The sequence below is a fragment of the Haemophilus sp. C1 genome (assembly GCF_001276515.1).
Classification (GTDB): domain Bacteria; phylum Pseudomonadota; class Gammaproteobacteria; order Enterobacterales; family Pasteurellaceae; genus Haemophilus.
In genome coordinates, this window is sequence record NZ_LDVZ01000007.1 from 1 (window position 1) to 54354 (window position 54354).

70 protein-coding genes, 3 tRNA genes and 4 pseudogenes (1 of these 77 only partly in view) are annotated in these 54354 nt (G+C 39.5%); 23 read left to right on the forward strand and 54 right to left on the reverse strand.

What is annotated here, in order from left to right; all coding sequences use genetic code 11:
* Positions 1–70: 70 nt before the first annotated feature.
* Positions 71–146: transfer RNA gene (locus ABW51_RS03955), tRNA-Trp, on the forward strand.
* An 18-nt stretch (positions 147–164) separates the two neighbouring features.
* Here ABW51_RS03955 and ABW51_RS03960 read toward each other — a convergent pair.
* From ABW51_RS03960 to ABW51_RS04010, 11 genes are all read right to left on the reverse strand, one after another.
* On the reverse strand, positions 165–1220 hold the full coding sequence (locus ABW51_RS03960) for a tyrosine-type recombinase/integrase (RefSeq protein WP_053465665.1): 1056 nt from the start codon (positions 1218–1220) through the stop codon (positions 165–167).
* On the reverse strand, positions 1130–1462 hold the full coding sequence (locus ABW51_RS10145; RefSeq protein WP_053465666.1) for a helix-turn-helix domain-containing protein: 333 nt from the start codon (positions 1460–1462) through the stop codon (positions 1130–1132). Before ABW51_RS10145 ends, ABW51_RS03960 begins: the two co-directional genes overlap by 91 nt.
* The gene (locus ABW51_RS03970; protein ID WP_053465667.1) at positions 1459–1980 is read right to left on the reverse strand and encodes a MazG-like family protein; all 522 of its coding nucleotides are present in this window, start codon (positions 1978–1980) and stop codon (positions 1459–1461) included. Before ABW51_RS03970 ends, ABW51_RS10145 begins: the two co-directional genes overlap by 4 nt.
* An 11-nt stretch (positions 1981–1991) precedes the next feature.
* A complete protein-coding gene (locus tag ABW51_RS03975) occupies positions 1992–2369 on the reverse strand; it encodes a hypothetical protein (protein WP_053465668.1) in 378 nt (125 codons plus the stop codon).
* A 17-nt stretch (positions 2370–2386) separates the two neighbouring features.
* Positions 2387–4573, reverse strand: a complete 2187-nt coding sequence (locus ABW51_RS03980; protein ID WP_053465669.1) for a replication endonuclease — start codon at positions 4571–4573, stop codon at positions 2387–2389.
* A gap of 9 nt (positions 4574–4582) precedes the next feature.
* Positions 4583–4891, reverse strand: coding sequence for a hypothetical protein (locus ABW51_RS03985; RefSeq protein WP_053465670.1), 309 nt, complete (start codon positions 4889–4891; stop codon positions 4583–4585).
* A 125-nt stretch (positions 4892–5016) separates the two neighbouring features.
* Positions 5017–5259, reverse strand: coding sequence for a hypothetical protein (locus ABW51_RS03990; RefSeq protein WP_005668404.1), 243 nt, complete (start codon positions 5257–5259; stop codon positions 5017–5019).
* 3 nt (positions 5260–5262) lie between these two features.
* Positions 5263–5643, reverse strand: coding sequence for a hypothetical protein (locus ABW51_RS03995; protein ID WP_005689773.1), 381 nt, complete (start codon positions 5641–5643; stop codon positions 5263–5265).
* Between the two features lie 17 nt (positions 5644–5660).
* Positions 5661–5924 carry a hypothetical protein gene (locus ABW51_RS04000; protein WP_053465671.1) on the reverse strand — a complete coding sequence of 88 codons (264 nt, stop codon included), beginning with the start codon at positions 5922–5924 and terminating at the stop codon, positions 5661–5663.
* A 97-nt stretch (positions 5925–6021) separates the two neighbouring features.
* On the reverse strand, positions 6022–6306 hold the full coding sequence (locus ABW51_RS04005; protein WP_044233048.1) for a PaaD-like zinc ribbon domain-containing protein: 285 nt from the start codon (positions 6304–6306) through the stop codon (positions 6022–6024).
* 456 nt (positions 6307–6762) lie between these two features.
* Positions 6763–6951 (reverse strand): hypothetical protein, encoded by a 189-nt coding sequence (locus ABW51_RS04010; RefSeq protein ID WP_053465672.1) that lies wholly within the window; start codon positions 6949–6951, stop codon positions 6763–6765.
* A gap of 103 nt (positions 6952–7054) precedes the next feature.
* Here ABW51_RS04010 and ABW51_RS04015 point away from each other — a divergent pair, with 103 nt between their 5' ends.
* From ABW51_RS04015 to ABW51_RS04045, 7 genes are all read left to right on the forward strand, one after another.
* Positions 7055–7528 (forward strand): helix-turn-helix domain-containing protein, encoded by a 474-nt coding sequence (locus ABW51_RS04015; RefSeq protein ID WP_053465673.1) that lies wholly within the window; start codon positions 7055–7057, stop codon positions 7526–7528.
* Between the two features lie 4 nt (positions 7529–7532).
* Complete coding sequence (locus tag ABW51_RS04020) at positions 7533–7862, forward strand: hypothetical protein (RefSeq protein WP_156262547.1); 330 nt, start codon at positions 7533–7535, stop codon at positions 7860–7862.
* 74 nt (positions 7863–7936) lie between these two features.
* Positions 7937–8269, forward strand: coding sequence for a zinc ribbon domain-containing protein (locus ABW51_RS04025; protein ID WP_005642272.1), 333 nt, complete (start codon positions 7937–7939; stop codon positions 8267–8269).
* A gap of 49 nt (positions 8270–8318) precedes the next feature.
* Entirely contained in the window at positions 8319–8558 is a 240-nt protein-coding gene (locus tag ABW51_RS04030; protein ID WP_053465675.1) for an excalibur calcium-binding domain-containing protein, read from the forward strand.
* Between the two features lie 53 nt (positions 8559–8611).
* Complete coding sequence (locus tag ABW51_RS04035) at positions 8612–8851, forward strand: hypothetical protein (RefSeq protein WP_053465676.1); 240 nt, start codon at positions 8612–8614, stop codon at positions 8849–8851.
* A complete protein-coding gene (yidD, locus tag ABW51_RS04040; RefSeq protein WP_053465677.1) occupies positions 8851–9054 on the forward strand; it encodes a membrane protein insertion efficiency factor YidD in 204 nt (67 codons plus the stop codon). Before ABW51_RS04035 ends, yidD begins: the two co-directional genes overlap by 1 nt.
* A 188-nt stretch (positions 9055–9242) precedes the next feature.
* Positions 9243–9758, forward strand: a complete 516-nt coding sequence (locus ABW51_RS04045) for a hypothetical protein (RefSeq protein WP_053465678.1) — start codon at positions 9243–9245, stop codon at positions 9756–9758.
* A gap of 47 nt (positions 9759–9805) precedes the next feature.
* Here the strand turns inward: ABW51_RS04045 and ABW51_RS04050 are convergent.
* The 17 genes and pseudogenes from ABW51_RS04050 to ABW51_RS04125 all read right to left on the reverse strand — a co-directional run bounded on the left by ABW51_RS04050 (position 9806) and on the right by ABW51_RS04125 (position 23329).
* A pseudogene (locus ABW51_RS04050) lies at positions 9806–10999 on the reverse strand (phage late control D family protein).
* Complete coding sequence (locus tag ABW51_RS04055) at positions 10999–11436, reverse strand: phage tail protein (RefSeq protein WP_053465679.1); 438 nt, start codon at positions 11434–11436, stop codon at positions 10999–11001. The pseudogene ABW51_RS04050 and the gene ABW51_RS04055 overlap by 1 nt, the downstream one beginning before the upstream one ends.
* Positions 11437–11444: 8 nt before the next feature.
* Positions 11445–11573, reverse strand: a complete 129-nt coding sequence (locus tag ABW51_RS10470; protein ID WP_269432145.1) for a hypothetical protein — start codon at positions 11571–11573, stop codon at positions 11445–11447.
* A 30-nt stretch (positions 11574–11603) separates the two neighbouring features.
* A complete protein-coding gene (locus ABW51_RS04060) occupies positions 11604–11750 on the reverse strand; it encodes a GpE family phage tail protein (RefSeq protein WP_005633772.1) in 147 nt (48 codons plus the stop codon).
* Complete coding sequence (locus ABW51_RS04065) at positions 11750–12049, reverse strand: phage tail assembly protein (protein WP_053465680.1); 300 nt, start codon at positions 12047–12049, stop codon at positions 11750–11752. The genes ABW51_RS04060 and ABW51_RS04065 overlap by 1 nt, the downstream gene beginning before the upstream one ends.
* Positions 12050–12134: 85 nt before the next feature.
* Positions 12135–12641, reverse strand: a pseudogene (locus ABW51_RS04070) (phage major tail tube protein).
* A 3-nt stretch (positions 12642–12644) separates the two neighbouring features.
* Positions 12645–13829, reverse strand: coding sequence for a phage tail sheath subtilisin-like domain-containing protein (locus tag ABW51_RS04075; RefSeq protein ID WP_053465681.1), 1185 nt, complete (start codon positions 13827–13829; stop codon positions 12645–12647).
* 155 nt (positions 13830–13984) lie between these two features.
* Positions 13985–14266 carry a hypothetical protein gene (locus tag ABW51_RS04080; protein ID WP_053465682.1) on the reverse strand — a complete coding sequence of 94 codons (282 nt, stop codon included), beginning with the start codon at positions 14264–14266 and terminating at the stop codon, positions 13985–13987.
* The gene (locus ABW51_RS04085) at positions 14245–14859 is read right to left on the reverse strand and encodes a hypothetical protein (RefSeq protein ID WP_053465683.1); all 615 of its coding nucleotides are present in this window, start codon (positions 14857–14859) and stop codon (positions 14245–14247) included. The genes ABW51_RS04080 and ABW51_RS04085 overlap by 22 nt, the downstream gene beginning before the upstream one ends.
* Positions 14859–16874, reverse strand: a complete 2016-nt coding sequence (locus tag ABW51_RS09770) for a phage tail protein (protein WP_231625704.1) — start codon at positions 16872–16874, stop codon at positions 14859–14861. Before ABW51_RS09770 ends, ABW51_RS04085 begins: the two co-directional genes overlap by 1 nt.
* An 8-nt stretch (positions 16875–16882) precedes the next feature.
* Entirely contained in the window at positions 16883–17419 is a 537-nt protein-coding gene (locus tag ABW51_RS04095; protein ID WP_053465684.1) for a phage tail protein I, read from the reverse strand.
* The gene (locus ABW51_RS04100) at positions 17409–18323 is read right to left on the reverse strand and encodes a baseplate assembly protein (RefSeq protein ID WP_053465685.1); all 915 of its coding nucleotides are present in this window, start codon (positions 18321–18323) and stop codon (positions 17409–17411) included. The genes ABW51_RS04095 and ABW51_RS04100 overlap by 11 nt, the downstream gene beginning before the upstream one ends.
* Entirely contained in the window at positions 18320–18658 is a 339-nt protein-coding gene (locus tag ABW51_RS04105) for a GPW/gp25 family protein (RefSeq protein WP_048940880.1), read from the reverse strand. Before ABW51_RS04105 ends, ABW51_RS04100 begins: the two co-directional genes overlap by 4 nt.
* Position 18659: 1 nt before the next feature.
* Positions 18660–19259, reverse strand: a complete 600-nt coding sequence (locus ABW51_RS04110; protein WP_053465686.1) for a phage baseplate assembly protein V — start codon at positions 19257–19259, stop codon at positions 18660–18662.
* Positions 19260–19363: 104 nt separating this feature from the next.
* Positions 19364–19795 (reverse strand): hypothetical protein, encoded by a 432-nt coding sequence (locus ABW51_RS04115; RefSeq protein ID WP_053465687.1) that lies wholly within the window; start codon positions 19793–19795, stop codon positions 19364–19366.
* An 8-nt stretch (positions 19796–19803) separates the two neighbouring features.
* On the reverse strand, positions 19804–20361 hold the full coding sequence (locus ABW51_RS04120) for a hypothetical protein (protein ID WP_053465688.1): 558 nt from the start codon (positions 20359–20361) through the stop codon (positions 19804–19806).
* A 101-nt stretch (positions 20362–20462) separates the two neighbouring features.
* Positions 20463–23329, reverse strand: a pseudogene (locus ABW51_RS04125) (phage tail tape measure protein).
* 71 nt (positions 23330–23400) lie between these two features.
* Between ABW51_RS04125 and ABW51_RS04130 the strand changes: the two are divergent.
* Positions 23401–23712 (forward strand): hypothetical protein, encoded by a 312-nt coding sequence (locus tag ABW51_RS04130; RefSeq protein ID WP_053465689.1) that lies wholly within the window; start codon positions 23401–23403, stop codon positions 23710–23712.
* A 10-nt stretch (positions 23713–23722) separates the two neighbouring features.
* Here ABW51_RS04130 and ABW51_RS04135 read toward each other — a convergent pair whose 3' ends face one another.
* The 12 genes from ABW51_RS04135 to ABW51_RS04185 form a co-directional block, all read right to left on the reverse strand.
* The gene (locus ABW51_RS04135) at positions 23723–24193 is read right to left on the reverse strand and encodes a phage virion morphogenesis protein (protein WP_053465690.1); all 471 of its coding nucleotides are present in this window, start codon (positions 24191–24193) and stop codon (positions 23723–23725) included.
* On the reverse strand, positions 24190–24666 hold the full coding sequence (locus ABW51_RS04140) for a phage tail protein (RefSeq protein ID WP_053465691.1): 477 nt from the start codon (positions 24664–24666) through the stop codon (positions 24190–24192). Before ABW51_RS04140 ends, ABW51_RS04135 begins: the two co-directional genes overlap by 4 nt.
* A complete protein-coding gene (locus tag ABW51_RS04145; protein WP_053465692.1) occupies positions 24663–24878 on the reverse strand; it encodes a TraR/DksA family transcriptional regulator in 216 nt (71 codons plus the stop codon). The genes ABW51_RS04140 and ABW51_RS04145 overlap by 4 nt, the downstream gene beginning before the upstream one ends.
* Positions 24875–25138, reverse strand: a complete 264-nt coding sequence (gene lysC / locus ABW51_RS10325; protein WP_005672206.1) for an Rz1-like lysis system protein LysC — start codon at positions 25136–25138, stop codon at positions 24875–24877. The genes ABW51_RS04145 and lysC overlap by 4 nt, the downstream gene beginning before the upstream one ends.
* Positions 25053–25403, reverse strand: a complete 351-nt coding sequence (locus tag ABW51_RS04150; RefSeq protein ID WP_053465693.1) for a chemotaxis protein — start codon at positions 25401–25403, stop codon at positions 25053–25055. Before ABW51_RS04150 ends, lysC begins: the two co-directional genes overlap by 86 nt.
* A complete protein-coding gene (locus ABW51_RS04155; protein ID WP_053465694.1) occupies positions 25388–25906 on the reverse strand; it encodes a lysozyme in 519 nt (172 codons plus the stop codon). The genes ABW51_RS04150 and ABW51_RS04155 overlap by 16 nt, the downstream gene beginning before the upstream one ends.
* Entirely contained in the window at positions 25899–26120 is a 222-nt protein-coding gene (locus tag ABW51_RS04160) for a phage holin (RefSeq protein ID WP_005633803.1), read from the reverse strand. Before ABW51_RS04160 ends, ABW51_RS04155 begins: the two co-directional genes overlap by 8 nt.
* 1 nt (position 26121) lies before the next feature.
* Complete coding sequence (locus ABW51_RS04165) at positions 26122–26331, reverse strand: tail protein X (protein ID WP_005668467.1); 210 nt, start codon at positions 26329–26331, stop codon at positions 26122–26124.
* On the reverse strand, positions 26331–26837 hold the full coding sequence (locus ABW51_RS04170) for a head completion/stabilization protein (RefSeq protein WP_005692263.1): 507 nt from the start codon (positions 26835–26837) through the stop codon (positions 26331–26333). Before ABW51_RS04170 ends, ABW51_RS04165 begins: the two co-directional genes overlap by 1 nt.
* A gap of 124 nt (positions 26838–26961) precedes the next feature.
* Positions 26962–27612 (reverse strand): phage terminase small subunit, encoded by a 651-nt coding sequence (gene gpM / locus ABW51_RS04175; protein ID WP_053465695.1) that lies wholly within the window; start codon positions 27610–27612, stop codon positions 26962–26964.
* A gap of 11 nt (positions 27613–27623) precedes the next feature.
* The gene (locus ABW51_RS04180; protein WP_053465696.1) at positions 27624–28673 is read right to left on the reverse strand and encodes a phage major capsid protein, P2 family; all 1050 of its coding nucleotides are present in this window, start codon (positions 28671–28673) and stop codon (positions 27624–27626) included.
* A gap of 21 nt (positions 28674–28694) precedes the next feature.
* On the reverse strand, positions 28695–29510 hold the full coding sequence (locus ABW51_RS04185; RefSeq protein ID WP_053465697.1) for a GPO family capsid scaffolding protein: 816 nt from the start codon (positions 29508–29510) through the stop codon (positions 28695–28697).
* A gap of 164 nt (positions 29511–29674) precedes the next feature.
* Between ABW51_RS04185 and ABW51_RS04190 the strand changes: the two are divergent.
* From ABW51_RS04190 to murQ, 4 genes and pseudogenes are all read left to right on the forward strand, one after another.
* Positions 29675–31398, forward strand: a pseudogene (locus ABW51_RS04190) (terminase large subunit domain-containing protein).
* Positions 31399–31407: 9 nt separating this feature from the next.
* On the forward strand, positions 31408–32418 hold the full coding sequence (locus ABW51_RS04195) for a phage portal protein (protein WP_053465698.1): 1011 nt from the start codon (positions 31408–31410) through the stop codon (positions 32416–32418).
* 678 nt (positions 32419–33096) lie between these two features.
* Positions 33097–34242 (forward strand): anhydro-N-acetylmuramic acid kinase, encoded by a 1146-nt coding sequence (locus ABW51_RS04200; protein WP_053465699.1) that lies wholly within the window; start codon positions 33097–33099, stop codon positions 34240–34242.
* Positions 34243–34251: 9 nt separating this feature from the next.
* A complete protein-coding gene (gene murQ / locus ABW51_RS04205; protein ID WP_053465700.1) occupies positions 34252–35163 on the forward strand; it encodes an N-acetylmuramic acid 6-phosphate etherase in 912 nt (303 codons plus the stop codon).
* Between the two features lie 29 nt (positions 35164–35192).
* Here murQ and ABW51_RS04210 read toward each other — a convergent pair whose 3' ends face one another.
* Both ABW51_RS04210 and envC read right to left on the reverse strand, forming a co-directional pair.
* On the reverse strand, positions 35193–36035 hold the full coding sequence (locus ABW51_RS04210) for a divergent polysaccharide deacetylase family protein (protein ID WP_053465701.1): 843 nt from the start codon (positions 36033–36035) through the stop codon (positions 35193–35195).
* Positions 36035–37264: a murein hydrolase activator EnvC gene (gene envC / locus ABW51_RS04215; RefSeq protein ID WP_053465702.1), complete on the reverse strand. Its 1230-nt coding sequence runs from the start codon at positions 37262–37264 to the stop codon at positions 36035–36037. The genes ABW51_RS04210 and envC overlap by 1 nt, the downstream gene beginning before the upstream one ends.
* Positions 37265–37439: 175 nt before the next feature.
* Here envC and ABW51_RS04220 point away from each other — a divergent pair, with 175 nt between their 5' ends.
* Complete coding sequence (locus tag ABW51_RS04220) at positions 37440–38123, forward strand: 2,3-diphosphoglycerate-dependent phosphoglycerate mutase (protein ID WP_053465703.1); 684 nt, start codon at positions 37440–37442, stop codon at positions 38121–38123.
* 77 nt (positions 38124–38200) lie between these two features.
* On the opposite strand, the gene rpmE is transcribed toward ABW51_RS04220, so the two are convergent.
* On the reverse strand, positions 38201–38413 hold the full coding sequence (gene rpmE, locus ABW51_RS04225) for a 50S ribosomal protein L31 (RefSeq protein ID WP_005625828.1): 213 nt from the start codon (positions 38411–38413) through the stop codon (positions 38201–38203).
* Positions 38414–38589: 176 nt separating this feature from the next.
* On the opposite strand from rpmE, the gene mutY reads away from it, so the two are divergent.
* The 5 genes from mutY to ABW51_RS04250 all read left to right on the forward strand — a co-directional run bounded on the left by mutY (position 38590) and on the right by ABW51_RS04250 (position 41453).
* Positions 38590–39726 carry an A/G-specific adenine glycosylase gene (gene mutY / locus ABW51_RS04230; RefSeq protein ID WP_053465704.1) on the forward strand — a complete coding sequence of 379 codons (1137 nt, stop codon included), beginning with the start codon at positions 38590–38592 and terminating at the stop codon, positions 39724–39726.
* Positions 39704–39976 (forward strand): oxidative damage protection protein, encoded by a 273-nt coding sequence (locus tag ABW51_RS04235; RefSeq protein ID WP_005648477.1) that lies wholly within the window; start codon positions 39704–39706, stop codon positions 39974–39976. Before mutY ends, ABW51_RS04235 begins: the two co-directional genes overlap by 23 nt.
* A 14-nt stretch (positions 39977–39990) precedes the next feature.
* Complete coding sequence (mltC, locus tag ABW51_RS04240) at positions 39991–41064, forward strand: membrane-bound lytic murein transglycosylase MltC (protein WP_053465705.1); 1074 nt, start codon at positions 39991–39993, stop codon at positions 41062–41064.
* Between the two features lie 235 nt (positions 41065–41299).
* A tRNA-Phe gene (locus ABW51_RS04245) sits at positions 41300–41375 on the forward strand.
* Between the two features lie 2 nt (positions 41376–41377).
* Positions 41378–41453: transfer RNA gene (locus ABW51_RS04250), tRNA-Asn, on the forward strand.
* A 420-nt stretch (positions 41454–41873) separates the two neighbouring features.
* Here ABW51_RS04250 and ABW51_RS10035 read toward each other — a convergent pair.
* The 3 genes from ABW51_RS10035 to nhaB form a co-directional block, all read right to left on the reverse strand.
* A complete protein-coding gene (locus tag ABW51_RS10035) occupies positions 41874–42098 on the reverse strand; it encodes an integrase arm-type DNA-binding domain-containing protein (RefSeq protein WP_156262548.1) in 225 nt (74 codons plus the stop codon).
* Positions 42099–42542: 444 nt separating this feature from the next.
* A complete protein-coding gene (gene dsbB, locus ABW51_RS04260) occupies positions 42543–43076 on the reverse strand; it encodes a disulfide bond formation protein DsbB (RefSeq protein WP_053465706.1) in 534 nt (177 codons plus the stop codon).
* 14 nt (positions 43077–43090) lie between these two features.
* Positions 43091–44635 (reverse strand): Na(+)/H(+) antiporter NhaB, encoded by a 1545-nt coding sequence (gene nhaB, locus ABW51_RS04265; RefSeq protein ID WP_053465707.1) that lies wholly within the window; start codon positions 44633–44635, stop codon positions 43091–43093.
* Positions 44636–44759: 124 nt separating this feature from the next.
* Between nhaB and fadR the strand changes: the two genes are divergently transcribed.
* From fadR to ruvX, 4 genes are all read left to right on the forward strand, one after another.
* Positions 44760–45485 (forward strand): fatty acid metabolism transcriptional regulator FadR, encoded by a 726-nt coding sequence (fadR, locus tag ABW51_RS04270; RefSeq protein ID WP_053465708.1) that lies wholly within the window; start codon positions 44760–44762, stop codon positions 45483–45485.
* A 61-nt stretch (positions 45486–45546) separates the two neighbouring features.
* Entirely contained in the window at positions 45547–46284 is a 738-nt protein-coding gene (rsmE, locus tag ABW51_RS04275; protein WP_053465709.1) for a 16S rRNA (uracil(1498)-N(3))-methyltransferase, read from the forward strand.
* Positions 46281–46841 (forward strand): YqgE/AlgH family protein, encoded by a 561-nt coding sequence (locus ABW51_RS04280; RefSeq protein ID WP_005627726.1) that lies wholly within the window; start codon positions 46281–46283, stop codon positions 46839–46841. Before rsmE ends, ABW51_RS04280 begins: the two co-directional genes overlap by 4 nt.
* A complete protein-coding gene (gene ruvX / locus ABW51_RS04285) occupies positions 46841–47266 on the forward strand; it encodes a Holliday junction resolvase RuvX (RefSeq protein WP_053465710.1) in 426 nt (141 codons plus the stop codon). The genes ABW51_RS04280 and ruvX overlap by 1 nt, the downstream gene beginning before the upstream one ends.
* Positions 47267–47409: 143 nt before the next feature.
* Here the strand turns inward: ruvX and trhP are convergent, their stop codons facing one another.
* The 8 genes from trhP to ABW51_RS04325 form a co-directional block, all read right to left on the reverse strand.
* Positions 47410–48789 carry a prephenate-dependent tRNA uridine(34) hydroxylase TrhP gene (gene trhP / locus ABW51_RS04290; protein WP_053465711.1) on the reverse strand — a complete coding sequence of 460 codons (1380 nt, stop codon included), beginning with the start codon at positions 48787–48789 and terminating at the stop codon, positions 47410–47412.
* 232 nt (positions 48790–49021) lie between these two features.
* Positions 49022–49702: a thiamine phosphate synthase gene (gene thiE / locus ABW51_RS04295; RefSeq protein ID WP_053465712.1), complete on the reverse strand. Its 681-nt coding sequence runs from the start codon at positions 49700–49702 to the stop codon at positions 49022–49024.
* A 10-nt stretch (positions 49703–49712) separates the two neighbouring features.
* Positions 49713–50522: a bifunctional hydroxymethylpyrimidine kinase/phosphomethylpyrimidine kinase gene (gene thiD / locus ABW51_RS04300; RefSeq protein WP_053465713.1), complete on the reverse strand. Its 810-nt coding sequence runs from the start codon at positions 50520–50522 to the stop codon at positions 49713–49715.
* The gene (gene thiM, locus ABW51_RS04305; RefSeq protein ID WP_053465714.1) at positions 50515–51309 is read right to left on the reverse strand and encodes a hydroxyethylthiazole kinase; all 795 of its coding nucleotides are present in this window, start codon (positions 51307–51309) and stop codon (positions 50515–50517) included. Before thiM ends, thiD begins: the two co-directional genes overlap by 8 nt.
* 15 nt (positions 51310–51324) lie before the next feature.
* Positions 51325–51972: a thiaminase II gene (gene tenA / locus ABW51_RS04310; protein WP_053465715.1), complete on the reverse strand. Its 648-nt coding sequence runs from the start codon at positions 51970–51972 to the stop codon at positions 51325–51327.
* A 9-nt stretch (positions 51973–51981) separates the two neighbouring features.
* Entirely contained in the window at positions 51982–52926 is a 945-nt protein-coding gene (locus ABW51_RS04315) for an ABC transporter substrate-binding protein (RefSeq protein ID WP_053465716.1), read from the reverse strand.
* Positions 52927–52949: 23 nt separating this feature from the next.
* Positions 52950–53687, reverse strand: coding sequence for an ABC transporter permease (locus ABW51_RS04320; RefSeq protein WP_053465717.1), 738 nt, complete (start codon positions 53685–53687; stop codon positions 52950–52952).
* Positions 53684–54354: the 3' portion of an ABC transporter ATP-binding protein gene (locus ABW51_RS04325; protein ID WP_053465718.1), read on the reverse strand. Its footprint extends 55 nt past the window's final position; only the last 671 of its 726 coding nucleotides appear in the window; the start codon falls outside the window, past its right edge; the stop codon is at positions 53684–53686. Before ABW51_RS04325 ends, ABW51_RS04320 begins: the two co-directional genes overlap by 4 nt.

The following is a 54354-nucleotide window of genomic DNA, read 5'->3' on the forward strand; positions in this document are numbered from 1 at the left end:
AATACCTGCCTGTCACGCAGGGGGTCGCGGGTTCGAGTCCCGTCCATTCCGCCAATTTATTCATACCAATAGGGGCGTAGTTCAATTGGTAGAGCACCGGTCTCCAAAACCGGGTGTTGGGAGTTCGAGCCTCTCCGCCCCTGCCATTAAAAAGCATTTCATTTTCAATAATTTACTACATTGTAAAAATTTTCTTGTAAGAAATCATTGTCTTCATGTGGCGTAAATGTGACATTGTTCGCAAACTCTATCATGTGATCTGCATTTAAATGCGCATATTTCTTTACCATTTCTAATGTTTCCCAACCACCCATCTCTTTTAACGTATAAAGCGGCGTGCCTGCCTGAACGTGCCAACTTGCCCATGTATGGCGTAAATCGTGAAAGCGGAAATTATGAATATTGCTTTTTTCTAATGCTTGATGGAAATCATGCCAATCAATACGCCCAATTTGTTTATCAGTACCACGATGAAAAACAAATTCACTGCGGCGAGTTTGGTATAATTTTTGCAATAAATCCAAAGCAGTGTTATTCAACGGTAATGCTCTTGCTTTACCTGATTTTGCTACATCATTTGAAACAATTGCGATACTACGTTCAAAATCCACCTTATCCCATGTCATTGATAAAATCTCTGTCATACGCGCGCCAGTGAATAAAGCAAAAGAACAAACATTTTTCATCCACGCCAAATTTAAATTTGAAATCAGTGTTGTTGCTTGCTCTTTTGTAATCCAACGAACACGGACTTTTGGCTCAACGAATTTTTTCACATAAGGGATTCTATCAATCCAACCATTTTTATAAGCCAGTGAAAGCACTCGTAAAATGGACGTGCGATAGCGGTTTTTTGTCGATGGCGACAATGGTTTTTTATGAGTGGTTGAGTATGTCGGCAAATTAGTCATAATATCTTCGCCTGTAATATCACTCAATTTCCAACCGCCAAAAACAGAACGCCAATAAATGGCGTGTCTGCGGTTAGTATCAAAATCCTTTTTCAGCTTGGCGTCTTCCACAAATAATAACAATGCTTCTTCAAAGAGTTTAGGCGGTTTCTTGTTAAGGTGCGCCATATCCCATAATTCTGCCTTGATCTTATCGTGTAATTCTTGAGCCTTTTTCTTTACTTCAGTCCCAGCGCTTCGTCTAATTCGTTCGCCACTCGGTGTTGTAATATCGAGCCAATATGTACTTCCTCTCTTGTAGATTGACATTTATTCTTTCCTCCATTTTTTATATCAGTCAATCCAACCAATCGGATGACATTATTTTTTCTTTTTCTACAACGGTCAAGATCTTCCCTAAAAACTCGCCAAGCTTTCGAACCTTCCATCTGGAAAAAGCCCCATTTAAAACGATGTGCAAAAACGGTGCTGTAACTTAAATTAAGGAGGTTGGCAACCTCCTTGATTGTTAAAGTGCGCTCGGATTTTGTTGTGTTTTCTTCTGTAATCACAAATCCCCCTCTTTCACAAACACACCATCAATCATACGCCCTTTGCGGTCTTTGATTTCATCCCAAGCTGCTTGCACACAATCTGTTAGCATTAAATTATATTTTCTGCTAATTAATTTAAGTGATACGCAAGGACACCCGAATATAGCATCAACTTTTGTCGGCATTTCTAGGTTTTGACCCATTAATTCACTTGCGAGCATACCAAGGCTAACGACTGTTTCCGCGATAATTTCTTCAACGTCTAATTTAAAAACAGGTTGAAATGAATCTAGATTACTAATTGTTTCTAAAACGCTATCAATATGATTTTGCTTAGCCAAAATCACCATCACCACAAAACAATCCCCAATGCTATCCTTAATTACATCTGGTTTATTTTTTGCTACGCCACTGCATAGCTCACCAAATTCTTCCATTAATTTAATGAATTGTTTCTTCGGTGTAGAACCCTCAATCAAATTGCGATCTTCTGCCCATTGTTCGATGTTTTTTATAAGCTGTTGTAAGTCTGCCATTTTTATTTCCTCTAATTTTTCAACTGCGCCAAAATATCTTCAACCGTATTTGCAACCAAAACAAAGTTTGCGCCTTTACTTGTTGAATAATCACTTGTTATATTGCTTTCGTAAAAACGCTCACAAATTTCATCAACTGCTTTTATTCCATCCTCTAAAAGCCACAGGATTGTTCCTGTTTCCAGGATTTCTGAAAAATCATCATCAGAACGGCTAGAACCATCGCAAGGAATATCCTCGCATTCTATAAAATAGGAAATTAGATCAGCATTAAGATACATTTCTAAATGCTCATAACCATCGCTTACATGCTCAAGTTTTGATGTTTTGCTATTTTTTCCCATAATAAAATTTTCTTTCACGAAATTTAATTTTAAAAATTTACTCATAGTTCACCTACATTTAATTAATGATTCCTAAAATCCCCCAAGCTCTCGCCCCAACCAAAGGCTTGAGCCAACGGAATTTTTTCTTCTTTAATGAAAACTTCATCGTTTTCACAACAAATCCACCGATAGTCATTAAGCCGTAACCGTCCATGGCGCATTAAAAGGTCAATTTGTGACGGTTTTAATGGCGAACCAATAGGCAACATCAATATACTTGCTTGCTGTTCAATTTTTGAACGGTTACAGTTATTGACACAAGTCCAAGCGGCGCGATGCGCCTTGTTTGTTTCGGTGGACTCCGAATTAAGTGCGGTGGAACCCAACGCACTTTTCGCTGATTTAATCACCCAGTTTTTTAACTTGGTGATGATTTTCTTTTCTGTGAATCTGTTTTTTACCCCCACAATTTTCTTACGAATCTCCCCGTATTTATTCGGTTCGCATTCCTCATACTCAATACAAATTGGTTGGTCGCAACGTTTTGTCATTGCGCCACCTTGCACTTTTAAATAACTACCAAAGCAACTCACATCAGCCACGGTACGACCAATATCCAATACTTCATCGTCCGCAGTTGCTGCCATGGCATCATCAATTTTGCGAAGTTCACGCCACGTCGAAATTGACGGTGTACCGTAAAACTGGAATTGACGAATGCCCCAAAGATTTGCCCACGCACTGACACGTTGCACGTTTTCAAGTAATGTCAGATTTTCTACTTCATCGGACATTTCTTTGCCTTGCTTACCTGCATAGATATTCTTGGCGATGTATTTCGCTACATAGCCAATGGCAGAACCTTTGGTTGGGTCAATTTCTTCTACTTTGAAATGGTATTTTTTCGCCCCAAATTCATCGCCATCTAATTCCAACGCTTTCTTGCGGAATAAATGAATAACGTCATCTTTATGTTCAGGTTGTACATACATCAGCAAGTGCCAATGCGGTGTGCCATCGTGATGTGGTTCAACGCCACGAAAGCCGAAAAAACCGATTCCACGTTTGGCAAACTGTGCGCGCAACTGTGCCCACACTTTATTTAAGTAACGTTGCGTATCACGAGGGCTTGCACCTTGCCATTTTTTATTGTTTTTGCCTGTTTCATGCGTTGCGTGAAAAGAGGATGGGGCAGTCAGCGTAAGAAAGAGTGACACAAATGAATTTTCTATCGCCCATTCATCAATACCACGCAAGCGGTTCATGGTTTCCTGAAAACGGATAGCAGGATTTGCTACCGATTTTTTCCACATTTCAATCAACGGCATTTGTTCGGTGCTATCGTCTAGATTTTCCAACACCATTTGTTGCAGATATTCGAGGTTATCTGCACGTTGCGCACGGTAATCATTAAATGCGGTTTGAGAGACATAAGGACTCACTTTTGCCGATACTGCACCACAGCCAATCTCTACATGTTCTTTCAATCGTTTTTGTGCCGTAGTAAGTTGGCGTTTCCAATGTTTTGTGCAAACTGATTTATTCAGATCAACCTCAATGTCATTCACATCTAAGAAACGGTTATCTTGATAAGCGAACCAGTGTTTTAACGGAAAACCAATATCCGCACACACTTCGCCCACTAAGCGATAAAGGTCACGAGAAAGTGCGGTGAAATCATCAAGAGATATTTCCCCACGTTCTTTCCGCTTGGCTTGTTCGGTGACAAAATCGGACTGTAATTTCGTAAACAACATGGATAATTTGTCTGCCATTTCTTTTAGCTGATATTCACTTAACAAATAAAACGGAAAGTTAGCCGCCTTTTTGCCTTTGGAAAGTGCGACCACTTGTGAATGCGTATCACGGTCAATCAACCAATCAAGGCTAATGTGATAATGTTGAAAAACGGCTTTCAGGCGATTGGTGAGGATTTCACGCAAATAGGTATTCGCATACGCCGCCTGTTTATTGCCGAATTTAAACCCAATAGAGCCATCATCTTTCAAGCCGTTGAACGCACGCAACCACACATGGCGAAAATGCTCACGTTGGCGTTTGCGAGGGAGCGCAGAAAGCAGTTTTTCAACATAATCGAACTGGTGCGGCGCAACAGAAAATAATTCCATTTGCGCCGATGTTGCTTGAGCAGTATCGAAAGTGCGGTCAAAATTCACCGCACTTTGCATCATCACTGCACGTGCATCTGCCATCGCTTGCTCACGTTTGGCAAGATTGGCATTACACTCAAGTTCCCAGTTCATCATCAAGAATCCTTACATTGCCGTATTGGCTAAATATTCACTGTGATATTCAAAATATTCTTTGATTTTGTTGTTGGTCGAACTCACTGCACTGAGTAATTCTTCCAAGCTCAACATTTCATATTGAGCTAAGTCATAACGGCGTACTTCTTCGATTGCACCCCAAATTGTGTTGTGTAAATTGCCCACCGTTCTTGTTTTTTGTTTGCCATACCAACTATCTTGATCGCCAATCACTTCAACCACTTGAAAACGAGTGCCGATGGGTAAAATTTCTAGCGTTGCGCCACAATCTAGGGTGATATAAATATTGTTTTCCATTATTCTTCTTCTCCTTTACCAACGGCTATCTAGCACGTTCGTAATAAACTCAATTAATCCCATTACCGTCATAGCCACGCCAAGAGCAGCAAACACCACCACGAAAAACATCACTAAACAACTTGTCATTTTCTTTTTTCTCTCCAGTCCGCCCATTCGGCGTGTTTTTTCATTAATTCTCGTTTCGCTTGAATTGCAATATCGCCCAAACGGATATATTCACTAAATGCCGTATTCGCTGATTGTTCATCGCCCTTATCTAAGTGGTAGAAATAAGCAAACAATTGTTCTTGCGCATTATCTAGCTTGTGATAAACATCTTTTGCACAAAAAGACAAAGCACCACGGCTTAAAATTATTGCTGCCATTTGTTATTCCCCCATCGTCTTATCAATTTGAGTAAATTCCCGCTCTGTTACGCCTTGTGAAAACATTCCCGAAAGTAACCGCACTTTACGTAGTGCGCGGGCTATTTTGCGTTGTCCTTGTTCTGTGTAGTGATGGAGCTTAGTGCCTGTTAAATGCCCTGCACGTAAATCTGAAAAATCTAAATCGGCTAATTCCAACAGCATTTCTCGAAAGCCTTGTTGTAAACCGTCAAACTCTCGTTCTACACGGAATTGGCTTTTGCTTAACGAGTGCAGCACATCATCAAAACTTCGGATTTCAGGCACCTTTACTTGATTAACACGGCACCATTTTTCAGCGGCAGATTCCGTTTCATCGTCAAAGCAATAAGGCATTAAGGCCATCACTCACCCCCATTCATTTATTTACGGAACCACCGTGCAAAGCGTTGGAAAATGCTTTGTTCACGAGCCCACTGTTCTTCTTCAAGTAACGCAATGCGATCACTCAGTGATTCATTCAGCAATACTTGTTGTACATTCACGTTTGCTTGGTGCGAAATAGCCCGTTGTAACAGTTGAATGTTGTGAGCCTGTGCTTGTACGGTTTTGTTTAACTGCCACACATTCACACGGCTACGCGGCGTGTTTTTTTCTTTGCTGTACACATATTTTTTGCTTGTCATTTGCTCAAACTCCTAAATTTTGGTTGCAAAAATCCTGTCGAATGAATTTCTTCAAACGACGGTGGTTAAAAATTGTTTGGATTAAAAATAGATAGGGTTATTTGTTCCCAGGCCAGTCATTCCAATCTGCAAAAATATCAATTTGCCTTTCGTCAGCATTTTTCTTTTTGCTTTCATTAGGAAAATCCGACCAAGTGAGCGATTCCAAATTGAGAGATTTATGTAAATCATAAACTTCATCAAAATTAATGGTTATCTTGCCAAGCATATTCAAACAGTTTGGGCAATACACAATCGCTTTCTTTAATGTCGGCGTAATTTGAGTTGATGTTCTCGTACTGGTACTTTTTTTACACTTTGGACATAACACTTCAACAGCCATATCACACACCTTCTTCTGTCCTATACTCTCCACATTCCCCAATATGGATTGCACGGTTATTAAAATTAAAAGATAATCAACACTATAAAGAACGACACCATTGAAAATAACGCCACGAGGTATGCCATGCTGACTCGATTTTTACGATTTCTCATATTTATCCTTAACTGGTCTATTGTTGCTGGAATTGTTTGGCTTAATTTCATCTTATTAAGTAACAATCCCACTCTTACCCTGCTTGATTACACCTTTAACCCACGCCAACTGTGTTTTTTAAATGCGTTGTTAATGGGTTTATTCACTTACAAAGAACGCCACTGCATAAAACAAGAAATCATTCGTTTCGTTCGTTGGTTTAAAAGTCTTTAATTCCCTTCAAACACCTGTTTCAGACTTTCGTAAATTGTTTCCCAATCCACATCCGGGAGCAGGTCTTCGGCTTTCACTGCGCCGTGATTAACTAATCGCGCCCATTTCGCGTAGTCCTTTCATCACCAACATCCGCACTAATGCGGCTTCGGTTTGTCCCAATTCGGCACATTTTTCCTGCAAGACGGTGCGAATATCGTCGGAAAGCCCTACTTGCACCTGTACTAATTTTTTTCTCATCCGCTTCTCAGTGGCATTTTCTTTAATTTCACTCATATACAACGCTCCTTAAATTGGTTATCATCAGTAACAATCATTGATCTTTATATTTTAGAAATAATAATACCCACATTTGTAGGTATTGTAAAGGAAATTATTTATGTTTGGAGATATTTGGAGTATTTCTTACGGCGAACGTTTAAAAGAGGAACGTTCCAGATTAGGATTTAGTCAAAAAGTATTGGCTGAAAAAGCTGAAATTGCATATAACACTTATTCTAATTATGAATTAGGTAAACGTTCTCCTGATGCAGATACTTTAATAAAACTATGGTATTTGGGGGTTGATATTTTTTATTTGTTAACTAACCAAAAGTCCGTTGTTGCAGAAAATTATGAGGAAAGGGCATTATTAAAAAAGTTCAGAAATCTGAATGGGGATGAGAAAAGATCTGTCTTAATGAAGTTAGAACAGATGGGAATTGATACATTTTTTTTTAGCGGTAAAAGTGCAATGGAGCAACCACGTGTTCAGGTATTTGATTTAAATGAAGGCAATGACAGCATTCATACTAAAGATAATACCATCATAGGACACAATAATATTGTCGCAGGGCGAGATGTTAAAAGATAAAGCCATGTCAAACCATATTGTCGGCGATAACAATACGGTTGCTGGGCGAGATGTGAACATCACGAATATCTATCATAAAGAAGGTGCCCCTTTTCCGCGCACCAGATTAGTAGCTGAAATTCTTGCTGTGCGTAATTGTTCTGCGCACCTTGAATTTGTGATCAATACACATGCCGATAAATGTTATGGGTCACACTATTTTAAAGAAATGAAAGAAACCGAGTTGCAAGCAATGCACGAATTTGCCTGCCACTTGCGTGATTTACTGGCTGAACAACAACGGCTAAGCTGGGTAAAACGGCTGCTATCGTGGATTAGGTCACGTGGTGTTTAGTTTGACGATGAAGCGGTGGTGAACCTCCTCCATAAAATAAAAGAGCTTTATTAACAACAACATAAGGAAATATTATGGCATTAATTAACTGTCCTGAATGCAACAATCAAGTAAGTGATCAAGCTTTCAAATGTCCGTCTTGTGGTAAACAACTAAGAAAACCTAAACGCACCTTTATGGGCAAGGTTTTTAAATGGTTGTTTATTCTGTTCAACTTGTTCATGGTGTATAGCCTTTTCACTGGTTTGGGCGGGGGCGCAGAAGTGATAAATAGCGCAGCGACCGATGCAGAAAAAGCGGGTGCGGCAATCGGCACTGGCTTGGGGTTAAGCATGATTCTTGGCTTGTGGGTCATCGGTGATATTATTCTCGGCTTATTTGTTTTATTCACTCGTCCAAAATCTTAATTCTATTGTATGCCTGTTTTATAACGGGCTTTTTTATAGGAAATATTCTATGAAAAAACTTTTCTTAATTTTAACCGCACTTTCCCTTGCCGTATCACCTGCAGTGTTTGCTAAGGCGCACAAAAAATCAAATTCTGAATCAGAACAGCAATTTAGTTGTAATGATGGAAAGCGAGTATGTGGAGATATGGAAAGTTGCGATGATGCAATGTTTCATCTTAAGCAATGTGGTATGAAAAAGCTTGATCGTGACCACGATGGCGTGCCTTGTGAGAGTATTTGTCAATGAAGATGAAGAAGTGGTGATTTATTTTAATAAAACAAACCTAAGGAAAATTTATTATGTTATACGAATATAAAATGATTCAAGCTGCGCCACATATTATTGCGCAAAGAAAGAACATTCAAACTGCCGCAGCAGACTATTTACAAGAACTGGTGAATGAACAGGCTAGATTAGGCTGGGAGTTTTTCAGAATAGATGATTTTTCTACTGAAGAAGCAGCAGGGTGCTTTTCAGGTGGGAAAACAACATCTAAAGTTCATAAAGTTATCACTTTTAGACGTGAAAAAAATGATTGATGGCTTGGCTTAGCATTCAACTTATCTTGCTTTATCAATATCTTGCACCGCAAAAAATTCGTGATGCCTGTCGGTTTGAACTGAGCTGTTCAAACTATGCGATTTTAGCCTTGCGGAAATATGGTTTTCTTCGTGGCTGGCAGATGGCAATCAATCGACTAAAGCGGTGCAAATATCCGAATGGTGGTGAGGATTACCCTTAACGTGTATCCACTGTTCGTTTTTCAGTATCACTATAAAATTTGGATAACCTAAGAAAATGAAAAAACTTCTCTTAATTCTAACCGCACTTTCCCTTGTTTTCTCACATAGAAATTTTTATCATTAAGAATGGGGTTATATGATGCAATTACGTCATATAACATTTTTTAATTAAAAAGTGGAGCGTTAAATGCAGAAATTTTTAGAATTTATATCAGTATATAAAAGAATTTTATTTTTTATTGTTGGTATCATAGCTATTGAAAGTATTCTTTTCTGTGCAGAATATTTTTATTCTTGGTTTTCCCTTTACATTTGTTTTATGTTATTTGTTGTAGACATAAATAAAACATTGTCCAAGAAGATTATAACATCACTTTTTTGTTTTGCTTTTCTGGTGTCTTTTTCTTGGTTGATTTATTATATTTATGGTGAAAATCATAAAGATATACATCAATTATTCTATTTAGATAAAGATACAGTATTGTCGTTTTTGGATAAAGATATAGTATTGTCGTTTTTGGATAAAGATATAGTATTGTCGCTTTTAGATAAATATAAAGTATTACCACTTTTGGATAAAGATACAGCATTGTCGCTTTTGCTCCCTTTTGTTTTTTATTTTATTGATTATTATTGTATGAAATCTAAGATAAAAGAAATTCAAGAATATGAAGATAAAAGAAATAAAGAAAAGAAACAATAAAAAATAGAAACTTTAAAATCAGATATGAAAGCGGTCAATAGACCGCTTTATTTTTTCACTTTCTTCACGTCCACCTCATCATCTTCCACTTTCAATTCGCATTCAATTTGGCTCGTGAGTCCGCTGTCTGAAAGATTGTGTGTCACTTTGGTGATTAGCCAGTTGGTTGCGTCAATTTCTGCTTTAAAGCCTGAAAGCTCAATGGGTGTTTCGGGGATTAAATCAGGTTCGCCAAAGGCAAGATTTAGGCTAAATGTTGCCACGCCTCGTTTGAGTTTGTCAAAGGCAGATTTGGCGGCGTTGATGGCGGTTCTTTCGCTTGCATAAGTGTGGCGGAGTGATTTTATTTGCGCATTATCACTGGTGATTGGCTCTTGTTACTCAATAGTGTTGTATTTGCGTTTGCTTAATCGTCTGCCTTTCACGGTGCCATTTTTCAGCGTTCTGCCTTTCGTCATACGCTGTTTTTTCACTATCTTGGTGTTTTCATCCACCGTGATTTCGCCACACTTGCCCGTGTCCGTATCATGCCAATACGCCCGCACGGCTTTGTAGTTTTCACTTTCTGCGATAGAGAAATTGTAGTTGTCGCCACTTTTGCGAGTGATTTTACGTCGTGGAATCGGCTTGCCTGTGGCGGTTTTGCCTTGTCCTAGCGGCATAAATAATAGCGTGCCATTTTTAACGGTGCACATTGCCCCGTGTTCTTCTGCTAGTCGGCTTAATAGATTAATGTCGCTTTCGTTGGTTTGGTCAATGTGTGCGATAAACGTATTTGCCAGTTTTTTCTCGCACTGGCTTTTGAGTTGGTTTTCTTTGGCGATAGTGTCAATAATTTCGCCCAATGTTTTTTTATCAAATGACCGCTCTTTTTGTTCGGAAAATGAGCCTTTTAAATCTGCCGCTCTTGCTCTGATGGTTAATCGGTCTGCCGACCCTGCACCGCCTGAAAATTGCACTTCATCGACGGAATATTGCCCTTTGTCAATCAGTGGCTTGCCTTTCCAACCAAGTGCAAGGCTGATTGTGGCATTGCGTGGCGGTAAGGCGAGTTTGCCGTCATGGTCGGATAATTCTAAATCGAGTGTATCCGCCTCTAAGCCACGATTATCCGTTAAAGATAAACTAATTAAACGGCTCGAAATTACTTGTGTGATGTCTTGCTGTTTTTTGTCTTTCGTGGTGATCTGCACTTTAAAAGCGGGCGTGCGGTGATTGTCGTTAAGATTTAAATCAAACATTAAAGGCTACTCATTAAACTCTCTGCAATGGCGATTAACATGGGGTCATCGGTGCGTTTTAGGCTCATGCTGAAATCAATCGCACGAGGTGCACCATCGTCAAAAAACTCTGTTCGGGTTTCTTGCATGCTTTCAATCACAAAAAAACCGATAATTTCAAAGGTTGCTCCATCAATAAGCGGAAATGCACCGCCACTGTCTGCCATTAATTCCAGGGCTTTAATGGAAAATCTGCCGCCAGTAATTTCGGGGATTAATCTGCCACTAATCGTGACAGTTTCGCTTTCTTTTCCTGTGAACTGTGCTTTGGGCATTTTACCAACAACAGAATTTGTTGGATGTCGCCAATTTGATGTGCGGTCTAAACTTTGAAAAGGCACGGTTTGCCGAGTAAAAACAAACATACCCAATGTGGCAAGTGCGAAGTTTTGGAACATAAATAATCCTAAAGAAAAGTGCGGTCAAAAAATCCCATGATTTCTGACCGCACTTGATGAATTAGCGAAAGAGAAATGCAATGCCGAAAATCACAAGCAACCAAAAGGCAATGGAAAGAATAAAGATTCCACGCCATATAATATGCCGTGGCATATTTAATAAATAATCAATCAGTTTCTGTTTCATTTCGCTCTCGTGCTTTTTCTCGCCATTGCATTAATTCGGAAAATGTCATTTGCTCAAAGGCTTGTGGTTGCCAGTGGAAGATGATGGCAATATCTGCCATAGCATCTTCCACTGTTGCGGCAATCATTACTCGGTCGCTTCGGTTTCCACTTCCGAGTTCTTCCCTAAAAAACCGACAGCCGCCGCAGCAAGCTCGGTGAAGTCCGCCACTTCCATGGTAACAAAGTCGGATTTGTGTAAAACAGGCGTGGTGACACGTGCAAGTAAAACTTGTAATGCGTCCACATCCATTTGCAACACTTCAAACATTTTTAAGCCTTTTAATGCGGGCACAGTCGGTTTATTGACGGTGATTTCCGTGATTTGGTTTTCGCCACGAGTAATAGGGGTGGTTAAGGTGATGATTTTGGTGTTTTCTGTTTTCATTTTATGTTTCCTTTAAAATCCCTCTTTTTTTGTAAAGAGGGGAGGGGGATTTAATAAAAGCCCCTTTCGGGGCAAGGTGTGTGAATTAAATGCCGATTGCAGAACGATGCTCAGCTAAACGATCAGTGCCACCGACAATGAAAACGGAATTGATTAGGTCAATTTCCACAAGGTCTTTGCCGTTTTCGATGATTTTGTAGTAGGTTAATGGCACAGTGTAGCTTTGTTCGGTGTCATCGCCCGATTTACTGGTGCCGTTGTCAATTTCGCTGAAACGACCGCGCATGACTAGTTCGATTGCCGTGACTTCTTCGGTGTCGTCTTGTTGATAGGCACCCGCAAAACGTAATGCTGTGCCGTCAATTTTTCCGCCAAATTCTTTGATAAGTTCGGTCATATAACCGCCCATCTTGAATTGCGCTTCCAAGCCTTCTACCCCTAAATTCACTTTTACTGGACCAAACATGCCGCCTGCACGGTATTCTTCCAGTTTCATGGCTAATTTGGGTTAGGTGATTTCGGTGACTTGGCCACGGTAAGAATTACCGTCAGCCATAAAATTCATTAATTTGAGTTTACGAGGTAATGCCATTTTTTACGCTCCTACTTTCGCAATGTTGTTCGCCAATTCCACAAGATATTCATCGCTCACGCGTTGTTCAAAGCCAAGCTGTTCAAGCGGTGGCACAGCGGCATAATCATAACCAATTAATAATTTGGCGTCTTTTAAAGTGGCAGCAGTGTTTAACTCGCGCTTCACGTAAGCCTTACCGCCCACAAGATAGCCCTTGTTGGTGTATTCGCGCCATTTAGCGTTGATCGCTTCCACGATTTCTTTTACAAGATTCACGGAAATGTCTTTATCCATCGCCCAGTCAAAGGATTGTGCAATGGTGTCTTTCAACACTTGTGCCGTGCGAGTGTAGTTTTCGTAGATAAATAATTTATCTGCCGAACGAGTGCGTAATCCCCAGAACTTAAAGCCATTGTGATTAACACAACAAGTAATGCCTTGTTCGTTGAGATAGTTCACGTCGGTTGCTCTGTCGTTAATATCGAAAGAAAGCGGCTTAGTGACACCCGTTACGCCAGTTAAACCTTTGTTTGAGATTGAGGTATGCCAGCCGTATTCTTTATCTTGATATGCACGCATTGCGGCAGCGCGAACAACGGCATAGTCCACTTCGGTTTGTTTGGTGTTTGGGTTAAATGATAAGAAATCACCGAAAATCAGCATTAGTTCACGTTGTGAGAAATTGCGACCGTATGTCACTGCTTCTTCTTTGGTTTTTGCTGTGCCGCAAGAGGCATACACAAAGCCATTGAGTTTTTTCGCTACGCTTAACAATTCAGTGGTTACGTCTTGGCTGTCGTATTTCGGGATACAGAAAATACGAGGTTTGACACCACAAACTGCAGCAGACACGAGGAATGCTTTTAAGCCAGTGTAATTGCCTTCGTTATCTACGGTTCCGATCACATTGGCTTTCATGGTGCTTTCATCTTCGTTTTCTTCCACGCGAATGACGACAACTTTACAATTCACAATGTCCGCAATGCCATCTAGCGCACGAGATAGCGTGCCTTGTTTACCTGCTTTGGCTTGCATTTCAGCCGTGATGCCAGTTAAAAGCGTAGGTTTGTTGAGTGGGAAAACCGATGCATCTGCATCTGGTGCGGTTGCCACTAAACCGATAACTGCAGTGGATGATGTGGTGAGTGTTCGCAAGGCTTCGGAAATTTCCGTTACCTTGACCCCATGGAGATATTCATCAGTCATAATTTTAGCCCTGTTGTTGAGATAGGGCTATTTTGTAAGGATTTAAAAGCCAGTGGTAGCGACTGGCGTTGTGGTATTTAAACTAACAAAGTTCACGGTGTATTGGAGAAAATAAACAACGGCAGGATTACCCGCCGTTTTAATTTGAAAAACAATTACTGTATTTTTGATAACTTATTAAATCGTGCATCGTGCTGTTTGCCTGAAATCTCACTTTCATAAGCTGTTTTGCAGTGATTGCGGTCAAAGAAAATGCCGTTGATGAAACGATATAACACTCGCCAGCGTTTTTTCGGGTTCTCGGCTAATATTGCCCCCCAATAAGTGCGACTGGAGAGGGTTTCATCTGCGGCGCCGCCTGTGAGGGCGTTAAACAGTTGGTCTATGGCGATAATCACGTGATAGCCATAGCGTGTTAATTTGCGTTTAATTGCCATTGCTCAATCTCCTGTTCAAGTGAGGTTAATTCCTCGGGTGTTTTTAAAGCGAGCAAACGGTCTTCAAATGCCTGACGTTGCCCAATGATGATGCCAATCACCACAGCAAACTGAGCAGATTTCTCAATCACTTTTTCAATGAGTATTTCGAGCGGCACACCACGATTTTGGGCGATTTGTGAAAGCATCGGTGTCGGTGTGTTGTGGTCGGCTTGCCACGCGAGAGCCTCTTTTTCTTGACGGTAAAAACTTTCAATTTCCGTCTGTGGATAGCCCGCCAGTAATCCATTTTTAAGTTGGTCGGCTTTGTCCGCTAACTTATTGAGTAATCCTTCTTTTCGTTGTGCAAAAAGTGCGGTTTGTTTTTCGGCTGAAATTTCCCACGTAAGTGTGTCAAGATTTAACTCGTGTGCCGCACTGGGTTGGGGGTCAATTAATACAGGATTGCCTGTTTTATCTACGATGATTTGCTTGCCTTGAGATTGTCCATTAAGTAGCTCAATATATTTATCTTGGCTAATTTCCACCGCACTTTCGGGTACAAAACCGCCGTCTGCGTCATCAAAAAAGCCATTTTTGTAATAGATTGTCATTATTTCCATCTCCCAATAGTCATCCAATCTGCAGCCCCTAAATACCAGCTTGTTACTGTCGCTGTTGTGTTCGTTTTGGATTGCATAAATACCCAGTTATATTCTCCCTTACTGCTTGCCCTTGATTCGTATCGTTCTGTAATAAAACATCGATACTCTTTATCTACATATGCAATCGGCAGCACGATATCTGTATGCACAGTAGTACCGCCTCGAGTAAAAACAATTAAACCTGTTTGAATCATCGTCCCATCAGGATATTTTCTAATTTCAACGTTACCGATTTTTTGATAGGTAATTACAGCATTAATAATTTGAGAGGTAGCCTGATTAAAATCAGTAATCTGACTAGCCGTGTGCGTATGATTACGGTCTGCTTTGCCTTGTAATTCTTGTGCTAATCGCCCTGCATCAAGTGCACCAGCATTAGTTACCTCGCCGTGGGATTTAATCCAAAAGACCACATCATCAAAACTATTAAGGGCTTTGATGCATAATTTGAGGATTAATGATTTGGGGCGAGTTTCATCGCCACCTGTTGCCATTTGAGAGGTATCTTTTGGGAACACAAAGCCATTATCTCCATCTGCATTGTCATAACCAAGGGTGCTCCACAAATCTGAAGACTGAGCAAATGTTGTATAATCAAAATACGAATTATTCCGTCCTTGACTTGAGTGATTAAACCAAGAATCGTAGTCTATCGGTACTCTATGCACATGTCGTTTTAACTCATCCTCTTGCGTTTGCCCTACAAATAGCCCATTTCCCGCATTACGCAAAAATCTATCTGCTACTTTAGGCACACTAGCAATTGAGCCATATTTACCGACTAAGTGACGATATAACTCAGGGTAACGTTGCTCGGTAACTTGTGTGGCAATCTCATCAAAGGCAATCCAGCCAGTGGGAATATTATCCACGGCAAAATAAGCCGTCATGCCTACATCGCTACGGGGTAAATCAGGGAGTTTGTTGCTGTTGCCTAACACCTGATACAAATCAGGAAAGGTTTGTTGATTAAAGGTCGAGCCGTCAGCACGTAAAAAACCGACGGGATTGGTCACCGCGCGTGGAAATGATACTACTGCACCTAAAGGCAAGCCTTTTTTAGCAGCCTCGCCCACCGCATATTCAGATGCAAATTTGTTTTTATCTGTTCCATCTGTTTTATGCGATATTGGCAAAATACCTGGCTCTGTTTCTGTTGCTGATTTTGCTGTCCATTTTGTATTAGCAAGATCTTCGGCTTCAACTGCTTTGTCATAAGTGGCTTTAACCGCGGCACTGGTTGCGACGGTGTCTGCGCTATTGCTATTTACGGCAGAGGATTTTTTGCTATTGGGGATGTAATTAGAGAGATTGCGTGTAAGCGCATCAATAAATGCTTTTAGTAACTTAATCGATTTCGGGGTGGCAGCCATATCTTCGGATTCCGACTCATATCCCGAATAGAGTTGGGTTATCCCTTGTTGTGTGGTGTTTGCCTTGGCTATTTCGTGGGTGTGTCCGCTTTCATCAAATCCATTTTGCGTTGTGGCAGTAATGGTTTTTGGTGCCATTTGTTGGCGGGTGACAAAAATCACACTGTTATCAATGGATAATGTTACCGCACTAGAGGATTCTACTTTTAAGATCATCCGCAATACTTGGACTTTACCACTGCCACTACTTTCTGTTGGTTTAAAACTTTCAGGGCAGTTTGCGTAGGCAATGAGTTTATTTTGTGAGTCAAATACGCCCATTTCTCTTATGTAAAAACCGCCGACATTTTCAGGGATGGTTAATTCAACGATCACCTGTTTATTATTGCGAGGGTCGAGAGAGACGGCACTGACTGGTGCAATGTGCGTTTGATGTACGAGAGCTGTTGCGCTCGCCGTTGGTGTGACCGCCTGTCCATTGCCATCACCCACAGCAAATTTGGCGAGTTGCAACGGTTGCCCTTGGCTTAATGCGTGAGCGATAGCATGTGTTCCGTAGTCGGTTAATATTGCAAAATATTGTGATGCCATAAATATTCCTATTGTGGATATATAGTGATGATTTCACCGCATTGTTGACCAATAAAGGTTCTGAGTGCCCCTGTTGGTGAGATTGCGATAGCGAGCTGATTGAGATGTCTTGAGACGGGTTTTACATCATTAATAAGCCGCACTAGTTCGTTATAGGTTTGTTCATTCAAGCCACTTTCAGAAACTTCTACGGTTAAGCTAAATGTTCCTGGTGTGCCTTGTGGGTTGGTTTGAAACCATTCTTTCAGTTCAATGAGATAGCCTATTGGCTTAACCACACGTTTTACTGCACCAATTGTGCCTTTGTGTTTGTGTACAAAATAAGATTGTTTAATCGCAATGCGTTTAACTTCTTCTGTCCAGTTTTCATCCCATTTATCCACCGAAAATGCCCAGGCTAAATAAGGCAGTAATTCGGTGGGGCAGCGTTCAGGGTTGATTAAATCTGCAATAACAATGGGATTTTCTACCGCACTTTTTAGAATTTCTGCCGCACGTTTTTCTAATGGGGTTGAGCCTATCGGCAGTAAATGATTAGTAATCATCACTTGTCACGATCTCCAAATTAATTGCCGTGCAGTAGGCTGATTTTGAACTTGGTAGCACAATATCGGCGGTAGGAGAGATAAGTTCTACCCGTTGTACACCTTCTAAGTGTAATGCGGCATAAATACCTGATAGGCTAATGTCTCGCCCTAAACGGTGTTTTTCTTTGGTGTAAGCCGTCAATTTTTTTAATGCGGCGGCTTTGATGGGTTCGTATTCAGGACCACGATAAAGATGTAATTTGGCTCGGATTTCGTAGGATTGGATTACCGCACTTTGGACAATAACGCGGTCGCCAATAGGGCGGATGTCATCATCGTTAAGTTTTGCTCGAACCACATTTAAAAGACTTTCCTCTGCCTCGCCTTGACCATTACGGCTTAAAATCGTCACGGTAACATTAGCGGGCTGAGGGGAAACCACCGACACATCTGCAACATCAGGGTGTGCAGAGAGCGCGTGGAAGATATAAGCAGAGCGAGGACCCGCTACAGAAAGCCCCTCAAAGGCTAATTGCGTGCGCAATCTTAATGAGGTGTCATCTTCTAAAATTTCGGGGATTTTAGGCGTAACATTATTATTCGCCTCTTGAATGACTTGTCTTTTTACATTGTAATTGGCGGCAATCACATCCAAATCTGAACCGCTTGCATAGGCTAACATTGTGGCTTTTGCCGCGTTATTGATGCGGTTTCTTTCCATCAACTGTAAGTAAACCACTTCTTGTAATAATTTAGTGATAGGTTCACTTTCTAAACTTAATCGTGCTTGCCAAAATGCTCTTTCATCTTGTGGGAAAAGCGCGATAAATTCCGCTTTTCTGTCTGCGAGCAAACTTTCAAAATCTAAATCTTCTAGCACTTTCGGTGCATCTAGTTTTGATAAATCGACTAATTCGCTCATTGTTTATGTCCTAAAAATAGTTTTTCGTTTCGCATTTCTTGGTTGTCTTTACGACTGCGTGCGACATAGCTTGCCACAATACCACCTTCAACCAACTCTGGTTTAAATTGTGTGATCTGTACGCGTGGTTCCCAGCGATTAATTGCGGTGACGGCACAAGCTGCGAGTTGTAATAACAATGTGTGGCTAATTGGTCGGTCTATTAGCATTGGAATTAAACTGCCATATTCACGCCGCTGAATGCGCGAGCCAACTGGCGTTAGCAAAATATCGGCAATGGATTGTTTAATGTGGTCGCTTTCGTTTTTTAATGTTTCGCCAGTGTATCGATTCATGCTATGCCTTTGCGTTAGAGGTTCGTTGGCCATCGCCTTGTTCAACGTGAACATGGTTTTGTAAACTAATCGCTCCACCTTTAATATCACCGCTTGCGGTCACACTGCCTTGTGTGCTGATATTGCCTTTTGTGGTGCTTGTGCCTGTGGTTGATAAAGAACCGTCAATATTCACATTGCCTTTGATATTGATAGTGGGGCAGTCAATGTCAATTTGATTAGCGGCAGTAATACTGGCGGTTTTGATGCCTGTGACAACCAATGCGCCACTTGATTGGTTGTAAGTGATTTTGGCTCCGTCAGCAAATTCAATGACGTGTTCATCGGCTGAATGGCTAGGGCTGTTTTGTGTGTAAAGCCCAACTAATATGCAGGCAGTAGTAAATTCACCGCTAACCGATAACATCACACATTGTTCGCCCTCCGTAGGCGGCGACCATGTTTTAGTTGTTCCCGCACGAGGTGTGATGAATGGTAAAAACTCTGTCAGAATATCACCGCTCTTTACACGAGCACGTGCGGTGGCGTAATTCACTTCAGCGATTACCCCAAAGCGGATAATATTGTCGAGTTTTCGTTGTAATTCAGCAGACATAGGCATTCACAGTTAAAGAAAATGCCTTATTGTTGGCAATATTGTGCGGTGTGGCGAGTGGGGGCGAGTGTGGAATAGTAGGTAACAAAAAAGCAAGTCAGGCTACTTGCTTATTCTGTTCGATCAATGATTGGATTTGGAGTATCCCATGCACGAGGGAATGGCTCATGTTGTGGTGAGAACGCTATAATCACAATATGTTCATCTGATATTTTTTGGTAATGAATTACAGGTCCAGATGTTTCTCCGTTCAAATTCATTTTTAGGTCGCTCATTGGGCAATAGCTAGTGCTATTAGCATAAGGCCCGCAATGATAATGCCAAATATTATTTTCTTGATAAACTTCGGTATTTGGAATGTCATTGAGATTGTCATCAATCCAAGATGGTTTATTTTTACCTCTTAATCGTTTTCCTTGTTCAATGGATTGCATAAAATCAAAGATGAGCTTCAATTCTTCATCTGACATCGCTTGAATGTCTTTAAAAAAGGGCGTGTTTAAACGCCCTTCTTTGAATTGTTTCGATAACTCAATCTTCATTTGTTATCCTACATCATCACTGCTTTTTTGAAATCATCAAAAGAATGTGACGATTTGTAGGTATACCCTGCATCTTCAGATTTGTGATAAACGCGTGATAAAACCACTTCATCTGATTGTTGTTTATATTTTTCTGATTTCATCATATTGCAAAGTGTATGCATTTTATTGCTGAATGATTGTAGTGTTGTTGATAATTCTGGAGATTTATTGTTAGCTATAATATTGTGAGCTAAACCATCATATTTGTTAATTTCATTTTCCAGTCTTTGAACATCATTTAAATCAATATAACTTAATGATTCTGGCGTAATTGACGCAATAACAAAGTCAGTGATAGCAGAAACAGCTTTCACCATATCAATAATCTTTTCTATATCTTGTTGATTGAGCGATTTGTTTTCATCCGCTTTAACACTGAAAATATTTACTGTGTGTGTTGAGTGATGAACAGGATGATTCATTGCCAATGGCGCAATAAATAACGCAGACATCGCTGCGACTTTTAATTGCTTAAAAATTGGCGCAAAACTTTCAAAAATAGGATTTAATGATAGATTTGTCATAAGTCACCAAAGAATAAAAGTTTGCGAAGTTTACAATTTTTTAAAGAAATATAAAACTATTTTCTGCAATGTGCAACTAAAAAAGGGCTTTCGCCCTTTTATTATGCTCTATCCCACATGGAACTCCGCGCTCTTGCTTGGCGTTGGTTTTCGATGCGTTGTATTTCTTTTGCCACTTGCTGTGCAATGGCTCGTTCGTCCATGCCTTGTGCAGCATTGACAGTAATATTTACGCTCATTGGTTGGCTGGTTTGTGCAATCATTGGACGAGCAGAAATGGGCGCACGAGTATCAACTTGCACAGGGGCGGCAGTTCGCTGATACCTAAACCGCCCGCAATAAGTGCTTGTTTGCCGTAATTAAGGGCGTTGAGTGTATTGACGCCAAGGCGTGATGTGGCTTCTTTGGTCATCACATATTCGCCACCGTGAACAATGCCCATTGGTTGATATTTGCCGCCATTGCCAGTGTAACCGCCGTTGGAAAAGCCTGTATTTGCTGCCATCTTAGCTGTTTCGCTGAGTTGCTCTGCATGTTTTTTGGGTATAAGTGTATTAGCGATACTACTGACACTCGGCATATGATCTATTACCCATTGAATAGCATTTTGTAATAGCTCCAAAGGTTTTAGAGCTAAATCAATACCTGCTGCTATCCATTCGCCAAATTTTTTACCTGCACTGGCTGCAGCTTCTAAATCTTCTTTAGTACTTTGTACTGGAGACAATAAATCAGTAAACCATTTTACCGCTTTTTCAATCCAGCCAACGACCACACCAAATGCAGTGCCAAGCGGTTGGAATTTTTCAAGGACGGGGGCGAGACCTGATTTTAAGCCCTCCCAAAAACCGCCGAAAAATGACCGCACTTTATCCCAATATCGATAAATCATCACACCTGCCGCGACAAATGTAGCAGCGAGTAAACCTATTGGAGAAAGGAGAAAACCTATGATTGACGTTAATCCCATAAAGAGCATTCTAATAGGTGCAAAAGCAATACGAAGTATTGTTTTTAGTCCATTTAGCCAAAATGAGAGGTGTCTCATCTTTTTAATGAGTTTAACAAAGACACTCGGCATTTTTTTCAATCCGCCATAAAACATGACAGTTCCTGTTTTAGCTGAATTGAGGGTGGTTTTATAAGAAAATAAATGTTTATTTGCCTTTAAACTTTCAACAGAGACTTTTTTTAATGATTGACTTAATAAATGATTAATGCCTGTAAAACGCCCGACACCTAATAAAATGCGTGCAACAGGATAAAACAGAAAACTAAATGCCATACTTAATGCACCTAATGCTGTAATACCTCCTGCAATTAATACACTCCATTTAACAATTTGTCGAGTAAGTTCAGGATTCGCTTTTATCCATTCGTTCACTTTTCGCACTATTTCGGTTACCGACTGTATTGCGGTTCGAATATCATCTGAAATAGTATCATAGATCGCAATGCCTACGGATTCACGCGCAGACTCTAGATTTTTTATATCCCCCATTAAGTTATCCGCCATAACTTGCGCGACTTGCTCTGCACGACCTGCGGAATTTTTTAATTTTTCCGTCATTTCTTGAATGCCGTGGATGCCTGCCTGTCCAACTAATTCAACCATAGCTGTCGCAGCTTCTGTACCGAAAATGTCCTTGTAATAAGCCATTTTGTCGCCAGATCCCATTTTGGCAGTTTTCTTTTCTACATCAACTAAAATGTCGGTAAGCGCACGCATATTGCCACGACTATCTTTTGCGGATACGCCTAATTTTTTCAATGCTTTTGCTGCCGCTTTAGGAGGAGCGGAAAGTCTGAGCATGGCAGAACGTAATGATGTCCCTGCTTGAGTGCCTTTAATCCCTACGTTGCCTAACAACCCTACCATTGCTGACATGGTTTCAAAGTCTTGACCTGTTGCCGTGGCAATTGGACCTAAATATTTCATTGTATCGCCTAAGCCTTCTAAGGTTGTGTTGGATCCACTAAATGTTGCAGTAAGCACATCTGCTACACGCCCCATTTCATCGGCAGGGATTTTAAAGCCAGAAGAAATATCTGATGAAATATCTGAAACTCGCCCCATTTCGATGCCTGCGGCTTTTGTCATTGCTAAAATAGCAGGCATTGATTTTTCGATTTGGTCTGCATTGAATCCCGCCATCGCCAAATAACCTTGACCTTGTGCGACTTCTCCTGATGTAAAGGATGTTGTTGCACCGAGATGAATCCCTTGTTGGCGCAGCCGTGCAAGTTGTTCCGCTTGCTTTGGATCAGTTTTATTTAACCCAGTTAAAGCTTGCACCTTAGAAAAATCTTGTTCAAAATCTAATGCAGGTTTAAGCATTATACCAGTGAGCGCATTGCCTGCTGTTCCTGCGATCATGGCAGATTGCCCAAATCCCTTTAATTGCTCACTTTTCGTTTTTAAATTATCTACGCTATTTCGATAAGCTAGGTTTCTTGCTTGTCGCTGTTGCAGTTTTTTCATGGCTGCATTTTGTTTTTCAATGGCGGCCGTGGATTGACTAAGCTGTTGTTTAAGTTTTTCCTGACTTTCCTTAAATTTTGATGTGTTAAAGCCCCCAAGTTTTAATTCTTGGCGGAGTTTATTTAATTGTTTACGCTGATTTTCTTGCACTTGTGCCATTTTATGCGCTGCTTTATGTGCTGCTTTATGTGCTTCTGTGACTTGGCGTTTAAGTGCGGCTGTCGGTGCGGCAGTATTGCGTAGTTGTTCGGCTAATTTTTTTGCTTTTTCTCGTGCTTCAACTAATTTCTGATTATTTTGCTGCAGTGAGTTTTGCAAATTTTTAAATGAATCAGCGGTTTTATTTTGTTGTTTTAGTTTATTGAGTTCATTGGTCGCACCTTTTACTTTAGATTGCAAATTATCCATTTGTTTTTGCACACCTTTTAAAGGGGCTGTGAGTTTATCAACTGCACCTAGAATTACTTTAAGCTCTAAATTTTTCATTTTTACCCACTTTTTCTTGACATTTTAGGAATGAGGAACAAATAATGAACAAACTTAACAGGGAGAGAACGATGGAAATTTTTGTTTTGCTCATTGGTTTGCCAATTATTGTTGGTTTACTTATTGCATTTGGTACTGCAGTATTAGCCGCATTTAGTTATATTTTTGTTGGCGCATTATCTTTAGCGATTAATTTCTGGTATATCACGTTAGCAATAATGCTTGTTTTGCTTGCACCTCTTATTTATTTAAATAGTTGGCTATTTTGGCTTTTGGCTGCAATCGTTATTTTCTTTACTGTTGCTTGGTTTTTTGGTGGAGATACCGAACAAATCAAAGCAGAAATTGAACGTAAACGTATTGCTAAAGAGCATAAATTGTAAATTAATCTAATTAAAATTCTTTACCCGCTATAGCTCTAAGCACAAATCTTTCAATCATTTCAATATCTTCTTCTGTAAAGCCCAGTAATTCACGCTGGGCATATAGCACCTTGAAATCTTTATATTTAGATGGGCTAGAATGTAAGCCATATTGATGCACTGCAGCAATCGCAGCATCTCCACCATAAAAACCGAGTGAAATTCCTTCTTCTTGGTAACGTAATTTCATGTGGGCTGGCGTGACCAATTTTCTAAACATTAATTGGCGTTTAATTCGCCCTTTCTTTTTGCCAAATTGTTTTCTTGGTTTACGAGGTTCATAAGGTGAACCGTCAGGATTTTGTTGGGCTTTGATTCTTCGGCGTTGATTTCTTGCAAGTTCTCGACCTATTTGTTGATAAAGTAATCGTCTGCGAGGTTTACTGATATTATTTAATAAGGCAGCCAAAGCGACTTTAATTTTCTGAACATCATCACTCATATTTTCTGTATATCACCCTCAAAAATTAATGATTCCCAGTTTTCCAAATAGACTTTTACTCGGGTTGGTTCGTCCCATACTGGTTCTTTTGCGTAATGGATCTGCACGTTATTACCGTCTTTTTTCGACACAACACGTTCAGTGAGTTGGATTTCGAAACTAATATCTGCGGTGTTGTTATTGTTGTAATCCACCTGGAATTTAAATGCGTTCTCTCGAATTTGTGGATTTTCTAATATTTCAGGTTGATTTGTGCGGAGATAAGCCATCATTGGCACAATCAAGGTGGCAATATCGCCTGCATAATCAGTCACTACAACATTGAGTGTATAACGATATTCAAAACTAAATGATGCGGCACCTGTTGCGACGATTTGCCCACCGTCCACATAAAGTTGTAGATGGTCGGGATTTTTTACAAAATCGGGATGGCTTTGTTCAAGTATTTTGCGCAGTTGGTTGGGCTTTTTCATTTTCGAAAATTCCGTTGTTGCATTTCGAATCTTTGTTGGCAAGTCAAGCAACGTGTTACACCTTGAATCATTTGTCTGCGTTTTTCTGGGATGGGGGCATCACAATCTTCACAATAAAGGCGGCTTACTGCTTTAAAAGTGCGGTGTTTTTTCAGGGCGATTTCACGTTGCATTTCTTCAAGCTGTTGTGCTCGGTCGAATTGATCTGTCATGGCTGTTCCTTTTTATTAAATTCATCCATGCATTTTTTTAAACTCGAGTTTTCAATGATGCATAAATCAAGGTGGTGCTGTGTCTGTAAATAGGCTTCAGCTAATTCGCCATTGGTGCGAATTTGTGGCGAATACGCGCTGCACTCCGTGGTTTGCGGGCAAAGAATCGGTGATTTAATGACTTCCTGCTGAGTTGAGCACGCGTTTAACATCATCAGGCAAAGGGCGGTCAGCCCAATCTTGGTTTGATTTAAGTACATTTTTTAAATCCTGTGTTTGTTGATTTTGGTTTGCTTTGAGGTTGTTTACGGCTTGGATAAGCTGTGCTTGCTGTTCGGCAAAATTTTGAACGCTATGATTTAACTCAATGTAAGAGTTTTGCCATTTTAGTTTTAGCTGTTCTTCTTTGAGCATTTCTTTTCGCCAATAATTAGCCTCAAATCCCAGAAAAATAATGAGGAGTACAAGCAGTATTGGCCCGATAAGTAAAATGCCTCGTTCTTTGGCGGTTAAGAAATTAAACATAGGTTTTTCTCCTTTTGACGGCGTTCAATTAATCCTTTTAGCGGTTTTCCTGCTGCGTAAATCCAACGCTCAAACTGACTGCACATAGCTTTGTTGTAGCCTTGGCGTGCCATTTTAAAAAGTGAGCTATTTTTTAATTTGCCACATCCTACGTTAAAGGTGATGGACACTAAGGCATCAAATGCGCCTTGTGGCATGGTTTGCCCGTTGGCATATTGATTAACGCATTTTTCTGATTGTTTAATGCCCTTTACGTATAACTCGGCAATTTCTTGTAAGGTGTAAATTTTATTTCGGTCGATTTTTTCAACGGCATCGGTTATGCCTATGCCGACTGTTAAAACATCAGCAGGGCATTGATAGGGCTGTTTCATGCAACCCTCGGCATTGCCAATCAGTAACAAGCCTTTTTCTGATGTTCGAATTTCATTCCCATGAGTGGCAATCACCAGTCCAACAACGGCAGATATGGCGCAGATGTATTTGGCAGAACGTTTAATCATGATGATGGATCCGTTGTTCGAGTTCTTTTTCTTTTAATTCAAAATCTTTTTTCTTGTAATACCAATTCACAAGAAAGGTGGCGACACCAATCACAATACCTGTAACCGATGCGACATCAGCCCAATTTACATTTGAGAACATATCGGCAATGCGTCCAATCAAAAAGGCGAATATTCCTGATATGTAAGATGCTTTTGATGGTGTGTCGTGCATATCAGCTCCAAAGTTGAATTGTGTCATTTGCTACACTGATTTTTTCTGTATCGGCATCTGGCAATATGACAGGAGTGCCAATGGGAATAATGGGCTTATCCATTAAATGCGGATTGAGTTCGCATGTTATTTCGAGCAAGCCTTCACTTCGTCCAAAATGGCGATAAAGGATGGCATCTAAATTGTCATTTTGTTGTGCGTAAACTTGCATTAGATTAACTCCGCATCGACGCGTTTTCTGCCCAATATGTCGCTAATCGCAAAGCGAGCATCACGGCGTAATTCATCTATGCTGTCTTTGAGTTGCGCCATTTTCTTTTCGCCATCGTTGGTGCTGTCGTAGCTTGCATAGCGTTCATAGAGATTTGCCAGTGCCAAGCAACTTACCGCACGTTTATAACGATAAATCAGCACGCTTTCGCCATTGATTGATGGGGCAGTGATCTGTTCTAAACTGTCGCGTTTGCTTTGTGTTTTAAACGTGGAGAGTTCCGCATTGACGCTCGCCATTCCTTCAATTAAGGCATCTTGTAAACGTTGTGTGGTAATGGTGCCGTCTGCACGATATTGATTGCGAAATTGGGAAAGTGACATATCGGGGAAGAAACCGTCATTACTGATAATGTCATCTGACGTATCGTAATCATTTAACTGTTGCTGCACTTCGCCCATTTCATAATCAGGGGCAAGTTTGACTGATATTGCGCCGTCGCTCATTGATTTACCCTTATAAAAAAAGTCGGGTGAGGATTAAATTAAGCACGGCCAATAAATCCGTCAGAATTTGACCGCACTTTTAATCCGCCCGACGGCTGCGTGGTTTGCTCTTTACCAAAACCGATTATTCATCGGCTTTGTTTAATTGCTTACGTAATTTTTTAATATCGCCTTTCACGCCAATTTTCTGATCTAAACCCAAAGCACGTTCTAAATATGCCAGTGCTTGTTCAGGGTTCTTTTCAACCAATAACAAGCCCAATTCACGCAATAATCGCGCACGGCTTTCATCGGGCATATCGCAATCAGCGGTGATGCGTTGAACTTGCTCTAAGTAAGCCACTTCGAACGGTTTATTGGCGGCTTGTGCGGCTTTGGCTTGGTCGGCAAATTCTTCTGCCAACAAGGTGCCAAGTGTTCGGGTAAATGGCTCGGGTAAGCGTAAATCATGAAATACGGCATAATCGGCAATCTGTAAGGCGAGATGATATTCGCCACAGTCAATCGCCCACACGCACCATGTCATTAAGACATTATCTTGTTTGCCACTTCCGACCGATAACGCCCCTTCAATCCATGGTAGATAGTCAGGCAAAATTTGCTTTTTAAATGCGCCTTTGCGTTCCGTTGATTGGATGTTTTTCAAATCCTTTCGATGTCTCGCAAGAATACGGCACATTTTTTCATATTCCGTAAAATCGCTTAGATCTTCGGTTTCTGCCGCATTAGCAATAGCGGCAGAAACTTCCAGAAAATGGCGTTTGGTTGGGCGCATTATTGATTCCGTTATGCGGCCACAGGCGAAATAGGCGCAGGTGCCTCAAGAATGGTGATATTTTTCGCCATGGCGACTGCCTCGTAGTTTTCCACAACATAGGCTTCGTTTGACGATAAATAATCTTCCACACGATTGCGTTCAGGCACATCTTTTAAGTGACGGCGCACTTTGCCTTCCTGCACGTAGATTGACAAGTTGTCTAGCGATGTGACTAACACTGTGCCTTTCGGGAAGAATGGAACAGATACGGCTTGTAACCCGCCCACACGTTTTTGGCTAATGACGGTATCGCCTGCCAAAATTTCACTTGGTTTTTCTTGGTTGATTAATGGGAAATATTTATCGGCTAATAAGTCGCTACCCATAATTGCAACCAGTTTAGTGTCGTCACGATATTGTGCTGGGATGAAATCTTCTTTTAATGCAAAAACAAGGGCATTAAGGTTTTTATAGGTTTTACCTGCACCGATTTCGATTTTGCCACTGCTTTTTTCAATTTCTTTTAATACACGGGCTTTGGCTTTATCTTCGATTTGGACTAACCAACCCTTATTCACATCTTGCAATAATGGATGTTCAGTGCGGTTTGTGGTTGCGGCTGCACTTGTGCCATTCCAACCGATCATGATACGGTCTAATGCAATGCGTTCTGCTTTGAGTTTGCCAATGCGTGCAGCGAAATCAGGGAATTTTGCCCAACTGTCTAAGGTTGCATAATTTAAATGCGTGTCAAAGTTGGTTTGTTCGCAAGAATAGGTGTTTTCTTGCAAGCTGTGAATGTCTGTGGTTTCACGTGCTTTAGTGTTAGTGTCGGTGCGGCTTGCCACAGGAGAAAGCACGCCTAAACGCAATGCGGAACCTTTCATTTCTTGCACCATGACGACATTGATGCGTTTCAAGAAATCAGAACTTTCAAGCACAGCATTTTCTAATTTTTGTTGAATAGTTGGCTCAACGGTAAACTGACCGCCATTTGCGATAAAAGCAACATCTTCGCCGTTATCTTGTGCAACACCAGCTACATAAGCATTAAATTTTTGTTTGGTAAATTTATTCATTTGGTTTTTTCCTAAGATAAATTAAAAGAAGCGGCCATCAGTTTCAGGTTGTTCACCGTAAACTAAAGGGCGAGGATTTTCGGGTTCAACCGGCTTTTTGAGTTCTGCAAAGGTTGCTTGGATTTCCGCATTACCTGCTTTCATTTCTTCGATTTCGGCTTGTTGTTTGGCTAAATCGTCAGAAAGTGCGGTTAATTTTTCCAAGGTTTCTTTGGTTTGTTCCGCTAAAAGCTCAATGGCTTGTGTTTGATCAGCAAAGCGTTCATCGTCTGATTTTTCTTTTTTCGCAAATAATCCTTTAATTTTTTCAAAGATGCTTTGTGTTTCTTCCACAAATTCCAATTCAGTTTCAATAGCAGCAGTGAAAAGGTTTTCTGATTTTTCTTTGCGGTTATTAAGTGGATTCGCACTTGCGCCAGCAGAAAAGACCAACATTTCGGTGCCAAGGCTTGCTGGATTATCAGTTACAGCTAAACCAACTAAGTAAGCCTCGCCAGTGTCAGCAAAATTCGGATCACACTCAATAGAGGTGTAGATTTTTTGACGCTCTTTATTCAGTTTGATTAAATCGTCTGTTGGATCGATTTTAGCTAATAACTGCAATTTACCTTCTTCGGTTTCTTCTGTTTTTAAGGCTAAAACATCCCCATAACATTTAGCGTGAGGTTCATCGCTTTCATACCAACGTAATTTGATATGTTCTAGGTTAATGCGTGCACCGTATTTTTTTGGATCATAATTTGCCGCCATTTGTTCAATCCAAGTACGATTGATTGAGCGACCGTCAGTAGTTGCACCTTCTGTTGCGACTACAAACCATTTTGAAGTTTTTGCCATTGCTTATCCTTTGTTTGGTTTGATTCAATGATTATCGCTATTCTGAAAGGTTTAATTTTGGTGGTCTATGAGTTGCTTTTGTTGTATGTCGATTCACAGAGCAAGCGGAAAGACTAACATTCGCCCCCTTTCTATTATGCGGTTGTAAATAGAAAGGATTAGGAATGGACGAACAAGTTATTAATCAACCTTCCCCCGAAGTGACGGCGGAAATCAAACGTAAAGCACAGCAGATGTATTTCAGTGGTTATAAAATCGCTGAAATTTCACGCCAGTTAAATATTCCTGCATCAACGATAGCCAGTTGGAAAGACAGAGAAAAGTGGGACGATATTGCGCCTGTCGGTCGGGTGGAATTAGCACTTGAGACAAGATTAAATTTGCTGATTGCGAAAGAAGAAAAGAGCGGTTCAGATTACAAAGAAATTGATTTGCTTGGTCGCCAAATGGAACGGATGGCGAGAGTGAAAAAATATTCTTTTGGTGATGGTAACGAAGTAGATTTAAACCCGAAACTGGCGAACCGCAACAAGGGCGACCGGAAGAAAACCGAACCCAATGCCATTGATCAGGAACAAGAAGAATTGCTGATTAATGGCTTTCTTGATGGGATGTTTAATTATCAGCGAATTTGGCACAAGGCGAAAGAACACCGAATCAGAAATATTTTAAAAAGCCGACAAATCGGGGCGACGTATTATTTTGCTCAGGAAGCCTTTGTTGATGCTTTGACTACTGGTAACAATCAGATTTTCTTATCTGCCAGTAAAAAACAAGCCTTACAGTTTCGTTCGTACATTGTGAACTATGCTAAGCGGACGGCAGATGTAGATTTAAAGGGCGAAACCATTCGCTTACCAAATGGTGCGGAATTGATTTTTTTGGGAACGAATTCTGCTACAGCTCAATCCTACCACGGCAATTTATATTTTGATGAAATTTTCTGGGTTACTAAATTTGAAGAGATTCGTAAAGTGGCATCTGCTATGGCGTCTCAAAAAATGTATCGCCAAACTTACTTTTCTACGCCTTCTACAATTGCCCATTCGGCTTATGCTTTTTTTCTGGCAAAGCTTTCAATCGAGATCGCCCAAAATCAGAAAAAGTTGAAATTGATATTTCTCATGAAAATTTAAAAAACGGGAAATTTTGTGCAGATAGCCAATGGAAACAAATTGTGAGTATTTATGATGCGATGGAGGGGGGCTGTACTCTTTTCGACATTAATAATTTGATTGCAGAAAACAGTAAAGCTGAATTTGAACAATTATATCTATGTCAATTCGCTGATGATAACACGTCAGCATTTAAATTTGGCGATCTGCAACTTTGCCAGGTGGATAGCTTGGAAGAATGGCATGATTACAAGCCATTTTATCAACGCCCATTCGGCAATCGTGAAGTGTGGTTAGGTTATGACCCTGCTTTTACTGGCGATCGTGCAGCCTTAGGGATTGTTGCACCGCCGAAAGTGGAAGGGGGCGATTATCGCGTTTTACATAAACAAACTTTTCACGGTATGGATTACGAAACTCAAGCAAGTCGCATTAAGCAGTTTTGCGATGATTACAACGTGACTCGCATCGTGATTGATAAAACGGGGATGGGATCGGGCGTTTATCAGGAAGTGAAAAAATTTTATCCAATGGCGCAGGGCCTAGAGTATAACGCTGATCTTAAAAATGAAATGGTGTTAAAAACACAAAACTTAATTCAGAAACGTCGCCTTAAATTTGATAGTGGAGACAATGACATCGTGAGTAGTTTTATGACGGTGAAAAAACGCATTACTGGCACAGGGAAAATTACTTATGTTTCGGACCGTTCGGAAGATGCAAGCCACGGCGATGTATCAAGCAACAAATCAACAATATTTACCTTTGAATAGGATTACCAAATGAGCAAAAAATCAAAAAAATCAACCGCACTTTCTACGGGGAATCAAGCACAGGCGTTCAGCTTTGGAGAGCCTATTCCAGTAATTGACCGTGCAGAAGTACTGAATTATTTCGAAAGCGTGGTGATGTATGAAAAATATTACAATCCGCCAATTAATTTAAGTTACTTGGCTAAAGCCTTAAATGCCTCAGCACATCATAATAGTGCGATTACCGTGAAGAAAAATATTTTACTTTCAACATGCAAAACCACCGCACTTTTACCTCGTACCCAATTAGAAAAACTGGTGCAAGATTACTTGGTCTTTGGCAATGCTTATGTTGAGAAAACTGTAAATTCGTTTGGTAAAGTCGTATCACTCAAATCCCCTCTTGCTAAATATATGCGTATCGGTGTTGAAACAGGTGTGTTTTATCAGATTGTGAATGGATTTGATGAATATGAATTTAAAAAAGGTTCTGTCTTTAACTTGATTAATCCCGATGTGAATCAAGAGATTTATGGCGTGCCAGAATATTTGGCAGCGTTACAATCTGCTTTTTTAAATGAAAGTGCCACATTGTTCCGCCGTAAATATTATTTGAATGGCGCGCATGCTGGGTCAATCATTTATATGACTGACCCAACACAGAACCAAGACGATATTGAAGCAATCAAAACGCAAATCAGACAAACGAAAGGCACTGGCAACTTTAAAAATTTATTTGTGTATATTCCAAACGGAAAGAAAGACGGGATGCAAGTTATTCCGTTGTCTGATGCTATTGCTAAAGATGACTTCCTAAACATTAAGAACGCAAGCCGTGATGATGTGTTAGCCGCACACCGTGTGCCACCTCAATTAATGGGGATTGTACCTAACAATACTGGCGGATTTGGTGACGTTGAAAAGGCAACGCGAGTGTTTTTTATTAATGAGATAATCCCATTGCAAGAACGATTGAAAGAGATTAATAGTTGGGTAGGGGAAGAAGTGATCACGTTCTCTGATTACAAATTGCTAAATTAGATCCTTTCAAAAATAAACAGCCCGCAGAAATGCGGGTTTTTTATTGCTCAAAGAGCTGTTTTTGTCCTATATAGTATTAGTACCGCCCCAGTATATTATATCAAATCAATCAATATGACAAATCTTAAATCCTTATTTCAGCCCGATTTTTCGCCCAATTGTACGCATGAAAAATCGCAGTCAAACCCTCGCCACGCTCGCACACTAAAGATGTCGATTTCAACGCAATTTTAGATCCTTTACAAAGCCTTTTCAGTAATAGCGCCTTTCGGATCCTTTATTTCAGATCTTTTAACGCAAACAAACGCAGAAAAGTGAAAAATCAGATCTTTTGGTAAGCAAAAAAAGTTATGTGTCTAGATGTGTCGTTAGTGTGGCGTGGAGTGCGATTTTTTTTATGGTATATTAAAAGTGTTACAGTTTTGATTGATTGGATAACTGATTGAATTATTTGTTATTTATTTTCTTAATGGCTACCAACTGTTCACAGTTTGCATAACTCCAAAACCGGGTGTTGGGAGTTCGAGCCTCTCCGCCCCTGCCATTAAAATATTCCTTTCAATTAATCATAAAATATTTTTATACTTATACCCTTTGCATATTATTTAATAATTCTTTTTATTTTTCTTTTTGAATTAGATATATAATTATCAAATTTTAAATATAAAAATAATTAGTATGAAACCTCAATATTATCTTGGCATGATGTCTGGAACTAGTCTAGATGGAGTGGATGTTGCTCTTGTTGATTTTTCTCTAGAGCCTCGACTTATCTTATCTGATTTTTTTCCTATGCCAGAAAATTTACGTCAGAAATTAACCAAACTCATTCAAACTGGTGAAACAGCTCTACAAAATTTAGGCGAACTCGATCATGAGCTTGCTTTACTGTATTGTGATTGTGTAAATACTTTTCTACAAAAATATAATCTTATTCCAAGCCAAATTGAAGCTGTTGGTTGTCATGGACAGACAGTATGGCATTCTCCTGCTCCTACTTCTGCATTTCCTTTCACAATGCAACTAGGCGATATGAATTTATTGGCAGCTAAAACAGGAATATCGGTTATTGGTGATTTTCGTCGTAAAGATATGGCGTTAGGCGGACAGGGGGCTCCTCTTGTACCCGCTTTCCATAAAGCTGTATTCTCAAATGCTAATTTTGCTACAGTTGTTTTAAATATTGGTGGGATTAGTAATGTTTCTATATTGTTTCCTAATCAACCTGTAATTGGCTTTGATACAGGTCCAGGTAATACATTATTAGATCAATGGATAGAAAAACACCAAGGCCTTCGCTATGACAAAAATGGTGAGTGGGCTTCAAAAGGCAAAGTGAATCAAGTTCTGCTTGATGAATTATTAAATGAACCTTTTTTCTCTTTACCAGCCCCAAAAAGTACAGGGAGAGAGTTATTTAATCTTGATTGGTTAATTGGCAAAGTAGAGAAAACATCAGAAAAACTTACCGCTCTTTCATCTAAAATAACATTATCCCCAGAAGATGTGCAAGCGACTCTTGTTGAATTGACGGTAACAAGCATTGTTAATGCACTAAATCAGCTCCAAACAAATTTACCAAAACGTTTACTTGTATGTGGCGGCGGCGCCAAGAATAGCCTAATTATGCGTGGGTTGCATGATAATTTACTCGATTGGCAGGTTGGTACAACGACAGAGCAAGGTTTTGATATTGATTATGTAGAAGCCGCTGCTTTTGCTTGGTTGGCTTATTGTCGAATGAACAATTTACCAGCAAACCTGCCTAGTGTAACTGGCGCAAAAAGTGCGGTTAGTTTGGGGGCTATTTTTCCTAAAGACTAAGGTCAAAATATGAATGACATTATATTAAAAAGTTTATCCACGTTAATTACGGAACAAAGAAATCCGAATTCAGTTGATATTGATCGTCAAAGTGCTTTAGAAATTGTTCGATTAATGAATGAAGAAGATAAACTCGTGCCATTTGCGATTGAACGTTGTTTACCGCAGATTTCGTTGGCAGTAGAGCAAATTGTGCAGGCTTTTCAACAAGGCGGGCGTTTAATTTATATTGGTGCAGGCACCAGTGGTCGTCTCGGCGTATTGGATGCGTCAGAATGTCCTCCTACATTTGGTGTATCTTCAGAAATGGTCAAAGGTATTATTGCGGGGGGCGAACATGCTATCCGTCATCCCGTAGAAGGGGCAGAAGACAATACAAAAGCTGTACTTGAGGATCTACAAAGTATAAATTTTTCAAAAAATGATGTATTAGTTGGTATTGCCGCAAGTGGTCGCACACCTTATGTTATTGCTGGTCTTCAGTATGCAAAATCGCTTGGTGCTTTGACAATTTCTATTGCGAGTAATCCAAAATCTGTGATGGCTGAGATAGCAGATATTGCCATTGAAACCCTTGTAGGTGCTGAAGTTTTAACAGGTTCTAGCCGATTAAAATCTGGTACCGCACAAAAAATGGTGCTGAATATGCTGACTACGGCAAGTATGATTTTACTGGGTAAATGTTACGAGAATTTGATGGTGGACGTTCAAGCCAGTAACGAGAAACTTAAAGCACGCGCCGTGCGTATCGTAATGCAAGCAACGGATTGCAATAAAACATTAGCCGAACAGACATTACTCGAAGCAGATCAAAACGCCAAATTGGCGATTATGATGATTTTAAGCAATTTATCAAAATCAGAAGCGAAAGTATTGTTAGAAAGACATCAAGGTAAATTGAGAAATGCGCTTGTTAAATAAGATAAAAAACTAATTTAAATATCAGTTTTTTATTTTGGAACTCCACGTAGTAATCCTACAGGTTCAAAAGGTTCTATAGAAGTTGGCGCAGGCATTTCGCTGAATAATAAAATAAATAGCTTGGGCGGAATAACTTTTTCATTTCGCCATAAATTTCCCATTCCGACTAATTGAATATCTTCGGGTAAATTACGAAGTCCTGCTTGTAACACCGCAATGGTATTTGGACGAGGATGTCCTATCGCAATCGCGGTACCATGTTTCCTTGCATAGTGAATTGCTGCTTTAAATTGACGCTGAACGTCTGCGAATTCGTTACTATCATCTAAAAATATATGGCGATCTAATGAACGCACGCCTTGTTCTTTTGCTATTTTTCCTGCGACAGATTTTCCTATTGTTCGACTATCTAAAAAGAATAAATGTTTTTCTTGAAGTGCGGTCATTAAATAAGTCATTAATTGGGGATTGGCCGTAGCTGCACTGCCCATATGATTGTTCATACCGATGGCATCACGCACAATATTTTTAGCAGTATTAACGCGATCATTTACTTGTGCTGCAGACATTCCTAAATGTAATCCACCGTCTTCGATTTTAATTGCACTAATTGGTTGCATCGGCATATGGATTAAAATATCTCTGCCTTGAGATTTCGCTTCTTGGTTACGTACTCGAGCATAGGGTGCGGCAGGAATAATTGCCACCGATATTTCACGTGGCATTGCAAAAACAGCCGCATCTTCCTTGGAATGATAGCCTACATCATCAATTACAATCGCAAGTTTGCTTTGAGCAAAAGAAAAAGAGGCATAAAGTGCGGTAGAAAAAATGATAAAATTTTTTACCGCACTTTTTATCAGAATATTCATCAACGAACCCACCCTGCAGGATTTACTGGCGTTCCTTTACGGCTAATACCAAAATAAAGCGCGGAACGTGATATTTCCCCTGTATTTCCTACTTGAGCAATAACCTGCCCTGCTGAAACAAGCTGACCAACTTTCACTGATACCGCTTGATTGAAGCCATATAAACTTAAATCAGTTTCGCCGTGTTTAACAATAACCATATAACCATAACCATTTAAATATCCCGCTAAAATGACGCGTCCAGCTGCAATTGCTTTAACAGGCGTGCCTGCCGATGCGCCAATTACCATACCTTTCCAACGTACTTCGCCTGCTTGGATAGAACCAAAAGTATGCAAAATTGAACCAGAAACTGGTAAGGAATATTGTTTTTTTGCCGCCCCTAAACCGCTTGTACTATTAAGTAATTGGCGTTCTTGCACAGTTGGTTGATAAGGCTTTGATGTTCGTTTTTCTTCAGCTTTTTGGCGTTGAGCAAGTGCCTCTCTTTCACGTTTTTCTTGTTCGCGCGCGGCTTGTTCTGCTCGTTGAATTTCTTGACGAAGTGCTTGTTCGTTTGCTTTTAGAGCATTCAATTTATCTTGATCTAGGGCTAAATTTTTATTGAGTTCATTCAGCGTAGATTGATGCTCTTGCTGTGCTTTTTGCAATGCTTGTTGTTGTTTCTTTTGTGTGGAAAGTTGATTTCGGTGGTTTTTTTGTTGAGCGAGAATCGCTTCTTTTTGCGTTACAATTTGTGCTTGCGTTGCTTTTAAATCTCCAATCATTTCAATCCGAACTTGATTTAAATGCTGATAATAAACTTTCATTCGCTCTGCTTTTGTTGGATCTTGAGCAAACATTCGTTCAATCAGCGATGGATTAATGCCTGAACGGTAAATTATATCCATTTGTTTAGCTAATCGTATTTTTTGCTCACGTTCCTGTTTTTCTAATTGTTTGAGTTGCTTATCTGCATCGGCAATTTGCTTACGAATTTCCTTTAAACTTATTTCGGTTTCAAGCAGTTCTCCCTCAACAGTGTTAATTTTACTCTCGTGTTTTTTTAAATTCGCTTGCAACTTAGCTTGCTCACGTTTTTGCTTCTCAATTTTAGATTCTTGTTGCTTAATTTGTTTTTGAATTTGGTTGAGATCGGAAGATTGGCTGACAGGCGAAAATATTAATAAACCGCAGCTTAAAAGTGCGGTTAACAATAATGATGTTTTTTGATTAACAAAACGCAACATAATTCATCCTAAATCTGTAAAACTCGCAAATCTTATCATATTTGTGAAAAGGCGAAAAAGTTTGATGGTTATTTTTTGCTAAAGATCAGGAAATCATTCCTTTTAACTTTTAAAGCTAAGGATTTTTTGCTATAAAATGTGCATTCTTTTTATTTGAAAACATTAGGAGATTCTTATGGAATTAGTATTTATCCGTCACGGTTTTAGTGAATGGAATGCAAAAAATTTATTCACGGGTTGGCGTGATGTGAATTTAACTGAACGCGGTGTGGAAGAAGCAAAAGCTGCGGGTAAAAAACTGTTAGACAAAGGTTATGAATTTGACATCGCATTTACCTCTGTTTTAACTCGAGCAATCAAAACTTGTAACATCGTGTTAGAAGAATCCCACCAATTATGGATTCCGCAAGTGAAAAACTGGCGTTTAAATGAGCGTCACTACGGTGCTTTGCAAGGTTTAGATAAAAAAGCTACTGCGGAGCAATACGGTGACGAACAAGTTCATATTTGGCGTCGTTCTTATGATATTTCTCCACCAGATTTAGATCCGCAAGATCCAAATTCTGCACACAATGATCGTCGTTACGCAAATATTCCATCTGACGTAGTGCCGAATGCAGAAAACTTAAAAATTACTTTAGAGCGTGCACTTCCATTCTGGGAAGATCAAATCGCACCAGCAATGCTTTCTGGCAAACGTGTTTTAGTGGTTGCTCACGGTAACTCACTCCGTGCGTTGGCAAAACATATTATTGGTATTTCTGATGCTGAAATTATGGATTTTGAAATTCCAACAGGTCAGCCTTTAGTTTTAAAACTAGATGATAAATTAAATTACGTAGAACATTACTATCTTTAATTAAGTTCAACGTATTGTTGTTCTAACTGTATAAAACAAAACCCCGCAAATTAGCGGGGTTTTTAAACAAGTCCAAATTATTTTGTGCTTGGAATTTTGAAACGGCTGTTGAAACGCTCAACACGACCACCAGTATCAACAACACGTTGTTTACCAGTATAGAATGGATGGCAGTTACCGCACACATCAAGATTGATGTCTTTGCCTAAAGTTGAACGTGTTTTGATCACATTACCGCAAGAACAAGTTGCAGTAATTTCTTTATATTCTGGATGAATACCTTGTTTCATAGAAAAACCTCAAAATGAAGCCACGCCGCTATAGGAACTTTCTCCCCACACCGCGTGAGTGAATAATACGCCATAATTGGCACCAAATAGGTTGCGAATTATACTGAAAAAACACAGATAAACAAGCTCTATTTTCGTGTAAAATCATCAGAATTTTTAACCGCACTTTTCTTTTTATGTTAGCAAAATCCTCCATCAATGCGCCATTTGCCAAATCTGTTTTAGCTTGGTATGACAAGTTTGGGCGCAAGCATTTACCTTGGCAGCAAAATAAAACGCTTTATGGTGTATGGCTTTCTGAAGTGATGTTACAGCAAACACAAGTTGCGACGGTAATCCCTTATTTTGAGCGGTTTATCAAAACATTTCCAAATATCACCGCACTTGCCAATGCTTCACAAGATGAAGTGTTACATTTATGGACGGGCTTGGGCTATTATGCACGAGCGCGTAATTTACATAAAGCCGCTCAAAAAGTGCGGGATGAATTTAATGGAAATTTCCCAACAAATTTTGAGCAAGTTTGGGCATTATCTGGAGTGGGACGTTCGACTGCTGGTGCTATTTTATCTTCTGTTTTAAATCAGCCTTATCCAATTTTAGATGGTAATGTGAAACGTGTGTTGGCGCGTTATTTTGCTGTTGAGGGATGGAGTGGCGAGAAAAAAGTAGAAAATCGTTTGTGGACATTAACGGAGCAAGTTACACCTACGGCGCGTGTGGCAGATTTTAATCAAGCAATGATGGACATTGGTGCAATGGTTTGCACGCGAACTAAGCCCAAATGCGATCTTTGTCCGTTAAATATAGATTGTTTGGCTTATAAAAATGCAAACTGGGAAAAATTTCCAGCTAAAAAACCTAAAAAAGCGATGCCAGAAAAAACTACCTATTTTTTAATTTTGTCGAAAAATGGCAAAGTATGTTTGGAACAGCGAGAAAACTCGGGATTATGGGGCGGATTATTTTGTTTTCCACAATTTGAAGATAAAGCCTCGTTGCTTCGTTTTTTAGCCCAAGAAAAAGTCACGCATTATCAAGAATGGTCGAGTTTTCGACATACATTCAGCCATTTTCACTTAGATATTCATCCAATTTATGCTGAAATGGAAAGTACTTTATGCGTGGAGCAGGCTAATTTAGACTGGCGAAAAGTGGCGGAAAGTTCAAAAGAATACCAATCAAACCTATCAAGTGCGGTCAAATATTGGTATGATCCGCAAAATCCTGAATCGATCGGGCTGGCTCAGCCTGTGAAAAATCTTTTAATACAATTTGTAAGGAATCATTATGGCAAGAACAGTATTTTGTGAATATCTCAAAAAAGAAGCGGAAGGCTTAGATTTTCAACTTTATCCAGGAGAGTTGGGGAAGCGTATTTTTGATTCAGTAAGTAAACAGGCTTGGGGCGAATGGATTAAGAAACAAACGATGCTTGTGAATGAAAAAAAACTCAATATGATGAATGCGGAACACCGTAAATTGTTAGAGCAAGAAATGGTAAATTTTTTGTTTGAAGGTAAAGATGTTCATATTGAAGGTTATGTTCCACCATCAAATTAGTTATCTATCCTACAATGAAAAAATATTTATTATTGGCATTGTTGCCTTTTTTATATGCTTGTAGTAACTCACCGAATCAAGGTATTAACTATGATGAAGCCTTTGCTAAAGACACGCAAGGGTTAGATATTCTCACAGGACAATTCTCGCATAATATTGACCGCATTTGGGGCGTAAATGAATTGTTAGTGGCTAGTCGAAAAGATTACGTGAAATATACAGATTCTTTTTATACGCGTAGTCATGTGAGTTTTGATGAAGGTAATATCGTTATTGAAACCCAGCAAGATCTAAATCGTTTACATAATGCGATTGTTCATACCTTATTAATGGGAGCCGATGCAAAAGGCATTGATTTATTTGCATCTGGAGATGTGCCGATTAGCTCTCGCCCATTCCTTTTAGGACAGGTTGTGGATCATCAAGGGCAACAAATTGCTAATCAAGTTATCGCAAGTAATTTCGCAACTTACTTGATTCAAAATAAATTACAAACTCGTCGATTACAAAACGGGCATACCGTGCAATTTGTTGCTATTCCAATGATTGCAAATCACGTAGAAGTGCGTGCACAGAAATATTTACCATTGGTTCGTAAAGCAGCACAACGTTATGGCATCGATGAAAGTTTGATCTTAGGTATTATGCAAACAGAATCAAGTTTTAACCCATATGCGATTAGCTACGCAAATGCCATTGGTTTAATGCAAGTAGTACCTCACACCGCTGGTCGAGATGTGTTTACAATGAAAGGCAAAGGTGGACAGCCATCTACGCGCTATTTATATGATCCTGCGAATAATATTGATGCTGGCGTGTCTTATTTGTGGATTTTGCAAAATCAATATTTAGATGGAATTACGAATCCAACCTCAAAACGTTTTGCAATGATTTCTGCTTATAATAGTGGTGCTGGTGCTGTATTGCGTGTTTTTGATAATGATAAGGATATGGCGATTTACAAAATTAACCAAATGTATCCAGAGCAAGTTTATCGCATTCTAACGACTGCTCACCCATCATCACAAGCTCGTAACTATTTGTTGAAAGTGGATAAAGCACAGAAAAAATTCCGTGTAAGACGATAGTTGGGTTTTTTCAGATAATTAAAAATGTTCGTTGGAAAATACCATCGAGCATTTTTTATAATAAGTGCGGTTTATTTTGAAATAATTTTATTATTTCGTTGTTTTAATAAACATATTGATGATTAACTATTCAAACACAACGTTTTTTTGTATTTTTTTAAATTTAGGTGTTGACCGAATCCCGAAAAAATAGTTTAATACGCTCCGTTGTCAGGCAGTAGCCAATAACGATAACGCCTCGATAGCTCAGTCGGTAGAGCAGGGGATTGAAAATCCCCGTGTCGGTGGTTCGATTCCGCCTCGAGGCACCATTTCCTCCTTAGTTCAGTCGGTAGAACGGTGGACTGTTAATCCATATGTCGCAGGTTCGAGTCCCGCAGGAGGAGCCAAATTCAGAAAAGCCGCTAAATAAATTTAGCGGCTTTTTGCTATCTCTTATTCTAGCACATAAATCATTTCCCCATTTAAAACGGAAGTTATTAAGCATCAGAATTAATTCTCTTTTTTCCCATCCCTTTGTTTTTTATCTTCTTTCTTTTGTATTTTCATTAATGCTTTGAATCAGTAAAGAAAAACGTTCATATGAACTTTGTGTACCTTTATAAGGATTAGATCTTGTTATAGAAGTGATAATTTCTTTGATATGTTGTACAGCTTGTAATAATGAAATAAGGCCTTTAGATGGCATTCAAGGAAAACTCTTTGCTATATCTAATAATCAGGTATTATCTCCTATAGTTTGCTGTTTTTGATATTGAATCCTGGAGATCGTATTGTGATGGAATATGAGACGAGAAATGAGATAAATCCTATATAGATAAAACAAAACCCCGCGATAATTCTGGATAATCGTCTAAGGCTATTTTTGTTCTTTTCCCTGTGAATAGTCTAGTGTATTTGAATCGCCAGCTTTTAGAACCGCTAGGTAAGATTAGCAGCAATAAACCCTTACCATCAGATAGAGTATATTCTTTCTCTTTTGGTTTGACGTTTTTAATTTCAGTCGGTGATAAAGGTTTTACTATTCTAGCTATTTTGTAATTACACGGATAAGGTTTTCGTAACCATTATAAGTTTTGGTTACTAAAATTTGCGATTAAAAACTGTCCTTTTTGCTTACGCTCTTCTATTCAGAAACATGGCAGACAAAATAATCTTCAACTCTATATTCGATGATATTTAGAAAAAGCCACTAAAAATATATGAATGGAAGAAAAAACATCATGCATTTTTAAATGAACGTTCAAAGATGTCAAATGAGAAAGGGAAATATCTTTATAAGCATGGAAGTGTAAGAGGTGAGATGGCAAGTATAAAGCGATATTACGAAGATATTTTTACTTATGAGAAATATACAGAATTACATATTGAAAAAACTACAAATAGGATATAAGGTTCATTTAAGGAGCGTAAGGATAAATTACGCCCTCATAGTGGTTTAACGAGAAATCATAAGATCTTATTTATACAGGATTTTTTTAATTAAATATTCTTCTTTGTTTCCGTGTTTTGACTACTTGCACTATTAATAATAAGGCAAGAATTATCACATATACTGCAAAAATAAATACCAACCATTGCACCATTGTCACACCGAATAATGACCATTGACTTTCATTACAAGAGCCAGTCGGGCTAAACATAAATGGAAACCATTGGTGAAACGGTAAAGTTTCAGGAAAGTTTGGAATAAATTCACATTGTTTCCAAGGGGCTGGATTCATTTGTAAATCAAGATGACGGAATGAATCCAATAATCCCTTAATGCCACTGAATAAGCCTAATGCCAAAGCGATTAATCGAATGATTAAAGTGCGAGGTTGAAGTAAACCTATAATGCCCGCAATAAATAATCCAATCATAGCTAAACGTTCATACACACAAAGTACACAAGGTTGTAGTCCCATTCCATATTGGAAGTAAAGTGCGGTAGATTCTAGTGCTAAACTTGAGAATGCCAGCAGAAACCATGCAGAACGTTTTTCAGAAAATTGTTTTAAAAGTGCGAGCATTTTTTCTCCTTAACTTAAATTGGAAAAATTAAACCTAAGTTTGCTAGCCAAATAGTAGCAGCTGGTAAGATAAATTCAATAGCCAGTAACCCAATGATCGAAAGTACAATCGTGTAAGGTAAAGCCATATAAACCATTCTTCCGTAAGAAAGACGAATTAATGGTGCTAGTGAAGAGGTCAATAAGAATAAGAATGCTGCTTGCCCATTTGGCGTTGCCACTGACGGCAAGTTTGTCCCTGTATTGATTGCAACAGAGAGCAATTCAAATTGGTGCGGTGCAATTACTCCATTAGTCAGTGCAGCTTTGGCTTCATTGATGTAAACCGTGGCGACGAATACATTATCAGAAATAGAAGAAAGCAAGCCGTTAAATACATAGAATAAGGCAAGTTGTGTATTTTCTTCCGCAGAAAGAACGAAGTGAATAATTGGTGAAAAAAGTTTTTGATCGATAATTACCGCAACGACTGAAAAAAATACGACGAGCAACGCAGTGAAAGGTAAGGATTCCTGGAATGCTTTACCGATAGTATGTTCGTCAGTCACACCCGTGAATGCAGTGGCAAAAATGATGATACTTAAACCAATTAAGCCTACCGCCGCGAGATGGAAGGCTAATCCAAGAATTAACCAAATCGCGATTAACGCTTGCACACCTAATTTAATTTTGTCTTGTTTAGACATTTTCTCTGAATTAGTGCGGTCTAAATCTGACAAGATTTTCCATACATCTTCAGGTAATTTTTCACCATAACCGAATAATTTGAATTTTTCTACTAAGAAACAGGTGAGTAGCCCACAGATAAATACTGGAATGGTCACTGGAGACATACGGAAGAAAAATTCAATGAAGTTCCATTTCGCTTGTTCGGCAATGATTAAGTTTTGTGGTTCACCCACCATCGTCATTACACCACCAAGTGCTGTACCGACGCCAGCGTGCATCATCAAACTACGTAAGAATGAACGGAATTTTTCCAAGGTTTCGTGGTGTTGTGTCGCAATTTTTCTATCATCAGCAATATCAACGGCATCAATTAAATTATTACCCGATGCGACTTTATGATAAACACCATAGAATCCCATTGCTACGCTAATAATTACGGCAACAACAGTTAATGCATCAAGAAAAGCAGATAAAAAAGCTGCACTAAAGCAGAATGCAAGGGAGAGTGTAATTTTTGAACGAATTTTGACAAGTAATTTCGTGAATACGTAAAGAAGTAATTGTTTCATAAAGAAAATACCTGCCACCATAAACATCAGTAACAGGATCACTTCAAAGTTTGCCATAATTTCCGTTTTTACGTGTTCTACATTTGTCATCCCGATAATAATGGCTTCAATAGCTAGTAAGCCACCTGGTTGCAAAGGATAGCATTTTAATGCCATTGCTAGCGTAAAAATAAATTCTGCAACGAGTAACCAACCCGCAATAAAAGGGCTGACTAAAAAGAAAATAATAGGATTAATAATAAGAAAAACCACAATGGCGAGCTTATACCATTCTGGACTCGCCCCAAGAAAGTTTTTCATAAAAGCTTGTGTGTTTGTCATAGATAACTCCATTATTTTTATCACGTGAACATTGTAATATATCCCCCTTTAAAGGATAATAAAAACTGAGTAATTTTTTTATAAAATTGCATTTTTTTTGATTTTTATCTGATTTTTAATTGTAATGCAAAACGATAACGATATTTTAAAAGCCCAAAGTCCAGCAGCCTTAGCAGAAGAATATATTGTCAAAAGCATTTGGCAAGATGTTTTTCCCGCGGGCAGTAATTTACCATCAGAACGTGATTTAGCCGATAAGATCGGAGTGACTCGCACCACTTTGCGTGAAGTTTTACAACGTTTAGCTCGTGATGGTTGGCTGACTATTCAGCACGGCAAACCAACAAAAGTAAATAATATCTGGGATACGGCAGGGCCGAATATTATTGAAACACTCATCGGTTTAGATATGCAGTCAGCACCTTTGATCATTGACAATATGTTGTCTTTACGCAGTAAAATGTCTGAATCTTATATTTATGAGGCAGTAAAAAATTCTCCAGAGCAATCTGCCGCACTTTTTGATGAATTAGATCAATTACAAAATACGGCGCAAGATTACACAGAATTTGATTACAAATTATTTCGTCAATTTACCGTAGTGGCTAACAAACCCTTTTATCGTTTAATTTTTAATAGTTTGAAAGGGGTTTACCAACGAATTGGTTTTTTATTTTTTAAAGAAGAAAAACACCGAGAACTTACAAAAACATTCTATTTAGAAATGCAACAAATTTGCCTTGCCGGCAATGCTGATGCGGTAGTGGATTGTATTCGTAAACATAATTTGCGTTCTTCAACTTATTGGAAAGCTATTCTAGAGCGATTGCCGCAGAACCTTTCGGATTAATTTCAACATCAAAAGTGCGGTGAATTTTAACCGCACTTTTTCATTAATATAGATAAACATTATGCGCATACCAAGAATTTATCATCCTGAATCCCTTAAAAATCAAACTCAATGTCAGCTTTCAGAAGACGCAGCAAACCATGTAGGACGCGTGTTAAGAATGACAGAAGGCGAACAAATCGAGCTTTTTGATGGTTCTAATCATATTTATCCAGCCAAGATTATTGAGTCAAATAAAAAAGCGGTAAAGGTAGCGATTTTGGGGCGTGAGTTTGCGGATAAAGAATCCAATTTAAAAATTCATTTGGGACAAGTGATTTCTCGCGGAGAGCGAATGGAATTTACCATTCAAAAATCGGTAGAATTGGGTGTGAATGTGATTACGCCATTATGGTCAGAACGCTGTGGCGTAAAGCTTGATGGCGAACGCATGGATAAAAAAATCCAACAATGGCAAAAAATTGCGATTGCTGCTTGTGAACAGTGTGGCCGTAATATTGTGCCAGAGATTCGTCCACTGATGAAATTGCAAGATTGGTGTGCAGAAAATGACGGCGCGCTAAAATTGAATTTGCATCCACGTGCGCAATATTCTATTAAAACGTTACCGAATATTCCCGTTGAAGGCGTTCGCTTATTAATTGGCTCAGAAGGTGGATTATCTGCACAAGAAATTGCACAAACTGAACAGCAAGGATTTACTGAAATTTTATTAGGAAAGCGTGTTTTGCGTACTGAAACTGCATCGCTTGCGGCGATCAGTGCACTACAAATTTGTTTTGGAGATTTAGGTGAATGATGGAGTTACAAGGGAAATTTTTGATCGCGATGCCACACTTAGATGATTATTTTAATCGTACAGTGGTGTTTATGTGCGAGCATAATGAGCAAGGCTCGATGGGGTTAGTGATTAATCAGCCCACAGATTTAAGCATTGCGGAACTTTATTCAAAACTCAATTTTATGATGAAAAATGACCGCACTTTTAGCAATGAAATGGTAGTTGCAGGTGGCCCTATGCATAGCGAAAGAGGTTTTATTCTACATAAGAATACACCTAATGAATTTCAGCATACTTATAAAATTACGGATGATCTTTCAATGACAACCTCTGCTGATGTGATAGAGACGCTAGGTTCTGAACTTGCACCAGAAAAATATCTTATCGCGCTTGGATGCTCTAGCTGGGAGGCTGGGCAATTAGAAAAAGAAATCACTGATAATGCTTGGTTAGTCGCGACTGCGAACGATCAGATTTTATTTGATATGCCTTATGATGAGCGCTATGTTGCGGCGAATCAATTGCTTGGTATTCACCCACATAATTTTGTGTTTGCACAAGTGGGGCATAGCTAATGGGGATTACTGCACTTGCTTTTGATTTTGGTACCAAAAGTATTGGCTGTGCTGTAGGACAAAGTATTACTGGCACAGCACAAGCCTTGCCTGCTTTTAAGGCACAAGATGGTATTCCAAACTGGGATGCAATTGAAAAATGCTTGAAAGAATGGAAACCAGATATTGTCGTTGTTGGTTTGCCTTTAAATATGGACGGAACAGAACAAGAGCTGACTTTGCGTGCTCGTAAATTTGCAAATCGTTTACAAGGTCGTTTTGGTGTTAATGTTCAGTTGCAAGATGAACGTCTAACAACAACGGAGGCACGCAGTGAAATTTTTGACAGAGGCGGTTTTCGTGCCTTAAAAAAAGGCAAGGTAGATGGGATCTCTGCTTGTTTGATTCTAGAAAGTTGGTTTGAGGTCACAGAATATTCTGAATAAAAAAAAGCCCTTTCAAAAGTTGAAAGGGCAAAAATATTTGGAGTCATACTATGAGTTGTTGAATTAACAAATCAGGTATGTGGCGTATTATAATAATAAAATACAAAAATGCAACATTTTTTTAACAAATAATTTTTTGTCATTTAATTATGTGGATTTCTTGTATTGCTATTGACTAAATTACGCATTAATAAGGCGTAGTCTAAGTCGATATCTTGTGGTACGTCTAAGAACACAAAATGCCCATCACCTAGTGCTGCATCAACCTCTTCATTTTTACGATTTAGCATTTTTTCAATTTTGAAATTGATATTACCCTGAGGTGTCATCATTTCCACTTCATCACCAAGCAAGAATTTATTTTTCACCGCCACTTCAGCCATACCTTGCTCGTTACGTTTACCGGTAAATTCACCGACAAATTGTTGGCGTTCAGAAATAGAGTAGCCGTATTCGTAATTTTGGTATTCATCGTGCGTATGACGACGTAAGAAACCTTCGGTATAACCACGATGAGCAAGGGATTCCAGCGTATCCATTAAGCTTTCATCAAATGGTTTGCCCTCTGCCGCATCATCAATAGCTTTGCGGTAAACTTGAGCGGTTCTTGCGCAATAATAGAATGATTTAGTACGGCCTTCGATTTTTAAAGAATGCACACCAAGTGCGGTCAATTTTTCCACGTGTTGTACTGCACGCAGATCTTTTGAGTTCATAAAGTAAGTGCCGTGCTCATCTTCAAATGCCGTCATTTGCTCGTCTGGCTTTTGTGATTCGGTGTAAAGGAAGACTTTATCTGTTACCGCACCTTCGCCTAAGGTTGGTGCGACATTTTTCACTTCGATTTGTTGAGCAGGATCGATTTTAGGCACGATGTTGCCCACTTCATCCGTCGTGCCTTCTTCCATTTTGTATTCCCAACGGCAAGCATTAGTGCAAGTACCTTGGTTTGGGTCGCGTTTGTTGATATAACCAGAAAGTAAGCAGCGGCCAGAATACGCCATACATAATGCACCGTGTACGAAAATTTCGAGTTCGATATCTGGCACGTGTTGGCGAATTTCAGCAATTTCATCTATTGAAAGTTCGCGAGATAAAATAACACGAGTTAATCCCATTTGTTTCCAGAATTTAACCGTTGCCCAGTTTACCGCATTCGCTTGTACAGAAAGATGAATATCAATATCTGGGAAATTTTCACGCACCAACATAATTAAGCCTGGATCAGACATAATTAAAGCATCTGGTTTCATATCGATCACAGGTTGTAAATCTTTAATAAAAGTTTTGAGTTTGGAATTATGCGGTGCAATGTTTACCACCACATAGAATTTTTTGCCAAGGGAATGGGCTTCATCGATCCCGATTTTTAAATTGGCGTGATTAAATTCATTGTTACGTACACGTAAGCTATAACGAGGTTGTCCTGCATAAACGGCATCTGCGCCATACGCAAAGGCGTAGCGCATATTTTTGAGAGAGCCGGCAGGGGAAAGTAATTCTGGTTTGAATTGGGTTGTCATAATATTCTCTTTTGTCTGATTTCAGGTCAGGGATTTGCACTAGGCAAATCGTTAGGTCGGGTATTGTAGAGAAAATATTTAGCTTGTAAAGGAAAGTGCGGTCAAATCCTAATTAGAAATTCAGTTTATCTGGTTTTGATATAAAGATTTAACCGCTTGAAATTACCCTATATTAAATAAAATGATGGGTTACAAATTTTGCCCTATGACAATAGCTTGTCTTTTATTCTGGTTATAAGTTTGGTGCATTACTTTCTTCCTTTAAAGCTTGTGTCGTTGGTTTTATATCATTTGCTTGAGTGATGGCTGTGATTACCGCAACACCATCAGCGCCATATTTCCGTAAGGTTTTCACATGATCCAGTTTTATCCCTCCAATCGCTACAAGCGGTTTTGTGATACCTTCATTTCTCAAGGTTTGAATAAACTCCATTCCTAGCGTCGGGGAAGGATTCTCTTTTGATAGAGTGGGAAAAATTGGGCCAACACCAAAATAATCGATTTCAGATATTTCCTCACCGATTTTTGCTTCATCTAAGCGGTTAATCGACCAACCAATAATCAGTGGTTTATTAGTTTTTGCTCGAATCGTTTTCACAGGCGTATCGTTTTGTCCAACATGAATTCCATCCGCTTCAATTTCCAATGCCAAATCAACATTGTCATCAACAATAAATGGCACATCATATTGGTGGCATAAATCTCGACAGCTAATTGCTAAGGATCGTTGTTCATCTGGTGAATTTTCGAGTGAGAATTTGCCTTTATCGCGAAATTGAAAACAGGTAATGCCACCGTCTAAAGCTTGTTTAAGAACAGAAAGCAAGTTATCTGCTGGATTATCATCTAAATGTCGGCAATCTTGTGTGCCAGCTACAAAATAGAGCGGTAAAATTTCTTGAATATTTTTCATCTTTCAATCCTTAAAGGCGACTGTAAGCCCAATGATTTGTTGGCCCATGTCCATGACCAATATTCAATGGGTGAGAAATAGCTGCCGTAATAAAATCTTTGGCTGTTTGGACCGCACTTTTTAATGGCGCGCCTTTGGCTAATTCTGCTGTTAAGCAGGCTGAAAAAGTACAACCTGTGCCATGAGTATGTGGTGTATCGAAACGAATGCTTTCTAAAACAAGATACTCACCATTTTGTAAAAGGATCCAATCTTGGCATTGCTGACTTTGTGAATTGAGCGAATGTCCACCTTTAATAATCACATTCTTTGCGCCTTGTTTTTGCAAGTCTAACGCGGCTTGTTGAATGCTAGCTGTATCAGAAATTTTGATGCCTGTTAAAGCCTCTGCTTCGGGAATATTAGGTGTAATCACGTCGGCTAGTGGTAATAAATGTTTGATTAATGCGGAAACTGCTTGTTGTTGCAATAAAGGCGCACCACCTTTCGCAATCATTACGGGATCAACCACTAATGTGCCAAATGGGCGATGACTTAAAAAATCAGCAACACATTCAATAATATCTGCTGTGCCAAGCATACCAATTTTGGCACTTGCAATCTGAAAGTCATTTTTTACCGCTTCCAGTTGAGCTTGAATTGTTTTCAGAGGAATAGGATGAATATCAAATACGCCAAGTGTGTTTTGTGCAGTGACCGCAGTAATCACTGAAGTGCCAAATACGCCTTGCATTTGAAAGGTTTTGAGATCTGCTTGAATGCCAGCTCCGCCACCGCTGTCCGAGCCAGCAATAGTCAATGTTTGTGGAATGTTAGACATATTTCACCTCTGCATTTTGTTCTATTACATCAGGCGTCAAGGTAACTAATTCATCAAGTAGTCGAATTTGGAACTGCCCGACTTGCGTAGTTAAGTTTTTAGCCGCAATCTCTCCTGCAATGGTGTAAGCAGCACAGGCTTCGATTGTTGCTGAAAAATGTTTGCCTCCATCAACAGCTAAAAATGCTGCGCATACTGCACTTAATAAACAACCCGATGCGGTGACTTTTGGAAATAGCGGCGTACCGTTATGGATTGTGGCAGTTTTCTGGTCATCGCTGATAATATCGACTTCGCCACTAATTAGCACCGTACATCCATAGCGTTGTGCAACACGTTGAGCAACTTCTTGTAGATTTGTTTTACCTTGTCCCGCATCTACGCCTTTTGATTGCCAGTCTTCACCTGCGATAGCTGCAAGTTCACCCGCGTTACCTCGAATTAAGGCAAATTTCACTTCTGCCAATAATTGACGGATAGTTTCACGTCGGTAGTTCGTAGCACCTACTCCGACAGGATCGAGTACCACTGGAATACCTATTGAATTAGCCGTTTTACCTGCTAGTAACATAGCATCTCGTTCTTGCCCGATGACTGTACCGATATTGATGACTAATGCTTGGCTGATTTTTGGTAGTTCAATCATTTCTTCAATATTAGCAGACATCAATGGTGATGCGCCTAAAGCAAGTAAACCATTGGCACTAAAATTTGCCGCAACAATATTGGTAATATTATGAATCAATGGATTCTGTTCACGGATTTTTGATAAATAAACTGATTTCATTTTACACCTTCATTTTTATGCTAAATCCAATCCCATTTGCCAAAATCCAATTTCCATTCGAGTGGCTGTGGTAAAAATCTGTTGGATATTAGCGAGTTGAGAATCATTAAGTGGCTCACAAAGTGCGGTAAGAAAATCAACAGTTTCTTGTGCGGCTTGTTGATATTCTGGTGCCGAGTATGCGTCAATCCACGCTTGATAAGGATTGCTTGGTAGTTTTGGATAATTTTCTGTGATGTAGCGGGCGACTTGTGCGTAACCTAAAGCACAAGGCGTCACGGCGGCATATAGTTCTGGTAAGCCTCCCGTCATTCCACAATCAAGCAGGTAACGTGTATAGGAAATACATGCTGCACTTTCTGGTGTTTGGAATATTTCCTGTTCAGTGATTTCCCATTGTCGGCAGTAATCTAAATGTAATTGGATTTCTTGGCAAAGAATGTCGAGCGTTTTACGTGGCATGTCCATTTCAGCAAAATTTCTCGCTTTGAAGACGCCCAAAGCAAAAGCACGGCTGTAATGGAAAAGATAGATGTAATCTTGTTTTAAATAGTGTTGAAAACAAGCTTTTGGCAAGGTGCCTTTTGCAAGTTGTTGCACAAATTCATGCTCAACATATTGCTTCCAATAAGGTTGCGCTTGCTGAATGAGTTGGTTGATCATCATTTTCCCTTACTGTAATTCGACAGCATAGTCTTTCAATTCAAGTGCTTTTGGAATCAAGCCTTTTTGATGCATAAATTCCGCCATTTGTTGATAACGTTTGGCATCCAATTGACGAGGTTTAGCTGCTAATAAAGGTAAGGTATCTTTCCATGCTAATTGATTTAATTCTGTATTGAGTTCTTTTGGTTTATGGTTCACAAAAGCTTGCCATGCTTCATCTGGATGACTTTGTAGATAGGTTGTGGCTTGTTCAAGTGCGGTCAAAAAAGCGGAAATTTTTTTAGAGGCAAGATTGTTTTTGTTTGCGACTAAAATCAATTCATCATAAACCGGCACATCATATTGTTCTGGGAAAAATGCCACGCCTTCTTGTTTTTCTAAATGGATCTGATTCAGTTCGAAATTACGAAATGCTCCGATGACCGCATCGACTTGCCCTGTTAAAAGAGAAGGGGAAAGCGACCAATTCACATTCACTAATTTTACGTCTTGGTTGCTGAGTCCGATGGCGTGGAGCATGGTATCGAGTAATACATCCTCAAAGCCACTGACTGAATAGCCCACTTTTTTCCCTTTCAGGTCGGCAAGTGTTTTGATATTGCTATTTTTGAGTACTACTACGCTATTTAATGGACTGGAAATCAGAGAGCCTACACGCACTAAAGGCAATCCTTCTGCGACTTGTTGATAAAGTTGAGGTTGATAATTAATAGCTAAATCCACTTTTCCTGCAGCAACCAATTTAGGCGGTAATGATGGATCGGCTGGTTCGATAATCTCTACCTCTAAGTTATTTTTTTCAAAAAAGCCTTTTTGTTGCGCCACAATGATTGCTGCGTGATCAGGGTTTACATACCAATCAAGCATTAAGCTAATTTTCTCTTTTGCCAAACTGGTAAAACTGGCGCTGAGTCCAATTACAAGACTGAAATAACGGATGATTTTCTTCATTTTTGTCTCCTTTTGTTGAAGTGTTAAACGTGCCAAATAAAACGGCGTAGTAGCCAATCGATGCTGAAATATAAACAAAGTGAAATTGCCACTAAGATCAGCAAGGCGGCAAACATTAAATCTACCTGCATACGGGCATTAGCGTGGATCATTAAATAGCCAAGCCCTTCTGATGAACCTACCCATTCTCCAATTACAGCGCCAATTGGTGCGACTGAAACAGCAATGCGAAAGCCTGATGCAAATGCGGGTAAAGCGGCTGGTAAACGTACTTTAAGTAATAAACGCCAAGGGGATGGCTTGAATGTTTTGGCGAAATCAATCCAAGCTTTAGGCGTATTGCGTAAGCCATCGTAACAAGCTGCAGTTACAGGGAAATAGATAATGAGAATAGCCATAACAATTTTTGATGGCATGCCATAACCTAGCCAAAGTACGAGTATTGGGGCGATAGCAAAAACAGGAATTGCTTGAGAAATCACTAAAACTGGTAACAGTAAGGACGATATTTTAGGCGAAAAAGAGAGTAATAGGGCTGATGACAATCCAAAAAGAAAACCCAGTAGCAGCCCTGAGCCAATTTCAATTAAGGTGGTTTGCGTATGCTGCCAAAGTAGTTCTAAATGAGAAGTTAATTGCAGCCATACAGCTTGCGGAGAAGGAAATATGTAATGTGGAAAATCACCTAATACGCTAATAAGTTGCCAGAGACACAGCAATATAATTCCAATAAAGAGCGGTTTAAGAAGGCTAAGTTTCATCTTTTTCCCTCTAATAACTCATTTAATAATTGCTGTTGGAGCATCCACAAATTTTCTTGGCTAAGTTCTCGTGGTGCTTTACCTTCAGGTTTTATGACATCGGATAATGCTGATTGATTAGGCTGCGGTGAACGTAATACAAAAATACGTTGGCTTAAGCGTAATGCTTCTTGAGGATCATGGGTAACCAATAATACTGATTTATCTTTTAATAGTTCATAGGCTAAGTTTTGTAATTGGTAACGACTAATCGCATCAAGGGCAGAGAATGGTTCATCAAGTAAAATTAAATCAGCGTTTTGCATTAATACTCGAGCGAGCGCCACTCTTTGTTTTTGCCCTCCGGATAATTGAGCACAGTTTTTATGCAGATGTTCTGACATACCAACTTGTTCAAGAACTGCTTTTGCTTGAAGAGTTGTTTTTTGGGATTTTTTCCCAAATAGTACGTTTTCTAATTGGACGTTATCAACAATTGAAAGCCAAGGATAAAGGGTATCTTTTTGTGGTAACCATGCCACTCGAATATTTGGATGAGAGATGATATTGCCTTGGATTTTTGTTTGTATATCAAGCCCTGCAATTAATCTCAAAAGCGTTGATTTACCTACACCAGAGCAGCCAAGTAAACTGACCCATTCATTCGGTAAAAGGGTTAAATCAAGAT

Coding starts and splice junctions, on each gene's coding strand:
- ABW51_RS03960 (WP_053465665.1), bottom strand. CDS start 1,220: ATGTCAATCTACAAGAGAGGAAGTACATATTGGCTCGATATTACAACA.
- ABW51_RS03970 (WP_053465667.1), bottom strand. CDS start 1,980: ATGGCAGACTTACAACAGCTTATAAAAAACATCGAACAATGGGCAGAA.
- ABW51_RS03975 (WP_053465668.1), bottom strand. CDS start 2,369: ATGAGTAAATTTTTAAAATTAAATTTCGTGAAAGAAAATTTTATTATG.
- ABW51_RS03980 (WP_053465669.1), bottom strand. CDS start 4,573: ATGATGAACTGGGAACTTGAGTGTAATGCCAATCTTGCCAAACGTGAG.
- ABW51_RS03985 (WP_053465670.1), bottom strand. CDS start 4,891: ATGGAAAACAATATTTATATCACCCTAGATTGTGGCGCAACGCTAGAA.
- ABW51_RS03990 (WP_005668404.1), bottom strand. CDS start 5,259: ATGGCAGCAATAATTTTAAGCCGTGGTGCTTTGTCTTTTTGTGCAAAA.
- ABW51_RS03995 (WP_005689773.1), bottom strand. CDS start 5,643: ATGGCCTTAATGCCTTATTGCTTTGACGATGAAACGGAATCTGCCGCT.
- ABW51_RS04000 (WP_053465671.1), bottom strand. CDS start 5,924: ATGACAAGCAAAAAATATGTGTACAGCAAAGAAAAAAACACGCCGCGT.
- ABW51_RS04005 (WP_044233048.1), bottom strand. CDS start 6,306: ATGGCTGTTGAAGTGTTATGTCCAAAGTGTAAAAAAAGTACCAGTACG.
- ABW51_RS04010 (WP_053465672.1), bottom strand. CDS start 6,951: ATGAGTGAAATTAAAGAAAATGCCACTGAGAAGCGGATGAGAAAAAAA.
- ABW51_RS04015 (WP_053465673.1), top strand. CDS start 7,055: ATGTTTGGAGATATTTGGAGTATTTCTTACGGCGAACGTTTAAAAGAG.
- ABW51_RS04020 (WP_156262547.1), top strand. CDS start 7,533: ATGTCAAACCATATTGTCGGCGATAACAATACGGTTGCTGGGCGAGAT.
- ABW51_RS04025 (WP_005642272.1), top strand. CDS start 7,937: ATGGCATTAATTAACTGTCCTGAATGCAACAATCAAGTAAGTGATCAA.
- ABW51_RS04030 (WP_053465675.1), top strand. CDS start 8,319: ATGAAAAAACTTTTCTTAATTTTAACCGCACTTTCCCTTGCCGTATCA.
- ABW51_RS04035 (WP_053465676.1), top strand. CDS start 8,612: ATGTTATACGAATATAAAATGATTCAAGCTGCGCCACATATTATTGCG.
- yidD (WP_053465677.1), top strand. CDS start 8,851: ATGGCTTGGCTTAGCATTCAACTTATCTTGCTTTATCAATATCTTGCA.
- ABW51_RS04045 (WP_053465678.1), top strand. CDS start 9,243: ATGCAGAAATTTTTAGAATTTATATCAGTATATAAAAGAATTTTATTT.
- ABW51_RS04055 (WP_053465679.1), bottom strand. CDS start 11,436: ATGTTCCAAAACTTCGCACTTGCCACATTGGGTATGTTTGTTTTTACT.
- ABW51_RS10470 (WP_269432145.1), bottom strand. CDS start 11,573: ATGGCGTGGAATCTTTATTCTTTCCATTGCCTTTTGGTTGCTTGTGAT.
- ABW51_RS04060 (WP_005633772.1), bottom strand. CDS start 11,750: ATGATTGCCGCAACAGTGGAAGATGCTATGGCAGATATTGCCATCATC.
- ABW51_RS04065 (WP_053465680.1), bottom strand. CDS start 12,049: ATGAAAACAGAAAACACCAAAATCATCACCTTAACCACCCCTATTACT.
- ABW51_RS04075 (WP_053465681.1), bottom strand. CDS start 13,829: ATGACTGATGAATATCTCCATGGGGTCAAGGTAACGGAAATTTCCGAA.
- ABW51_RS04080 (WP_053465682.1), bottom strand. CDS start 14,266: ATGGCAATTAAACGCAAATTAACACGCTATGGCTATCACGTGATTATC.
- ABW51_RS04085 (WP_053465683.1), bottom strand. CDS start 14,859: ATGACAATCTATTACAAAAATGGCTTTTTTGATGACGCAGACGGCGGT.
- ABW51_RS09770 (WP_231625704.1), bottom strand. CDS start 16,874: ATGGCATCACAATATTTTGCAATATTAACCGACTACGGAACACATGCT.
- ABW51_RS04095 (WP_053465684.1), bottom strand. CDS start 17,419: ATGATTACTAATCATTTACTGCCGATAGGCTCAACCCCATTAGAAAAA.
- ABW51_RS04100 (WP_053465685.1), bottom strand. CDS start 18,323: ATGAGCGAATTAGTCGATTTATCAAAACTAGATGCACCGAAAGTGCTA.
- ABW51_RS04105 (WP_048940880.1), bottom strand. CDS start 18,658: ATGAATCGATACACTGGCGAAACATTAAAAAACGAAAGCGACCACATT.
- ABW51_RS04110 (WP_053465686.1), bottom strand. CDS start 19,259: ATGCCTATGTCTGCTGAATTACAACGAAAACTCGACAATATTATCCGC.
- ABW51_RS04115 (WP_053465687.1), bottom strand. CDS start 19,795: ATGAAGATTGAGTTATCGAAACAATTCAAAGAAGGGCGTTTAAACACG.
- ABW51_RS04120 (WP_053465688.1), bottom strand. CDS start 20,361: ATGACAAATCTATCATTAAATCCTATTTTTGAAAGTTTTGCGCCAATT.
- ABW51_RS04130 (WP_053465689.1), top strand. CDS start 23,401: ATGGAAATTTTTGTTTTGCTCATTGGTTTGCCAATTATTGTTGGTTTA.
- ABW51_RS04135 (WP_053465690.1), bottom strand. CDS start 24,193: ATGAGTGATGATGTTCAGAAAATTAAAGTCGCTTTGGCTGCCTTATTA.
- ABW51_RS04140 (WP_053465691.1), bottom strand. CDS start 24,666: ATGAAAAAGCCCAACCAACTGCGCAAAATACTTGAACAAAGCCATCCC.
- ABW51_RS04145 (WP_053465692.1), bottom strand. CDS start 24,878: ATGACAGATCAATTCGACCGAGCACAACAGCTTGAAGAAATGCAACGT.
- lysC (WP_005672206.1), bottom strand. CDS start 25,138: ATGTACTTAAATCAAACCAAGATTGGGCTGACCGCCCTTTGCCTGATG.
- ABW51_RS04150 (WP_053465693.1), bottom strand. CDS start 25,403: ATGTTTAATTTCTTAACCGCCAAAGAACGAGGCATTTTACTTATCGGG.
- ABW51_RS04155 (WP_053465694.1), bottom strand. CDS start 25,906: ATGATTAAACGTTCTGCCAAATACATCTGCGCCATATCTGCCGTTGTT.
- ABW51_RS04160 (WP_005633803.1), bottom strand. CDS start 26,120: ATGCACGACACACCATCAAAAGCATCTTACATATCAGGAATATTCGCC.
- ABW51_RS04165 (WP_005668467.1), bottom strand. CDS start 26,331: ATGCAAGTTTACGCACAACAAAATGACAATTTAGATGCCATCCTTTAT.
- ABW51_RS04170 (WP_005692263.1), bottom strand. CDS start 26,837: ATGAGCGACGGCGCAATATCAGTCAAACTTGCCCCTGATTATGAAATG.
- gpM (WP_053465695.1), bottom strand. CDS start 27,612: ATGCGCCCAACCAAACGCCATTTTCTGGAAGTTTCTGCCGCTATTGCT.
- ABW51_RS04180 (WP_053465696.1), bottom strand. CDS start 28,673: ATGAATAAATTTACCAAACAAAAATTTAATGCTTATGTAGCTGGTGTT.
- ABW51_RS04185 (WP_053465697.1), bottom strand. CDS start 29,510: ATGGCAAAAACTTCAAAATGGTTTGTAGTCGCAACAGAAGGTGCAACT.
- ABW51_RS04195 (WP_053465698.1), top strand. CDS start 31,408: ATGAGCAAAAAATCAAAAAAATCAACCGCACTTTCTACGGGGAATCAA.
- ABW51_RS04200 (WP_053465699.1), top strand. CDS start 33,097: ATGAAACCTCAATATTATCTTGGCATGATGTCTGGAACTAGTCTAGAT.
- murQ (WP_053465700.1), top strand. CDS start 34,252: ATGAATGACATTATATTAAAAAGTTTATCCACGTTAATTACGGAACAA.
- ABW51_RS04210 (WP_053465701.1), bottom strand. CDS start 36,035: ATGAATATTCTGATAAAAAGTGCGGTAAAAAATTTTATCATTTTTTCT.
- envC (WP_053465702.1), bottom strand. CDS start 37,264: ATGTTGCGTTTTGTTAATCAAAAAACATCATTATTGTTAACCGCACTT.
- ABW51_RS04220 (WP_053465703.1), top strand. CDS start 37,440: ATGGAATTAGTATTTATCCGTCACGGTTTTAGTGAATGGAATGCAAAA.
- rpmE (WP_005625828.1), bottom strand. CDS start 38,413: ATGAAACAAGGTATTCATCCAGAATATAAAGAAATTACTGCAACTTGT.
- mutY (WP_053465704.1), top strand. CDS start 38,590: ATGTTAGCAAAATCCTCCATCAATGCGCCATTTGCCAAATCTGTTTTA.
- ABW51_RS04235 (WP_005648477.1), top strand. CDS start 39,704: ATGGCAAGAACAGTATTTTGTGAATATCTCAAAAAAGAAGCGGAAGGC.
- mltC (WP_053465705.1), top strand. CDS start 39,991: ATGAAAAAATATTTATTATTGGCATTGTTGCCTTTTTTATATGCTTGT.
- dsbB (WP_053465706.1), bottom strand. CDS start 43,076: ATGCTCGCACTTTTAAAACAATTTTCTGAAAAACGTTCTGCATGGTTT.
- nhaB (WP_053465707.1), bottom strand. CDS start 44,635: ATGACAAACACACAAGCTTTTATGAAAAACTTTCTTGGGGCGAGTCCA.
- fadR (WP_053465708.1), top strand. CDS start 44,760: ATGCAAAACGATAACGATATTTTAAAAGCCCAAAGTCCAGCAGCCTTA.
- rsmE (WP_053465709.1), top strand. CDS start 45,547: ATGCGCATACCAAGAATTTATCATCCTGAATCCCTTAAAAATCAAACT.
- ABW51_RS04280 (WP_005627726.1), top strand. CDS start 46,281: ATGATGGAGTTACAAGGGAAATTTTTGATCGCGATGCCACACTTAGAT.
- ruvX (WP_053465710.1), top strand. CDS start 46,841: ATGGGGATTACTGCACTTGCTTTTGATTTTGGTACCAAAAGTATTGGC.
- trhP (WP_053465711.1), bottom strand. CDS start 48,789: ATGACAACCCAATTCAAACCAGAATTACTTTCCCCTGCCGGCTCTCTC.
- thiE (WP_053465712.1), bottom strand. CDS start 49,702: ATGAAAAATATTCAAGAAATTTTACCGCTCTATTTTGTAGCTGGCACA.
- thiD (WP_053465713.1), bottom strand. CDS start 50,522: ATGTCTAACATTCCACAAACATTGACTATTGCTGGCTCGGACAGCGGT.
- thiM (WP_053465714.1), bottom strand. CDS start 51,309: ATGAAATCAGTTTATTTATCAAAAATCCGTGAACAGAATCCATTGATT.
- tenA (WP_053465715.1), bottom strand. CDS start 51,972: ATGATCAACCAACTCATTCAGCAAGCGCAACCTTATTGGAAGCAATAT.
- ABW51_RS04315 (WP_053465716.1), bottom strand. CDS start 52,926: ATGAAGAAAATCATCCGTTATTTCAGTCTTGTAATTGGACTCAGCGCC.
- ABW51_RS04320 (WP_053465717.1), bottom strand. CDS start 53,687: ATGAAACTTAGCCTTCTTAAACCGCTCTTTATTGGAATTATATTGCTG.